At 52.9% G+C, this 57671-nt stretch carries 51 protein-coding genes (1 of these 51 running past the window's edge); 33 read left to right on the forward strand and 18 right to left on the reverse strand.

Annotated features, from left to right (window positions below; translation table 11 throughout):
- The 4 genes from ptsG to NNL35_RS06040 all read left to right on the forward strand — a co-directional run.
- On the forward strand, positions 1 to 1460 hold the 3' portion of the coding sequence (gene ptsG / locus NNL35_RS06025; protein ID WP_006675133.1) for a glucose-specific PTS transporter subunit IIBC. It extends 106 nt beyond the left edge of the window; only the last 1460 of its 1566 coding nucleotides appear in the window; its start codon lies off the left edge, out of view; its stop codon occupies positions 1458 to 1460.
- Between the two features lie 327 nt (positions 1461 to 1787).
- A complete protein-coding gene (gene nagE / locus NNL35_RS06030) occupies positions 1788 to 3233 on the forward strand; it encodes an N-acetylglucosamine-specific PTS transporter subunit IIBC (RefSeq protein ID WP_006675132.1) in 1446 nt (481 codons plus the stop codon).
- Between the two features lie 205 nt (positions 3234 to 3438).
- Complete coding sequence (locus NNL35_RS06035; protein WP_006675131.1) at positions 3439 to 4800, forward strand: MATE family efflux transporter; 1362 nt, start codon at positions 3439 to 3441, stop codon at positions 4798 to 4800.
- 451 nt (positions 4801 to 5251) lie between these two features.
- Positions 5252 to 7591 carry a glycosyl hydrolase family 18 protein gene (locus NNL35_RS06040; RefSeq protein WP_083835484.1) on the forward strand — a complete coding sequence of 780 codons (2340 nt, stop codon included), beginning with the start codon at positions 5252 to 5254 and terminating at the stop codon, positions 7589 to 7591.
- A 410-nt stretch (positions 7592 to 8001) separates the two neighbouring features.
- On the opposite strand, the gene NNL35_RS06045 is transcribed toward NNL35_RS06040, so the two are convergent.
- From NNL35_RS06045 to NNL35_RS06060, 4 genes are all read right to left on the reverse strand, one after another.
- On the reverse strand, positions 8002 to 8916 hold the full coding sequence (locus tag NNL35_RS06045; RefSeq protein ID WP_006675129.1) for a PfkB family carbohydrate kinase: 915 nt from the start codon (positions 8914 to 8916) through the stop codon (positions 8002 to 8004).
- Between the two features lie 12 nt (positions 8917 to 8928).
- Positions 8929 to 10287 (reverse strand): purine-cytosine permease family protein, encoded by a 1359-nt coding sequence (locus NNL35_RS06050; RefSeq protein ID WP_006675128.1) that lies wholly within the window; start codon positions 10285 to 10287, stop codon positions 8929 to 8931.
- A gap of 54 nt (positions 10288 to 10341) precedes the next feature.
- Positions 10342 to 11334 carry an ADP-ribosylglycohydrolase family protein gene (locus tag NNL35_RS06055; protein ID WP_040729943.1) on the reverse strand — a complete coding sequence of 331 codons (993 nt, stop codon included), beginning with the start codon at positions 11332 to 11334 and terminating at the stop codon, positions 10342 to 10344.
- 139 nt (positions 11335 to 11473) lie between these two features.
- Positions 11474 to 12175 carry a GntR family transcriptional regulator gene (locus NNL35_RS06060; RefSeq protein ID WP_006675126.1) on the reverse strand — a complete coding sequence of 234 codons (702 nt, stop codon included), beginning with the start codon at positions 12173 to 12175 and terminating at the stop codon, positions 11474 to 11476.
- A gap of 272 nt (positions 12176 to 12447) precedes the next feature.
- Here NNL35_RS06060 and NNL35_RS06070 point away from each other — a divergent pair, with 272 nt between their 5' ends.
- From NNL35_RS06070 to NNL35_RS06110, 9 genes are all read left to right on the forward strand, one after another.
- Positions 12448 to 13398, forward strand: a complete 951-nt coding sequence (locus NNL35_RS06070) for a hypothetical protein (protein WP_040729904.1) — start codon at positions 12448 to 12450, stop codon at positions 13396 to 13398.
- A 254-nt stretch (positions 13399 to 13652) separates the two neighbouring features.
- The gene (locus NNL35_RS06075) at positions 13653 to 14357 is read left to right on the forward strand and encodes a response regulator transcription factor (RefSeq protein WP_006675124.1); all 705 of its coding nucleotides are present in this window, start codon (positions 13653 to 13655) and stop codon (positions 14355 to 14357) included.
- Positions 14354 to 15811: a sensor histidine kinase gene (locus NNL35_RS06080; RefSeq protein ID WP_006675123.1), complete on the forward strand. Its 1458-nt coding sequence runs from the start codon at positions 14354 to 14356 to the stop codon at positions 15809 to 15811. Before NNL35_RS06075 ends, NNL35_RS06080 begins: the two co-directional genes overlap by 4 nt.
- A 15-nt stretch (positions 15812 to 15826) precedes the next feature.
- On the forward strand, positions 15827 to 16894 hold the full coding sequence (locus NNL35_RS06085) for a LolA family protein (RefSeq protein WP_006675122.1): 1068 nt from the start codon (positions 15827 to 15829) through the stop codon (positions 16892 to 16894).
- Between the two features lie 32 nt (positions 16895 to 16926).
- Positions 16927 to 17403 carry a PH domain-containing protein gene (locus NNL35_RS06090; RefSeq protein ID WP_006675121.1) on the forward strand — a complete coding sequence of 159 codons (477 nt, stop codon included), beginning with the start codon at positions 16927 to 16929 and terminating at the stop codon, positions 17401 to 17403.
- Positions 17396 to 18862 (forward strand): PH domain-containing protein, encoded by a 1467-nt coding sequence (locus NNL35_RS06095; protein WP_006675120.1) that lies wholly within the window; start codon positions 17396 to 17398, stop codon positions 18860 to 18862. The genes NNL35_RS06090 and NNL35_RS06095 overlap by 8 nt, the downstream gene beginning before the upstream one ends.
- A gap of 152 nt (positions 18863 to 19014) precedes the next feature.
- Positions 19015 to 19404 carry a phosphotransferase family protein gene (locus NNL35_RS06100; RefSeq protein WP_006675119.1) on the forward strand — a complete coding sequence of 130 codons (390 nt, stop codon included), beginning with the start codon at positions 19015 to 19017 and terminating at the stop codon, positions 19402 to 19404.
- Positions 19398 to 19574, forward strand: a complete 177-nt coding sequence (locus NNL35_RS06105; protein WP_006675118.1) for an NUDIX hydrolase — start codon at positions 19398 to 19400, stop codon at positions 19572 to 19574. The genes NNL35_RS06100 and NNL35_RS06105 overlap by 7 nt, the downstream gene beginning before the upstream one ends.
- A 149-nt stretch (positions 19575 to 19723) precedes the next feature.
- Positions 19724 to 20095, forward strand: coding sequence for an iron chaperone (locus NNL35_RS06110; protein WP_006675117.1), 372 nt, complete (start codon positions 19724 to 19726; stop codon positions 20093 to 20095).
- 58 nt (positions 20096 to 20153) lie between these two features.
- On the opposite strand, the gene NNL35_RS06115 is transcribed toward NNL35_RS06110, so the two are convergent.
- From NNL35_RS06115 to NNL35_RS06140, 6 genes are all read right to left on the reverse strand, one after another.
- A complete protein-coding gene (locus NNL35_RS06115; protein WP_006675116.1) occupies positions 20154 to 21056 on the reverse strand; it encodes an ABC transporter permease in 903 nt (300 codons plus the stop codon).
- 12 nt (positions 21057 to 21068) lie between these two features.
- Positions 21069 to 22073, reverse strand: coding sequence for an ABC transporter permease (locus NNL35_RS06120; protein ID WP_006675115.1), 1005 nt, complete (start codon positions 22071 to 22073; stop codon positions 21069 to 21071).
- Positions 22074 to 22191: 118 nt separating this feature from the next.
- Entirely contained in the window at positions 22192 to 23787 is a 1596-nt protein-coding gene (locus NNL35_RS06125) for an ABC transporter substrate-binding protein (RefSeq protein ID WP_006675114.1), read from the reverse strand.
- Positions 23788 to 23814: 27 nt separating this feature from the next.
- On the reverse strand, positions 23815 to 24804 hold the full coding sequence (locus NNL35_RS06130; RefSeq protein WP_006675113.1) for an ABC transporter ATP-binding protein: 990 nt from the start codon (positions 24802 to 24804) through the stop codon (positions 23815 to 23817).
- Positions 24779 to 25789, reverse strand: a complete 1011-nt coding sequence (locus NNL35_RS06135) for an ABC transporter ATP-binding protein (RefSeq protein WP_006675112.1) — start codon at positions 25787 to 25789, stop codon at positions 24779 to 24781. The genes NNL35_RS06130 and NNL35_RS06135 overlap by 26 nt, the downstream gene beginning before the upstream one ends.
- A 710-nt stretch (positions 25790 to 26499) precedes the next feature.
- A complete protein-coding gene (locus tag NNL35_RS06140) occupies positions 26500 to 27666 on the reverse strand; it encodes an MFS transporter (RefSeq protein WP_006675111.1) in 1167 nt (388 codons plus the stop codon).
- 407 nt (positions 27667 to 28073) lie between these two features.
- Between NNL35_RS06140 and NNL35_RS06145 the strand changes: the two genes are divergently transcribed.
- Both NNL35_RS06145 and NNL35_RS06150 read left to right on the forward strand, forming a co-directional pair.
- On the forward strand, positions 28074 to 28499 hold the full coding sequence (locus NNL35_RS06145) for a GNAT family N-acetyltransferase (RefSeq protein WP_006675110.1): 426 nt from the start codon (positions 28074 to 28076) through the stop codon (positions 28497 to 28499).
- A 25-nt stretch (positions 28500 to 28524) separates the two neighbouring features.
- A complete protein-coding gene (locus tag NNL35_RS06150) occupies positions 28525 to 29127 on the forward strand; it encodes an AAA family ATPase (protein ID WP_006675109.1) in 603 nt (200 codons plus the stop codon).
- A gap of 93 nt (positions 29128 to 29220) precedes the next feature.
- Here NNL35_RS06150 and NNL35_RS06155 read toward each other — a convergent pair whose 3' ends face one another.
- The gene (locus tag NNL35_RS06155) at positions 29221 to 30027 is read right to left on the reverse strand and encodes a hypothetical protein (RefSeq protein WP_006675108.1); all 807 of its coding nucleotides are present in this window, start codon (positions 30025 to 30027) and stop codon (positions 29221 to 29223) included.
- A gap of 320 nt (positions 30028 to 30347) precedes the next feature.
- Between NNL35_RS06155 and NNL35_RS06160 the strand changes: the two genes are divergently transcribed.
- The 3 genes from NNL35_RS06160 to NNL35_RS06170 are packed head-to-tail and all read left to right on the forward strand — an operon-like array spanning position 30348 to position 34846.
- Complete coding sequence (locus tag NNL35_RS06160; protein WP_006675107.1) at positions 30348 to 31286, forward strand: ABC transporter substrate-binding protein; 939 nt, start codon at positions 30348 to 30350, stop codon at positions 31284 to 31286.
- 52 nt (positions 31287 to 31338) lie between these two features.
- Complete coding sequence (locus NNL35_RS06165) at positions 31339 to 33111, forward strand: ABC transporter ATP-binding protein (protein ID WP_100226237.1); 1773 nt, start codon at positions 31339 to 31341, stop codon at positions 33109 to 33111.
- Complete coding sequence (locus tag NNL35_RS06170) at positions 33104 to 34846, forward strand: ABC transporter ATP-binding protein (protein WP_006675105.1); 1743 nt, start codon at positions 33104 to 33106, stop codon at positions 34844 to 34846. Before NNL35_RS06165 ends, NNL35_RS06170 begins: the two co-directional genes overlap by 8 nt.
- Positions 34847 to 34971: 125 nt before the next feature.
- Here NNL35_RS06170 and NNL35_RS06175 read toward each other — a convergent pair whose 3' ends face one another.
- Both NNL35_RS06175 and NNL35_RS06180 read right to left on the reverse strand, forming a co-directional pair.
- Complete coding sequence (locus tag NNL35_RS06175; RefSeq protein ID WP_006675104.1) at positions 34972 to 35679, reverse strand: transglutaminase-like domain-containing protein; 708 nt, start codon at positions 35677 to 35679, stop codon at positions 34972 to 34974.
- Positions 35639 to 36499, reverse strand: coding sequence for a helix-turn-helix domain-containing protein (locus tag NNL35_RS06180; RefSeq protein ID WP_006675103.1), 861 nt, complete (start codon positions 36497 to 36499; stop codon positions 35639 to 35641). Before NNL35_RS06180 ends, NNL35_RS06175 begins: the two co-directional genes overlap by 41 nt.
- Before the next feature lie 296 nt (positions 36500 to 36795).
- Here NNL35_RS06180 and NNL35_RS06185 point away from each other — a divergent pair, with 296 nt between their 5' ends.
- From NNL35_RS06185 to NNL35_RS06195, 3 genes are read left to right on the forward strand one after another with little or no spacing between them, the layout of a single operon-like run.
- The gene (locus NNL35_RS06185) at positions 36796 to 37626 is read left to right on the forward strand and encodes an amino acid ABC transporter substrate-binding protein (RefSeq protein WP_006675102.1); all 831 of its coding nucleotides are present in this window, start codon (positions 36796 to 36798) and stop codon (positions 37624 to 37626) included.
- A 14-nt stretch (positions 37627 to 37640) separates the two neighbouring features.
- Positions 37641 to 38306 (forward strand): amino acid ABC transporter permease, encoded by a 666-nt coding sequence (locus NNL35_RS06190; RefSeq protein WP_006675101.1) that lies wholly within the window; start codon positions 37641 to 37643, stop codon positions 38304 to 38306.
- Between the two features lie 10 nt (positions 38307 to 38316).
- Positions 38317 to 39096, forward strand: coding sequence for an amino acid ABC transporter ATP-binding protein (locus NNL35_RS06195; RefSeq protein WP_006675100.1), 780 nt, complete (start codon positions 38317 to 38319; stop codon positions 39094 to 39096).
- An 11-nt stretch (positions 39097 to 39107) separates the two neighbouring features.
- Here NNL35_RS06195 and NNL35_RS06200 read toward each other — a convergent pair whose 3' ends face one another.
- Positions 39108 to 40157 carry a phosphotransferase enzyme family protein gene (locus NNL35_RS06200; RefSeq protein WP_006675099.1) on the reverse strand — a complete coding sequence of 350 codons (1050 nt, stop codon included), beginning with the start codon at positions 40155 to 40157 and terminating at the stop codon, positions 39108 to 39110.
- 335 nt (positions 40158 to 40492) lie between these two features.
- Here NNL35_RS06200 and NNL35_RS06205 point away from each other — a divergent pair, with 335 nt between their 5' ends.
- The 5 genes from NNL35_RS06205 to NNL35_RS06225 all read left to right on the forward strand — a co-directional run bounded on the left by NNL35_RS06205 (position 40493) and on the right by NNL35_RS06225 (position 46248).
- Positions 40493 to 42190: an ABC transporter substrate-binding protein gene (locus NNL35_RS06205; protein ID WP_006675098.1), complete on the forward strand. Its 1698-nt coding sequence runs from the start codon at positions 40493 to 40495 to the stop codon at positions 42188 to 42190.
- A gap of 110 nt (positions 42191 to 42300) precedes the next feature.
- Positions 42301 to 43272, forward strand: coding sequence for an ABC transporter permease (locus NNL35_RS06210; protein WP_006675097.1), 972 nt, complete (start codon positions 42301 to 42303; stop codon positions 43270 to 43272).
- Complete coding sequence (locus NNL35_RS06215) at positions 43269 to 44264, forward strand: ABC transporter permease (RefSeq protein WP_006675096.1); 996 nt, start codon at positions 43269 to 43271, stop codon at positions 44262 to 44264. Before NNL35_RS06210 ends, NNL35_RS06215 begins: the two co-directional genes overlap by 4 nt.
- Positions 44231 to 45253: an ABC transporter ATP-binding protein gene (locus NNL35_RS06220; protein WP_006675095.1), complete on the forward strand. Its 1023-nt coding sequence runs from the start codon at positions 44231 to 44233 to the stop codon at positions 45251 to 45253. The genes NNL35_RS06215 and NNL35_RS06220 overlap by 34 nt, the downstream gene beginning before the upstream one ends.
- The gene (locus NNL35_RS06225; protein WP_006675094.1) at positions 45250 to 46248 is read left to right on the forward strand and encodes an ABC transporter ATP-binding protein; all 999 of its coding nucleotides are present in this window, start codon (positions 45250 to 45252) and stop codon (positions 46246 to 46248) included. Before NNL35_RS06220 ends, NNL35_RS06225 begins: the two co-directional genes overlap by 4 nt.
- 97 nt (positions 46249 to 46345) lie before the next feature.
- Here the strand turns inward: NNL35_RS06225 and NNL35_RS06230 are convergent, their stop codons facing one another.
- Positions 46346 to 47191 (reverse strand): CPBP family intramembrane glutamic endopeptidase, encoded by an 846-nt coding sequence (locus tag NNL35_RS06230; protein ID WP_006675093.1) that lies wholly within the window; start codon positions 47189 to 47191, stop codon positions 46346 to 46348.
- A gap of 135 nt (positions 47192 to 47326) precedes the next feature.
- Here NNL35_RS06230 and NNL35_RS06235 point away from each other — a divergent pair, with 135 nt between their 5' ends.
- The 5 genes from NNL35_RS06235 (at position 47327) to NNL35_RS06255 (ending at position 52364) form a co-directional block, all read left to right on the forward strand.
- Entirely contained in the window at positions 47327 to 48028 is a 702-nt protein-coding gene (locus tag NNL35_RS06235) for a response regulator transcription factor (RefSeq protein WP_006675092.1), read from the forward strand.
- The gene (locus NNL35_RS06240) at positions 48025 to 49464 is read left to right on the forward strand and encodes a sensor histidine kinase (RefSeq protein ID WP_006675091.1); all 1440 of its coding nucleotides are present in this window, start codon (positions 48025 to 48027) and stop codon (positions 49462 to 49464) included. The genes NNL35_RS06235 and NNL35_RS06240 overlap by 4 nt, the downstream gene beginning before the upstream one ends.
- A gap of 64 nt (positions 49465 to 49528) precedes the next feature.
- Complete coding sequence (locus NNL35_RS06245; RefSeq protein ID WP_006675090.1) at positions 49529 to 50398, forward strand: GNAT family N-acetyltransferase; 870 nt, start codon at positions 49529 to 49531, stop codon at positions 50396 to 50398.
- 239 nt (positions 50399 to 50637) lie between these two features.
- Entirely contained in the window at positions 50638 to 51165 is a 528-nt protein-coding gene (locus NNL35_RS06250; RefSeq protein ID WP_006675089.1) for a MarR family transcriptional regulator, read from the forward strand.
- Positions 51165 to 52364: an MFS transporter gene (locus NNL35_RS06255; protein WP_006675088.1), complete on the forward strand. Its 1200-nt coding sequence runs from the start codon at positions 51165 to 51167 to the stop codon at positions 52362 to 52364. The genes NNL35_RS06250 and NNL35_RS06255 overlap by 1 nt, the downstream gene beginning before the upstream one ends.
- 38 nt (positions 52365 to 52402) lie before the next feature.
- Here the strand turns inward: NNL35_RS06255 and NNL35_RS06260 are convergent, their stop codons facing one another.
- On the reverse strand, positions 52403 to 53668 hold the full coding sequence (locus tag NNL35_RS06260) for a stalk domain-containing protein (RefSeq protein ID WP_006675087.1): 1266 nt from the start codon (positions 53666 to 53668) through the stop codon (positions 52403 to 52405).
- Between the two features lie 282 nt (positions 53669 to 53950).
- On the opposite strand from NNL35_RS06260, the gene NNL35_RS06265 reads away from it, so the two are divergent.
- Both NNL35_RS06265 and NNL35_RS06270 read left to right on the forward strand, forming a co-directional pair.
- Positions 53951 to 54484, forward strand: coding sequence for a hypothetical protein (locus tag NNL35_RS06265; RefSeq protein ID WP_006675086.1), 534 nt, complete (start codon positions 53951 to 53953; stop codon positions 54482 to 54484).
- A 96-nt stretch (positions 54485 to 54580) separates the two neighbouring features.
- Complete coding sequence (locus NNL35_RS06270) at positions 54581 to 55126, forward strand: hypothetical protein (RefSeq protein WP_138985599.1); 546 nt, start codon at positions 54581 to 54583, stop codon at positions 55124 to 55126.
- A gap of 709 nt (positions 55127 to 55835) precedes the next feature.
- On the opposite strand, the gene NNL35_RS06275 is transcribed toward NNL35_RS06270, so the two are convergent.
- Together NNL35_RS06275 and NNL35_RS06280 are read right to left on the reverse strand one after the other, a co-directional pair.
- Positions 55836 to 56285: a hypothetical protein gene (locus NNL35_RS06275; protein ID WP_006675083.1), complete on the reverse strand. Its 450-nt coding sequence runs from the start codon at positions 56283 to 56285 to the stop codon at positions 55836 to 55838.
- Positions 56286 to 56293: 8 nt separating this feature from the next.
- Complete coding sequence (locus tag NNL35_RS06280) at positions 56294 to 57169, reverse strand: polymorphic toxin-type HINT domain-containing protein (RefSeq protein ID WP_254553029.1); 876 nt, start codon at positions 57167 to 57169, stop codon at positions 56294 to 56296.
- Between the last annotated feature and the right edge of the window lie 502 nt (positions 57170 to 57671).

Below are 57671 nucleotides of genomic sequence, written 5' to 3' on the forward strand. Positions count from 1 at the left end.
CCAATCCGAATACAGTGAGCACCTATCCGTTCCTGGATGTGCCTTGGCTGCAGCACGTATTTACGATCATGAGCAGTGCCGGCAGCATCGTGTTCGCCAACCTGGCGCTGCTGTTCGCAATCGGCGTGGCCGTCGGCCTGGCCCGAGCGGACAAAGGAACGGCCGGTCTCGCGGCCGGGCTTGGGTACCTGGTCATGAACGCGACGATCAGCGCCATGCTTGTCATTACAGGCAACCTGGCGGCGGATAATCTCGCTTCCGTCGGCCAAGGGATGATTCTGGGCATTCAGACGCTGGAAACCGGCGTGTTCGGCGGCGTCATTATCGGTCTGGTCACCTCGATTCTGCATAACCGGTATAATAAAATTCAATTGCCGCAGTTTTTAGGCTTTTTCGGCGGGTCGCGTTTTATCCCGATCGTGACCTCGTTTGCCGCGATTTTTGTCGGCGTCTTGATGTACTTCGTCTGGCCGGTAATTCAATCCGTTATTTTCCAAGCGGGCGGGCTGGTGGAAGCGACCGGCTATATCGGCACGCTGTTCTATGGATTCATCCTGCGTTTGCTTGGACCGCTGGGCTTGCATCACATCTTCTATATGCCTTTCTGGACGACGGGTCTCGGAGGATCGATGGAAGTAGGCGGGCAATTAGTTGAAGGCACGCAGAAAATTTTCTTCGCCCAGTTGGCGGATCCGAGCACAGAGAAATTTTTCATTGGGACTTCGCGGTTCATGTCCGGCCGCTTTATTACGATGATGTTTGGATTGCTGGGAGCGGCGTTGGCGATTTATCACACAGCCAAGCCGGAGAAAAAGAAAGTGGTCTTCGGTCTGATGCTCTCCGCCGCGCTGACGTCATTCCTGACAGGAATTACGGAGCCGCTGGAATTTTCGTTCTTGTTTATCGCGCCGTTCCTGTATGTGATTCATGCTTTTTTTGACGGCTTGGCCTTCATGCTGGCGCATATTTTCCAGATTACGATCGGGCAGACCTTCTCCGGAGGGTTGATTGACTTTATTCTCTTCGGGATGCTGCAGGGTCAAGCCAAGACCAACTGGTTGATGGTTCCGGTTATCGGCGTTGTCTGGTTCTGCTTGTACTATTTCACGTTCCGGTTCCTCATCGTCAAGTTCAACTTGAAAACGCCGGGCCGCGAGGAAGAAGCGGAGGGCGGAGCAGCCAGGGACGGGGAAGCGTCCACGGAAGCAGCGTCTGCCGGCGAAGCGAGAGCCCAGGCCGTGCTTCAGGCGCTTGGCGGTCAGGATAATATTAAAGATTTGGACTGCTGTGCCACACGCCTTCGCGTCTCTGTATTTCAGGTGGATGGCGTTCAGGAGGATAAGCTGAAGGAAACGGGAGCCAAGGCGGTCATCGTGAAGGGCAATGGCGTCCAGGTGATTTACGGGCCGCAGGTTACGATTATCAAAAACGAAATCGAGGAATATATGGGAGAATCCTAAGAACTCCTTACACCGTAGAAGAGCCCAGGGATCCTCATCAGGAGTCCCGGAAGCCAATGCGGCCCATAGCGCGCTGCGGTTGAATCGTCTAATCTGCCGGGATACCGAATAAGATAGAACATCATATCGTCTCAAGCGTGTTACTAGTTCGACTAGGCATGAGCTTGCCCGGGACCATCCGCTCACGCGGGTGTGTCTTGCTGCAGGCTCATGCCTTTTTTCGATGCCGGGCCGCCGGCGTGGCGAACTGCGGTGATGACGGGTTGGAGAATATTTCTTCAACCTTTAATCCATACTTTAACTAACTCTCTAAAGGAGGAACCTTCCATGCTAGGCTTTTTGCAGAAAATTGGCCGTGCCCTCATGCTGCCAGTCGCAACACTGCCTGCAGCATCTATCTTGCTGCGCTTCGGCGCGATCGATTATGTCAATGAGTTTCATTTTGGCGCTACAGTCGGCGGCTTCATGAACCAGTACGTCGCCCCGTATTTGCTGGCGGGCGGCGATACGATCTTCAAGCAGCTGCCGCTCATTTTTGCCGTGGGCGTAGCGATCGGTCTGGCGGGCGATGCGGTCGCAGCATTGGCTGCCGTCATTGCGCATGTTATCCTGCAGCAGGTGCTGGCGACGACGCCGAAAGTATTCGCATTTATTCCGGATGAATTGGTACTCGATATGGGCGTGCTTGGCGGGATCTTGACAGGGTGTCTCGCGGCGTACATGTACAAACGGTATCATGATATCAAGCTCCCGGATTGGCTTGGCTTCTTCGGGGGCAAACGGTTCGTTCCGATTGTTACTTCTCTGTCAATTCTCGTAATTGGGATTCCGGTTGCCATTATCTGGGGTCCGATTCAACAAGCGATTGACGCGTTCGGGAACTGGGTCGTCAGTCTGGAAGCGATCGGTTCCGGCATCTTCATGGTCGTCAACCGGCTGCTTATTCCGACGGGCTTGCACCATATTATCAATAACGTCGCTTGGTTCCAAATCGGATCGTTCGAGTATGCGGGAGAGGTGTACCGCGGCGATATTGCGCGCTTCTTCCACCACGATCCGACGGCCGGCTTGTTCATGACCGGGTTCTTCCCGATAATGATGTTCGCCTTGCCAGGCGCCGCGCTGGCGATTATTCATACGGCGAAGCCGGAACGGCGCAAGATTGTGTCTTCCGCCTTCGTCAGCGTCGCCATCGCTTCGTTCCTGACCGGGATTACCGAGCCGATTGAGTTCGCCTTCATGTTCGTGGCGCCGGTGCTGTATGTCGTGCATGCGCTGCTGGCCGGCTTGTCCGGCGTCATTACGGCGGTCCTCGGCATCAAGCACGGGTTCGGCTTCTCGGCCGGCTTCATCGACTACGCGCTGAACTTCGGCCTGGCGACGAAGCCGCTGCTGCTCATTCCGATCGGGCTCGTCTACTTCGCCGTCTATTACTTCCTGTTCCGCTTCATGATCGTGAAGCTGAACCTGAAGACGCCAGGACGGGAGGATGACGAAGAGACTTCCGAAGAAGAGGAGAAGGGAGCAGCGACTTCGAGCTTGCATGACAAAGCCGTCAAAGTGCTGGAACTGATCGGCGGCAAGGATAACATCACCTCCCTCGATGCCTGCATCACCCGCTTGCGGCTGACGCTGAAGGATGAGTCGCTCGTCGATGAGAAGGGGCTCAAGGGGCAAGGCGCCGCCGGCGTCATGCGCCTGGGCAAAGGCAATGTGCAGGTCGTCTTCGGCACACAGTCCGAGCTGTTGAAGGAAGAAATGAAGAAGCTGTAAAGGCTACGATCGAGTCAGGTCTCCCGCATGCGGGGGGCCTGATTTTTTTATAGCCAAGCGAGGGAGAGATCTGGTAACATAGATCCGCTTGATGGAAAATGTTATGGGTTCGAAGTCAAGCCTTCATGGCCGGCCGCAGCCTGCCGATGATGAACTCGGCCTCATGTAATGACTTCCCGTTCATGAGCAAAAGGTGGTCCATCACGTGAAAAACTGGAAAAATATATTGCTGCTGGCGATCCCGTCGCTGCTGTCCTTCGCGACGCAGACGGTCGTCGGCACGATTAATCTGATCATGGTTGGCCATCTCGGCGCGATTGTCATTGCGATCGTCGGGGTGGTCAATATTATCATTTACAATGCGTTCGCCCTGTTCTCCGGCATCGGGCATACGGTCAACTATCTCGTCGCGCAGAACTATGGCGCCAATGATATGCGCAGCGGCATCCGGCGTACGTATATCGCGCTCTACCTCAGCGCGTTGGTCGGGCTGCTGCTGCTTGTGATCGGTATCTTTTTCTCCGATCAGATTCTGTGGCTCACGACTGGCTCGAAGGAGATTGCGGACCAGGGCACTTATTATTTGCAGCTGCGGATTATTGCGCAGGCCTTCGGCGTTGTCTCGTTCGCGCTGCACGGCTTCCTGCGGGGCGTCGGGGACACCCGCACGTCGATGATTCTGTCCATCGTCAGCAATGTGACGATTGTAACGCTTGTATACGCGCTGACGTTCGGGCATTTCGGCCTGCCAGAATTGGGGCTGAACGGAGCGGGGTATGCGATTCTGGCCGGGGAAGCGGTCGGCTTCGTGCTGGCGCTGTACGTCTTCTTCGTCGTGAAGCATAAGCAGTTCCATACGCGGACCTGGGTGCGCGCCCGCGCGTCCGAGGTGAAGGAACTGGGCGGAGAGAGCTTCAAGCTCGGCCTGCAGGAATTCTCGATGAGCCTCTCCATGTTCATCTTCACGATGTTCGTCGCCCGGCTGGGCACGACCGCTCTGGCGGCCAACGAGATAGCCCTGAATGTGATGGCCTTCGGCTTCATGCCGGCGTTCGCCTTCGGCGCGACGGCGACGATCATGGTCGGGCAGGAGGTCGGGCGCGGCGAGCCGCTCAAGGGCCGGCGCGCCGGAACGGATGTCGCGATTATGGGCTCCATCTTCATCCTGCTGCTGGGCGCGGCGGAATTCGTCTTCGCGGAGCCGATTGCCCGGCTGTACAACAGCACCGAACCGGAAGTGTTCCATCTTGCCGGAATTCTGATTATGACGTCGGCGTTCCTGCAGCTGTTCGATGCGCTGTACAATTTCTACGCCGGCGCTCTGCGCGGAATCGGGGACACGACCTTCCTGATGCGCGCGTCGCTCGTGACGAGCTGGCTTATATTCGTGCCGCTTGCTTATGTGTTCATTTATATGTTCGAATGGGGCAGCATCGGCGCATGGCTGTCGCTGTATCTGTATCTCATGGTGTTGGGCATCTCGCTCATGGTGCGGTTCTACCGGACCGATTGGAGCGGCATCACGATTCGGAAGTCCGCACCGGCCGAGCATTCGGCGGGAATGTAAGGAATGGCTGCCGCCGTCTCCTGGAAGGGGAAGGCGGCAGTTTTCATTTGCAGGCCGATAACTGTGGGAAATTATCCCTCCTTAATACAATAATATCCCTGCTAATCGTGGAAGAAAGAAATATAATGGGATTGCCGAGGACTCGCAATGATCCCGTGCTTCCCGGCAGGCTCCGTTAAGGAGGTGAGAGCACCGATTATTACCGCCGCTCCATGCCGTATCTCCTGGCAGTTCAAGCTTCGCCACGCTTCTAGCTGTACCGCACTAGCTGTACCGCACTAGCTGTACCGAACTAGCTGTACCGTACTAGCTGTACCGCACTCTTTACCGCGCTTCTAGCTGTACCGCACATCATCCGCCGCATCCATTCTCCATCATGTTCAACCCGCATTCGTGATTGTTCAAGCCGTGCCTGTGTGGAGGAATCACAATGTATATGGGGGTGTAAAAAATGAAAACGCTTAAATGGGGTCGCCTTCGAGGTATGCTGGCGCTCTTGCTGTGCATTGTCATGGTCTTGTCATCGGCTGCCGCGGCTTCGGCTGCGCCGGCTCGCGTTCAAGACATCGAGGGTCATTGGGCGGAAAAGGCGATGACGAAGTGGAAAGACCAGGGACTGCTTCGCGGCTATGCCGACGGGTCCTTGCAGCCGAACCGGGTCGTGTCGCGCGCGGAGTTCGCTTCGTTGGTGAACCGCGCCTTCCAGTTCACGGCCATGGAGGACATTTCGTTTGCCGATGTTGCTGCTTCGTCCTGGGAATACGATGAAGTGCGCAAGGCGGTGAAGGCCGGATTCGCGGCAGGCTTCCCGGACGGCACGTTCCGTCCCGCTCTGCCGGTCACCCGGCAAGAGGCGGCGGTCATGCTGAACCGGCTGCTGCCGGCGGATGGGCCGAAGGGAGATCTCACTTCCTTCACCGATCATAAGGAGATCGCGTCATGGGCCAGGGACGCGGTCAGCGTGATGGTCGCCGCCGGATGGTTCGCGGGCTATATCGATGATACGATTCGCCCCAAGGCGAAGATGACGCGGGCCGAGGCGGTCATGTTCCTGGATCGCGCATTGCAGAGCAAGCTCAGAGGAGGCGAGGAGCAACCGGAATCAGGCAAGGGCACGGAAAAAGAAAACGATAAGGAAAAGGAGGGAGATCATAAAAAGGATCCGGTTACCACGGCGCCTAGCTCGAGCGGCGACAGATCCTCTTCCGGTGGAGGCTCCTCCTCCGGCGGGGGTTCCGCCTCCCCGGGGGACAGCAGCGCACCGGCCGCGCCGGCCGTGACCGGCGTAAGCGAAGGGCAGACGTATACGATCGGCGTCGTGCCGGCCTGGAAGGCGGAGAGCGGAACGACTGTGAGCGCGACCTTGAACGGAGCGGCATACGCGAAGGGCGCCGCAATCAAGGAGGCGGGCGAGTACGTCTTGATCGTGACTGCGATCAAATCGTCGAACGGCAAACAGGCAAGCACGACTGTCCGGTTCAAGATCGAGGAATCGAAGCGGCTGATCGCTTACGTGCCGGGTTGGGTAGACTGGTCGGAAGCGAACCCGATAGATGCGTCGAAGCTGACGCATATCTATTATGCCTTCGCCCACATCAAAGACGGCAAAATCATTCATATCCCGGATCAGAACGACGAGGAGAATCTGGCTTACTTCAGCCAGTTGAAAGCGCAAAATCCGCATTTGCGCGTCCTTATCTCGATCGGCGGCTGGGGAGCGGACGGCTTCTCTGATGCCGCCCTGACGGAGGAATCACGGGCCGCGCTCGCAGAGAGCGCCATGGCTTGGGTGGAGCAATATCAGTTGGACGGCGTCGACCTCGATTGGGAATATCCGACGCAGAGCCCGGACGGCGTCGTGAAGGGACGGCCGGAAGACAAGGAGAACTTCACTCTGCTGCTGGAGGAGTTCCGCAAGCAGCTGGACGTGAAGGGGGCGGCCGACGGCAAATATTATGAGCTGGCCATTGCGGTCGGATCGACGCAGACGTATGTGAACGGCGTCGAGATCGAGAAGATTCATCCGTATCTGGACAGTATGATGCTGATGACGTACGACTACTCCGGCGGGTGGATGAACACGACGGCGCATCATACGAATCTGTATGGCGCCGGGCTGAGCGGGGATGCGACCGTGAAGCTGTATTTGTCCAACGGGGTGCCGGCCGGCAAGCTCGTGCTCGGGGCGGCGTTCTATGCTCACATGTGGACCGATGTGCAGTCGACGGAGAACAATGGCCTCGGGCAGCGGGCTGCTCCGAGCTGGCTGACGCCCAGCTATAAGGAAGTGCTCACGGAATATACCGTCACGAGCAGCACCTACGGGAAGCTCGCTTACACCCGGTACTGGGATGAAGCGTCCCAGGCGCCGTATCTGTTCGACGGCAGCACATGGCTGACGTATGACGATCCGGATTCTGCGGCGGCCAAAGGGAACTATGTGCTTGAGCAGGAATTGGGCGGCGTCATGCTGTGGGAATATAGTCACGATCCTTCAGGGGTATTGGTCGATGCGCTCTACCAATCGCTGAGAGGCGTCTACCAATCGGACACAACAGTGCCGGATACCCCGGCCGTCACCGGAGTCGAGGATGGGCAGACGTACACCGGACCGGTAACCGCCGATTGGGCGGATGAACCGGGAACCTTCCGCGTCGGCAAGCTGAACGATGAGCCTTATCTTCGCGGCACCGCCATTAGCGAGCCGGGGAATTATGTTCTCGTCGTCGCGTCGGTCCATCTCCGCAGCGGCAAGGCCGTGACGACGACGATTGAATTTACCGTGGAGTAGGCGGATACGCCTTCGATCACGAAAGGGGCAGGGGCTGTCCCATCTGTTAGTGTGAAACTACAGTGGCGGCAGCCCCTTCCTGCTTCAGACAGCGCAGCTTGCCGAAAAAGCTGCAAAACTACAGTTTTCTGCTTGCGGCATTTCCTCTGTTATCGAAATCCTGCAAAATGGCATCAATTGAAGCCATCCCAAGGGATGGAAAGCAAATATCGGCGAAAATGATGCGCTCTTGCAGGAATTTCATCGGAAATGGGTAGAAACGATGCAAAATCCTGTATAAATGCAGGATTCACCGCCTCGGCTGGCCGCTGCCGATGGTTTCGCCGCCGCTGTCAGGGTGGCACCTGGTGCCGCTGCCAGAGCCGCTGCTGGTGCCGCTGCTGGCTTGCGCCGATTACCCCTCCATCAAGCTATAGGCTCCATCTGCCTCCTTGCTGCTGCACGACCTGCCCCGCAATGTCGTTGCCAAGCAGACAAGCCTCACGCAGCGGCAAGCCGCCGGCCAGGCCGGCGATGAAGGCGCCCGTATGCGAATCGCCGGCTCCGATCGTGTCGACGACGGTTACTTTGCGGGCCGGCAATATTTCGCTTCCCTCCGACGTGCAGAGCAGCGTGCCGTCCTGGCCCATCGTCACCACGACGGGCTGGCCGGTCTGCCGGTACGCTTCCCGGACAGCGTCGTTCAACTCCTGCATGCCCGTTAATCCGCTCAGCTCCGCGCGATTCAAATGCAAGATCGTATTCATGCCCAACACGCGCCGCAGCGTCTCCCGATCCAAATACGTCACTCTTGGGCTCGGGTCGAAAATAATCCGGCAGGATGCTTGTCTGGCGGCCAACGCGTCCAGAATGACTTGGCCGGAAGGCCCCTCCAGTTCGTAGCCGCTCAAGTAGATATAATCATATTGCTCCACGCCGGCCTGTTCGAACCACGAAGACTTCCATCTCGTCTCGATTCCGGGAATCGTAATGAATGTTCGTTCCCCGTCCTGCTCGACAATCGACAGATTCCAGCCATTGTCGCCGCTTGACTCTTCGATCAGCAGCGGATAGCCGTCGGCCTGCAGCTGCTTCCGGATCATATCCGCATAAGTGCCTGTGCCTACCGGGACGAATAGATCGTGTTCGACCTGTAATGGCTTCAAAATATGGGCTACATTGTAGGCGCATCCGCCGACAAGGGTCTCCCGATGCTCGGCCGAGACATCGTCTCCGGTTCGGGGCAGCGAATCCAGTTGGATAATCACATCGATCACGGCGGCGCCGAGCACGAGCACTTTCGCATCGCTGCGCGTATTCATCAGTCGAGTTATCAGATCGGTCACTTTGATTCCCTCCTATTTGCGGGCGGTAACGGTTAGCAGAATGTAATAGACAAGCGCGCTTGCGGCGAAGGCCAAGAGTACGCCCAGACTGTTGTCCTGGAACATGCCTTTGGCAAAAGGACCGTCGAAAAACGGCGAATTCGTAAACAGGAACCCGACGAGGACGCCGGCCAGCCAACTGAATACCCCTGGATAATTAACCTTGTTGTAGCCCGGATCCGTGAGCAGACGCGGGTCGTACCCTGCTGTCTTTCTGATTTTGACATAGTCAATGAGGAAGATCGCCGCCCAAGCCGCCATGCCGATGCCGAGCAAGCCGAGGAATGTCTGGAAGTTGCCCATGAAATCCTCGGATACGAACAGCGTGTATATTGGAATCAAGATCAGAAACAGCGAGTGAATGATGAGCGATGTCGAATCCTTCACTTGAATATTCAACGTTTCCAGATTGACCCGCGCCGATTTCAAACCGATAATGCATTGCGGAATCAAGCCGCCCAGCGCAGTTACAAAGTAAAGCACCGTCATCCAGCGCGGCAGCGCCTGGCTAATGACCTCGATCGGGTTGGCCGAGACCGCCAGGTCCGGCACCGAAGTGCTCATCAGCACGCCGACGCTCATGATGACGAACAACGGAATGAACGCTCCGAACGTGACGCGGGTGACGATGGAGCGCGATGATTGATCCGGCTTCTGATAGCAGCTATAGTCGGCGGAAGCGATCGACCAGCTGATTCCGGTGCCGGCCATAATGATCGATACGGCGGGCAGGAAGTTCGTTAGCCAGTTGCCATTGCTCATATTCATCAATTCCGTCCAATTTGTTTTCGGAATCAGGATCAGCAGGACGAGAAGCGTCAATCCGCCAAAGACATAGGTGAAAAAGGTTTGGATTTTGACGAGCGCTTCTTGGCCGAACATACTGGAGCCGATGATGAGAGCGGCGAAGATAAGCAACGAGATCAGGGTTAAAACTGGATTGGAGCTGATGCCGAACACACTGAACAGCGCCAAGAGCGTCAATGTTCCGGTCACGACGCCGACCGCGAGCCAGCCGACGAGGTTGATCCAGCCCATAAACGTAGGAATATAGTTGCCTTTGAAGCCGAAGGCGGCTCTGGACAGCACGAAGGTCGTCGTGCCCGCATCTCTTCCTGCCAGGCTTAAATAGCCTACCAAGGCGAAAGAGAGCGCCCCTGCGGCCGCTGCCAGCAGGGATTGCAGGAAGCTTAATTGAAATCCGACAATCATCGCGCCATAGACGACGCCCAAAATTCCGATGTTGCCGGCAAACCAAATAAAAAACAATTCCTTAGGGGTTCCTTTTCTGTCCGCAGCGGGTACAAATACCGAAGATTCCGGCGTGTTCATTACAATTCCTCCCATTGTATGCGATTATTTGATAAGCATAGATGTGTGTGTCTTTCAGTTCATGTCTCTATGGGAAAGAAGTTCATTCGCGTAATGATAGAAATCGACCGAATTGCTCTCGTCGATCTGTTGAATCCACAGCGGATCGATCGCATCGATTCCGGTCTTGGCTCCGCAAATGGCGGTCGCCATCGCCCCGATTGTATCGGTATCCCCGCCCAGATTCGCGCATAACAGACTGCAGCGATGAGGGTCCTTGGCGTAGTAGGCAATCGCCAGCGCCGCAGGCACCGACTCGCTCGTCAAGACGCCGCTGCCGATCACGTCGTATATTTTTTGGGAGAACTGCTCTTCGTCGTGCTCGTATTGCTTCGCGTATTGAAGCGCCAGCTTCAGACGCTCGGCCAACGATGCGCTATAGGTGGCGGCTCCGAGGGGCCGCGCGATAGCGTAAGCTTCCAGCGCATCCTGCATCATCGTATCCCAATCCTGATCCTCCAAGGCGGAGCTGACGGCCGCGGCAACCATCGCCGCGCCGCTAACGGCGACATCGGTTGTATGCGTCACTTTGCTGATATCATAGACATATTGAGCCAGCTCCGCCTTCCGGTTCCGGCTGAACAGGCATCCGATCGGAGCGATGCGCATCGCAGCGCCGTTCGTCTCCGCCCTGGATGTGAAGGGCTCGGGATCCCGGCCCTCCTTGATCGCCCCCAAGGCCGCCTTGGAGCTCGGCCCGAGAATATTGTTATCGAAGGCGTTGATTCGATCCGCCCAGTCCAACAGATGCCGGGCAATCATGGTGGTATCGGGAACAAAATGATTTTCAATGAGCGCATCCAAAATCAATAACGCCTGCGCCGTATCATCCGTATACTGCCCTTTCGTAAAGTTGCAGGCCACTTCGTTTTCTTGCGGCCCGTCCAGAAAATCGGTAATTTTACCGAAATACTCCTTGACCTTGCTTCTTGCCCACAGCTCCGGGGGCATGCCCATCGCATCGCCGATGGCCATTCCGTATAGAGCGCCGGCAATTTTTTGCTTCATCATCACGATCTCCACCTCACAGTATTCACACCTGCACCTTAATCCGGTTATACGTACAAGCCGGTACAAGCCGAGCGAAAAAGGGCTCTGCTTGTCCTTGACGGGGAAGCGAGCAGACGCAAAGTCTGTCCGTCTGCGTTCAAATGCTGGTGACAATCTTAAAGTTCATATGGGGCCCATAGATGACCTGCACCTGTTCGATTTCGGCCTCGTCTTCGCTGATAACGGTTCCATTTGCTTGCAGCAAGGGGATGTCCTCTTCGTAGGCAAGCAGTTCCTTGGTGTTCTTGTCTCCCATTATCGGTTCGATCTGGAGGAGCGCATGTGTGGGAACCGTCTTGTATTGCTGCTTCATAATGCTATAGAGGGATTGCCGCGAGAAATCATACTGATCAATGCCCGGGAAAACGGATAGCGGAACCAATGACGTATCTATCGTTAGCCACAGGGTGGCCAGCTTATTCTTGATCCCTCTTACGCGAACCAGCTTCATCCATTCCCGTCCATCCTGCGTTATGATTCGTTGCTCCAATACTTTGGATACGGGAGTTTCATTCTTCTTCGTCACATAATCGGTAAAGCCGCTGAAGTTCCAAATATTTTGCTTCACTTCCCGGAGGCATACGAAGTTGCCTTTTCCTTGCACCTGCCTTAACAGGCCCTCATTGACCAGATCCGATATCGCTTTGCGGATGGTCGTCCTTGTGACGCCGTACAGCTTCATCATTTGCGCCTCGGAAGGAATCATGTCCCCTTCCTTATACTTCCCGCGAATAATATCTTGTCTAATGATCCGCTGTAACTGCACATATAGGGGAGTATAGTCATTGCGATTAAGCATGTGATCCTCCTTCCTGCTTGTCCGGTTGTACGTACAAGCAGTGTATCATAGGGGAGCGGGTTCGGCAGTTACATTTGTCTCCACGCTGGCGGCCATATTATCGAAACATAATATAACAATCCTTATTTTATATTGGAAGGAAATTCATGTTATCGTGAAATTATGTTCATAGGGGAGGCGTAAAAATGAGAAAAAACGAATGAGAAAAATTCGGGCCAGGTGCAACCATTGCAGCAGACAATTCAATTTTGCAAGGAATAGGAGATGATTTGATGAATGCCAAAATAAAACTTCTAACCGCAATGATGATATTAACTGTTTCATTTTTGATGCCGACAGCAAACACTGCCAGCGCGAACACGGATGCCGTGAACGTAAATAACCAAATCCGATCGTCCAACTACCAGGCGGTACAGGTTGTGAATATCGCAGAATCAGCGAGAAAAGTGATTCCCAATTATGTCCGCTGGGTTCATAACGGACTGCATCCCAGCGTCAGAGTTGACGTGCTGGACGTGAAATTAATCAATGTGGAAGAACAAGGGGTTGTTCCGGACTTTAAGGTTGAATTGGATCTGGTGCAAAGAGGGCCGGAGAAATTGATCCAAACATTACAGCATGATGCCTTTAATCCTAGTTCTGACAAAGAACTGACGGTATCGCATAATTTTACGCATACCGTGTCCAACGCCTCCACGCTGACGAAATCGATTACCCATAGCCATAAAGCCGGCGCTAAAGCTACTTTCAAAGTAAAAACAAGCTTTTTCGGGAATGAAGCAGAGGTTGGCGGTGAACTGTCGTATGAATATACGAATTCCAATCAAAGCGGGACGTCTGATGCCAAAACGGTAACTTTCTCCACCAACTCATCCGCATCGGCCAAATTGCCGCCCATGTCAAAGGGGACTTTGATTTCTCATGTGTATGCATCTCCTGCCGTTTATAAAATAAAGAGCCAAAGCTACTTTACGGGAGATGTTCAATTCTCTTATATTTTATCCAACGATGCTCCGGGAGCCGTCCGGACGTTAACGGTTCCGCTGCATGATTTATTTTTCCGGGGCGATGAAAGCAACGAGGTTGCGTTTCAAGATAATTTGTGGGCCGGTGCGGTATGGGATGTCACGGGCAGACCGACAAAAGTATTGATTTTTGAAGGTCTTTCTTTCTTGACATTGGACGAACAATACCGGACGGAGACCTACTTGAAAGATATCTAAGGGTTATAATGTGAAGTTGAATAAGATAGCTTGATTACGCAATGGCCGCCCGGCGAAGAGTCCGGGCGGCCATTGGCGTTCCGGCGGATGCTGTCTGCGGCGAGAAGTTGGCGGAATCAGGAATGAAATCCAAGCTTACGCATCCAATACGGAGGAGGTTTGCGGTATGATTATAAAGAATGTTTAAAAATAAGAAGGCGTTCGTGGCAGAACGATATACTTACGATAAAGCAAGAAGGCAAGGAGAGATGGATATGCCAGCGCACCTGCTGCTTGTTGAAGATGATAAAGAGATCGCGCGCATTGTTCAGGATCATTTGCGCAGACAAGGCTATAAAATAACGTGGTCCTCCACCGGGGCGGAAGGCTGGGAGGACTTCCATACCGGCTCGTTCGATCTGATCCTGGTCGATCTGATGCTGCCGGAGATGGACGGCTTTACGCTGTGCCGCAATATCCGCCTTACCAGCAATGTGCCGCTGCTCATCATTAGCGCCCGCCAGGAGGATGAGAGCAAGGTTCGGGGATTGGAGCTGGGAGCGGATGATTATATCACGAAGCCGTTCAGCCTGTCCGAGCTGTCGGCCCGCATCAGCTCGCATCTGCGGCGGTTCCGCCGCTACTCGAGTGAAGAGGAGCTGCCCCGTCTCAAAAAGTATGAGGGCGGTCTCGTCATCGACGAGGATCGCCAGCTCGTCACGCTGGAGGAGGAGCCGATTTCGCTGACGGCGAAGGAGTGGGCTTTGCTGCAGCTGCTGGCTCAGCATCCGCAGCGCGCCTTTTCCAAGAAGGAATTGTACGAGCAGGTATGGCATCAGGTCAATATCGAGGGCAACAATACGGTATCGGTTCACGTCAAGAGCCTCCGCACGAAGCTGGGCGAGGATATTCGCGAACCGCGGTATATCCAGACGGTATGGGGAACCGGGTACCGCTTCATCGGTGAATTGGTGCCATGAAGATCAAGCATTGGCTTATGCTGTGCTTCCTCGTCGTCATGCTGCTGCCGGTCTTGGCTGGATATGTGTTCTATCAGTCCATCCATACGTATGATGAACGCCAGGAACTGAAGGAATATATCGAAGTGACCGGCCGCCTGGCCGAGATCGAGCCGCTGCTGCAGGATGTGTCGCTGTACCGGGTGCAGCCGGACGAACGGTTCGCCGCGCTGCAGCGGGAGGCGAGCGACTCGCTCAAGATTACGCTCTACCGGGTAGACGGCGTCACCGTATTTTCGTCGATGGCGGATAGTCTGACCCCGAAGCTGTACCGGGTCCGGCCGGAGGTGCTGTACGAGCATTTGTACGAGATGCGCAAATCCCATCGGGCCTACACGCTCAAAAAACCGGTGTTCTATCAGGAGAAGCTGGCCGGCTTCTACGAGATTACAATCGTCCGCGATCAATGGCTGGAGGCATTCCAGAACCGGACGCTGATCGTGGCCGGCGGCTGGGTGCTGTTCTTCCTCCTGCTGTATGCGGGTGCGATCTTCGCTCTCCACCGCAAGCTGATTCGTCCGATGCAGGGGCTCATGAGACAGATGGCCGCCTTCGCGAACGGCGAGGCCGCGCCGAATCCAGTCCATCGGGCGAAGGATGAGGTAGGAGAGCTTATCGGCCGCTTCCAGGAGATGCGTGCCCAGATTGAGTGCGCCCGCGAGCATATTGCGGAAGAGCAGCAGGAGCGAGAGTATATGGTGGCCGCGCTGTCGCATGATCTGAAAACGCCGCTGACCTCGCTTCATGCCTATGCCGAGGCCTTGCAGCAGGAAGGGGAGTTGTCGGAGGAGGAGAAAAACGACTATTATGCGGTCCTGTTCGACAAGATTGCGCACATGCGGCGCATGCTGGACAATCTGACGATGTATACGGCGCTGAAATCGTCGGAGAAGCTGGAAGAGCGGGTCGAGGTCGACGGAGATGAGCTGTTCGAGATGCTCTTCTCCGGATATGACGGACTGTGCGCCCAGCGCGGCATCCGGCTCGTGACCGACTGCGCGGTCTCGGACTCTTACTATATGAACGCCCAGCAAATGATCCGGCTGGTCGATAATCTGATGAGCAATGCCATCCGCTATACGGACAGCGGGCGCTCGATCTGGCTTGGGGCTTATTCGCCGTCTCAGCCGCTGCCGGACTGGATTTTCCCGACGATGATGGACGAGGTGCAGGCATGGCGAGGGGAGCGCCTGATTCTGCTCGTGCAGAATCAAGGGGCGACCATTCCGGCCGATCAGTTGGAACGGCTGTTCACTCCCTTCTATCAGCCGGATTCGTCGCGGACGAAGGCGCATGCCGGCAGCTCGGGGCTGGGCCTGAGCATCGCGAAGATGATTGTAGAGAAGCATGATGGGGACATCCGGATATGGTCAGAGGCCTCGTTCGGCACGCTTGTGGCCTGCCGGTTCCGATAATGAGGAGGTTCCGTGATGATGATAATTCGCACCGGATTATGCATATTGCTCGCCAGCAGCGTCCTGATCAGCGGGTGTCAGAACAATCTGGGGTTCAACCTGTCGGGAGAGCAGATTGTGGACAAGGTGCTGGAGAACGGGAAGGAGTCGTTCTCCTATTATGGGGAGAGCCTGAGCACCACCTATGAGAATGGGAAGCAAAAAGACAGCTACCTGATGAAGGAATGGCTTGATGGCGAGTCCGATCGGATGCGTCTCGAGGTGACGTCGGCGAAGGATAGCACGGTTACGGTGAACGACGGGCATCAGTTCATCGTATGGGATCAGACGGGGGGCGAAGCCTTCCGCATGTCGGTGCGGGGGGACAGCCCGCCGCTGACGCAGCGGGAGCAGATGAAGCAGATGCTGGAGAAGCTGCAAGCCACTCATGATTTCGAGACGGTGGGTGAAGAGAAGGTCGGCGAGTGGAACACGATTCATTTCAAGGCGATCGCGAAAAAAAAGGATGATCTGTTCCAGCGGATGGAGCTATGGATCGATCCGAAGACGTGGATGATGCTGAAAACCGTGTTCGAAAGCGGACCGGTTCGTTCAGAGTCAATCTATACGAAGCTGGATATGTCTCCGAGCTTCGACGAGGATACGTTCAAGTTGGATATCCCGGAAGGCATCTCCGTGCTCGATCTGGATCCGACGATGGAGACGAGGAATGTGACGCTCGCAGAGGCGGAGGCGGCACTTGGCCGCCCCTTTCTCCAGTGGCGGGCGGACGGCGTGAAGCTGATGGAAATCAACCTGTATGACCTGCAAGAAGAATTTGATCGGACAGAAATCTCGCTGAATTATTGGAAGGACGATCAGCCGTATCTGACGCTAAGCGTCTCTACGGCACCACCGGAAGGAGCGGGCATGGGAACGGAATACGGGATGGAGAAGGTCGAGGTTCGCGGGCAGACGGGCTTTTACGACGACTCCCTCCATTCGCTCTGGTGGAATGAGGATGGCCTGCGGTACACCATGATGCCGGAGCTGGACTTCATGACAAAGGAACAGGTGCTGTCGATTGCCGGGCAGCTCCGATGATGAGATGACAGGTTGGGACAAGGAGGAGGATTATGAACGAAGCATCGACCAGACGGCTCCATCCGGACTTCATGAAGGTGGCCCGCATTCGCGCATGCGTGGCCCATCTCGTTCTCTTCGCGATGGTTATCGCGTATGCCATCGCAGCCCATATCCAGGGGTGGGTGAAGTATCCGGGCTGGATTGCTTTCGTTCTGTTTTTGGCGACGGGCGTATGGTATATTTTCCTCTCGCCCGTGTTGACTTACCGTTATTTTAGCTATGATGTGCGTGAAGAGGAAGTGGAGATTCATTCGGGCATCTTTTTCCGGAAATATGTGCTCGTGCCGATGACCCGCGTGCAGCATGTCGAGAAGGCGAGCGGCCCCGTGCTGCGGAAGTTCGATCTGGCCCAGATCTCGATCGTGACCGCGGCCACGACCCATGAGATCCAGGGCTTGAAAGCCGCGGACGCCGAAGCGCTGAAGCAGCGTATCGCCGTCCTCGCCAGGGTGGAAGACGATGAATAAGGAGCAGGAGAATCGCCTTCACCCGCTGTTCATTGTGTTCTCGTTGGTGAAGACGCTGAGAAATCTATGGCCGCTGCTGCTGATATTGTTCTTCAAAGGGACTCAGCATCCGCAGCGTTATCTTGTCATTGGAGGAGCCGCCTTGCTGCTGTTCCTCGCGGCGGACATCATCAAGTGGCGCCGCTTCAGATATCAGGTGGAAGCTGACAAGCTTCTTATCCGCCAAGGGCTGTTCTTCCGGGATGAGAAAACGATCTATTACAGCCGGATTCATTCGGTGCAGGTGGAGCAGCCTTTGCTGCAGCGCCTCTTCGGCATGGCGCAGCTGAAGATCGAGACGCCGGGCGGAAGCGGCGAGTCGGACGGCGTCCTCCCTGCGCTGTCGCAGGAGAGAGCGGAGGAGCTGCGCAGCCTGCTCATGCAGCGCAGTCAGGGGCGTGAATGGCCGGAGGAAGCCGCGGCGGACGGCAGCGGCGCCCAATATCCGTCGGAGGCGGAGGGCGCCCGGCCGCTCTCCCTCGTCCGCATGTCGGCAGCCCAACTGTTCGTCGGGGCGCTCAGCACGATGAATCCCGGGCTGGTGCTGGCGTTCTTCGCCGGGCTGCTCTCGTTCGCCGATGACATTGTGAAGCTGATCGTACCGAAGCGAATCTCGGACCAACTGCTGCATGCCATCGAATCAAGCGTGTCCGGACCGGTGTCGCTCGCGATCGTGGGCGCCGGGGCGCTGCTTGGCGCCTGGCTGCTGTCCTCCCTGCTCTATATCGTCAAATATTACGGGTTCACGGCGGAGGAGCGGGATGGAAGCATCGTCGTCACATACGGGCTGTTCGAGAAAAAAATGAACGCGATCAAGCCGGAGCGCGTTCAGGCGATCGTCGTGAAGGAGGGGCTGCTCCGGCAGGCGCTGGGCTATGCCGAGATCGAGGTCCGCGTCGTCTCGTCGGACATGAAGGAAGCGCTGATGCTGCATCCCTACGTCCCGGTCGGCGACATCCCGGAGCTGCTGTCACGCTGCCTGCCGGGCTTCGAGCTTGGCTCGGTACAGCACGGCGCGCCGCGGCGGGCCTGGTGGTATTATATCCGCTTCCGCCTGCTGTTCCTCGCGCTTGCCTTCATTGGCGTATACGGGTTCCTGGGAGCCTACGCCTATTGGGTGCTGGCGCTGCTGCCTCCGCTGCTGCTCACCGGCTGGCTGGGCTTCCGCGACGCCGGCGTCGGGCTGCGGGATCGGCAGTTCATTGTGCGGAACCGGATCATTGCGCGCAAGACCTGCTATGTGCTGCGCCCGCAAATTGTCGCTCTGCAGATGGGGCGGACGTATTTTCAGGAGACGAAGCGTCTGATGTCGCTCAAGGCTCATCTGCTGAACGGCAATGATTTCTCGGTGGCCTGTCTGGATGAACAGGATGTACAAGAGATTTGGACGTGGTATCGGCATAGGAAGAGAGTAAGGTAGGAGAGCGGTGCGCCGCTCTTCAGAGATCGGGCGGTTCAAGTGTGCGCTCGGTCTTTTTGCCGTGGCGCTTGTCACTTTTGTTCGCGGTCATGTTGGTGCTCCCAATACGCAGGAAAAGTGTGGTAGATTAATAGATAGAGTGCGGTGAAGTAATGGCAGGCGATCCGAATCCGAACAATATGTTCATTCGTGAGGATGGCCAAGTTGCCGTTATCGACTGGATGAACGCGTCGATCGGGAATCCGGAAGCCGACTTGGCCGAATATATGATTATGATCAGGTATGCGGTCCTGCCATCTGAGCTTCCCGGCAGCATCTCGGAATTTTTGGATCCGATGAGAGAAGCGATTATCGATATCTTTATGGATGAGTATACGAAGTTATCGGGAATGACCTATGAAGAAGTATATCCATGGCTTGTGCCCGTTACCGCCCGCAAATTAGCGGCGGATGCCATTTCGGAGGAAGAGAAGAGGTTATTGGTTCAGGAGATTCGAAGATTCTTGAAGGAGACGCAGGGAGGAGGCAAGAGTCAATGCTGAATTACATCACAAGGATGAGGAGCCGCATTGGCCATGATCCGCTGCTGTTATGCGGCGCGAGCATGATTTTGTATAATTCGTCGAAGCAGGTGCTGATGCTCAACCGATCGGATAACGGATGCTGGTGTTTCCCGGGCGGAGCCATTGAGCTTGGCGGCTCAACCTCATAATCGGAGCTTGACAGCCAACTTGACTAAAAAATATGTGGTTGGAAATAGATGTTGTGTAAGAACGTGTCTTAGCGATCCTGTGATGAGTTTTAGCGACGAATGAGGTTGAGGAACTTCTCTGAACGACATCATTTTTAGGAGGGAACAACATGGAAGTTTTTGCAGAATGTTTAGCAAATATTGGTAACCCGCAACATCGGGCCCGAACGGAAGAGGTTTTGGCTTGGGTAACCCGCAAATTTCCAAAATTAATGCCAAAGATTGCGTGGAATCAGCCTATGTTTACCGATCACGGCACATTTATTATTGGCTTTAGCGTAGCCAAACATCATTTGGCGGTTGCCCCTGAAAGGGCAGGGATTATTCATTTTTCTGATGAAATTGTGCAGGCTGGCTATGATCACACCAAGCAGTTGGTACGTATCCCGTGGGATAGTCCGGTTGATTTCTCATTACTTGAGAAAATGATCGAGTTTAATGTTTTAGATAAGGCAGACTGTTCAACTTTTTGGCGGAAATAAGTTCAAAAGCCAGCCTTGTTTTGGCTGACTCGCTGCAATGCTGTTTTATGACTATGCTTTAGCTTTTCATTTTCGGATCAAGCGCGTCCCGCAGGCCGTCTCCCATCAAATTAAACCCGAGGACAGTCAACATGATGGACAACCCCGGGAATAATACGGTCCATGGGGCTTGAAGAATGTAGTTGCGGGATTCAGCCAGCATGGTGCCCCACTCCGATGCTGGAGCCTGCGCGCCCAAGCCTAGAAATCCCAATGCTGCACATTCAATGATAGCCGTCGCAATGGCCAGCGTGCCCTGCACGATGATAGGGGCCAGACTGTTCGGAAGAATATGATGAAAGATGACTCTGCCGTCTTTCATGCCAATGGCTTTCGCCGCCGCAATATATTCCTCTTCCTTGATAGCCAGCACTCGGGAACGGACCAACCGGCCAAAGGTCGGTACATTGATAATGGCAATGGCAATCAATGCATTTCTTAATGATGGTCCTAATGTAGCCACAATAGCAATCGCTAGTAAAATACTAGGGAAAGCCAGCAATATTTCAAAGATTCTGGAGATAATCATATCAAGCCATCTTCCGTAATATCCTGCTATCAAGCCCAGAACCGATCCGACAATGATGGACCCCGCAACAGAGACGAAGCCCACCCATAAAGAAAGCCGGGCGCCATAAATGATCCTGCTCAGTATATCCCGTCCGTATTCGTCCGTGCCAAACCAGTGCTGTGACGATGGAGCTACATGTTTGTCTGATAATTTTTGAGAGTCATAGGAATAGGGAGCCAATAAATCTGCAAAAATAGCCAAGAAAAGAAAAAAGATGACGATGCCCAATCCGACAATGGCGACTTTATTTCTTCTAAAACTTCTCCACCCATCCTTCCATGGCGAGATGGAGGGTTCTTCGTTCACAGGCGGAGCCGCGATCGGCGGGGGATTGCTGACGAGTTGTGCCATGACATTTCCCTCCTATTTATACTTAATTCTTGGATCGATGGCTGCATACAACAAATCGACGAACAGATTAATCATAATAAAGATGAAGGCAATGACTAAAATTCCAGACTGAATCACCGGATAATCGCGGTAATTGATCGCATTGTAAATATAGGTGCCAATTCCCGGCCAACCGAATATGGTCTCCGTTAATATCGCCCCTCCGAGCAGCATGCCTGTCTGCAGACCGATGACCGTCACAACGGGGATTAACGCGTTTTTCAAGGAATGCTTATACACCACCCAGAACATTCTCATCCCTTTTGCACGAACGGTGCGGATAAAATCGGAACGCATCACCTCAAGCATGGAGGATCTTGTCATGCGGGCGATAATCGCCATTGGAATCGTGGCTAATGCAATACCAGGCAAGATTAAGTGACGGATCACCTCGATAAATTGATCAAATCTTCGATGTAACAACGAATCAATTAAATATAAATTCGTGATCGCCTCCACGGGATCCCGTATATTATCCCGCCCGGTCGTCGGCAAAAGATCCCACTTCAGCGCGACGATGTATTGTTCCATCAAGCCAAGCCAAAAAATAGGCATCGATACGCCGATAAGCGCGATAATCATGGCAACATAATCGAACCATGAATTTTGGAACCAAGCTGAAATAATCCCGGCATTTACACCGATGACAACCGCAATAATCATAGCAATGATGGCAAGTTCAATCGTTGCTGCTAAATAAGGCCAAATTTCCTCTGCGACCGGAGTTCTTGTTTTTAGGGAGACACCCAAATTTCCTGTAAACAATCCGCCCAAATATTCGAAAAATTGGATATACCATGGCTGGTCTAAGCCTAATTCCTTGGTAAGTGCCGCCACAGCATCCTTTGTCGCCTGCTGGCCAAGAATAAGCTGTGCCGGGTTGCCTGGAATGGCTCGAATCATCATGAACACGATAAACGCCATTCCCAGAAGCACCGGAATTAAGGCTCCCAGCCGTTTTATTGTGAAAGATAACAAATCTGTTCACCTCTTTTTTCAAGCTGCTTGTAAAAAAGGAGGAGCATGATCCGACCATACTCCTCATTGTCCATGCTATGATCAGAATGCGCGCAATCCTAGGCGTCCTCGCTGCAGATTATTTGATCGATACGTTAATAAAGGATTGAGTTCCCGTTGGATGCGGGAAAAATCCTTGAATTTCTTTAATGCCTGCAAGCTGAGGTTTGGAGTGAGCCAGAGGAACCCAGGGCGCTTCTTCATGAATAATTTCCTGTGCTTTTTTGTACAGCTCATTACGTTTGTTTTCATCCGGGTTGGATTGCGCTTCGATCAGGATATCATGCAATTCGTCATTGCTGTAACGCGAGTAGTTGTTCGATCCGATATTGTCTTTATCCAATAAGGTATAGATGAAGTTATCGGCATCTCCATTATCTCCGGTCCAGCCAAGCATAAATGTAGGAGCTTCTCCAGCTTGAACCTTTTCTAAGTAAGTACCCCAGTCAAACGTTACGATATTTGCTTTGATGTTGACTTCCTTCAAAGCGGCTTGAATCGCTACGGCTACTTTTTGGCCATCTGGCATATATGGTCGCGCAACAGGCATTGCCCACAGGTCCATTTCAAAGCCGTTTTCCAATCCGGCCGCTTTTAATAATGCTTTTGCTTTCTCAACGCTATATTCATAGTCGACAATGTCGTCATTATAACCGCTGATAGATGGCGGCATCGGGTTTTTGGCAGGTTCTGCTGTTCCTTCGTAAAAGTTAGCGATCAAAGCTTCTTTGTTAATGAGATGGCTGATTGCCTGACGGACCTCTTTTTTATCAAAAGGGGCCATTTCTGTATTGAAACCAAAGTACCCTACGTTCATCGACGGTCGTTCGAATAGTTGTAATTTGCTGTTTGCTTTTACTTGACCTAGATCGCTGGGGTTCAGGCCATCCATCAAGTCAAGCTCGCCTTTCATCAAGGCATTCAGCCGGGCGGAGTTGTCAGCAATGACTTTGAACTTTACGCCGTCTAGCTTAGGAAGGCCGGCTTGCCAGTAATCTTCATTCTTGACAAGCTCGATCGTGTCATTTGCTTTCCATGATTTAAATTTGAACGGACCTGTTCCAACCGGGTTTTTCGTGAAATCATCCCCATGTTTCTGGAGTGCACTAGGGCTGGCAATCGCAAACATGGTCATGGCCAAGTTTTTCAAGAATGGGGCTTGGGGACGATTCAATGTGAACACAACGGTGTGCTCGTCTTCCGCTTTTACCTCTTTAATGACATGACCAGGATCGCCTTCAAATCCGCCAAACATGGAAGAATAGTAGGCAAATTTTGCTTCGTCTTTACTTTGGGCCCAACGTTGGAAGTTGGTTACGACAGCTTCCGCGTTGAAGTCTGTTCCATCGTGAAACTTTACGCTTTTCCGCAGGTGAAACGTATACGTCAAGCCATCCTCAGTAACCTCCCATTTTTCAGCAAGTCCTGGCTCGATCTCCGTATTTTCTGTTTTATACTTTACAAGTGTTTCATAAATTTGCTGGGTAACAATAAAGGATTCTCCTTCTGTGGTGATGGCTGGATCAAGCGCTGTGGAATCTGCTCCTCTTCCATAGATAAGTGTTCCGCCGCTTTCCGATTCATTGCCATTACTTTGGTTCCCGTTGTTGCATCCAGCGAGCACAACAGACAGGATCAGCATGCAAGTTAATAAGAGCCAACCGGTTTTCTTCATAATATCCCCCCATTAGTGTAATCGTTTTCAATTTATGTCTACGCGGACTTGTTCGTATAAGTGACAAGCCACGTAATGACCTGGTTCAATTTCACTTAGCTGCGGGCGGGCAGCCGAACATGGTTCAAATGCCTTCGGACATCGGGTATGGAATGGGCACCCCGTTGGCGGGTTAACCGGACTTGGCACATCACCCTCCAGAATAATCCTTTCCCTACGGTAAGTAACATCCGCAATGGGAACAGCTGATAATAACGCTTGTGTATAGGGATGAAGCGGCTTGTCATATAATTCTTCCGTACCCGATATTTCGACCAGCTGACCCAAGTACATCACGCCTACCCGATCGCTGATATGGCGGACAACGCCTAAGTCATGTGCGATGAACAGATAGGTGAGCTCATATTCTTGTTGCAGATCCTGAAGAAGATTCAATACTTGCGACTGGATCGACACGTCCAGAGCGGATACAGGCTCATCGGCGATAATAAGCTTCGGGTGAATAGCAAGTGCCCTTGCTATGCCGATTCGCTGCCGTTGTCCACCGCTGAACTGGTGGGGGTAACGGGATGCGTGGTAGGTGCTTAGGCCAACGACTTCCAATAATTCCTTTACCCTTCGTTTTCGTTCCAACCTGTCCTTTACGCCATGGACAATGAGCGGTTCCTCAAGGATTTTTCCAATCGTATGACGAGGGTTTAATGAGGCAAAGGGATCCTGAAAGACCATTTGCATGTTCCTGCGCATCTTCCTCAGTTCATTGCCAGACAGCTTCGTAATATCCTGTCCTTCGAAATAAATACTTCCTTCGCTCGGTTCAAGAAGTCTGAGCAGCATTCTCCCCGTTGTGGACTTCCCGCAGCCGCTCTCTCCGACAAGCCCAAGAGTTTCCCCCTTGTTGATGTGAAAGGATACACCGTCCACGGCTTTCACCGCGCTTACGGTTTTCCCCAGAGGACCTCCTTTTATCGGAAAATGCATTTTCAAGTTTTCAACTTGAACTAAGGGCTGAGTCATGGATGTCTGCTCCTTTCCCGTCTTCGTATAACCAGCAACTCACCTTTTGTCCATTGGCGAAGCTCTGTAATGAGGGCTCTTCACTCACACATCGTTCCGTTGCATGTGCGCAGCGCGGCGCAAAAGAACAGCCCTGTCTGCGAGAACCCGGCTTCGGAACCTGACCTGGTATCGAATAGAGTCTTTCCTTTTTCTCTCGCATGTCTGGAACAGACTGGATGAGACCGATGGTGTAAGGATGCTTGGGATGTTGGAAAATCGTTCGCACATCGCCCTCTTCCACAATCTTGCCGGCATACATAACGACCATTCGCTGGCACATTTCCGCTACAACGCCTAAATCATGCGTAATCATCATAATCGCCGTCTTTGTTTCTTGATTTAATTTCTTCATAAGCTCAAGGATTTGGGCTTGAATCGTCACATCCAACGCGGTAGTCGGTTCATCTGCGATAAGCAGTTCGGGTTCACACATCATAGCCATGGCAATCATGACCCTCTGCCTCATGCCGCCAGAGAGTTGATGAGGATATTCATTGATTAAGGCTTCGGCTCTTCCGAGTCCTACCTGCTTCATCATTTCTATCGCTCTCGCCTTGGCTCGTTTTTTATCTGTTTTTTTATGAATTCGCAGCGCTTCGGTTAATTGCTCCCCGATTGTAAATAAAGGGTTCAAGCTGGTCATTGGTTCCTGGAAGATCATCGCAATTTGGTTACCGCGGATTTTCCTCATCTTCGCTTCCGATAAAATGGGTAGTTTTTCTCCTTTAAAATGAATATCTCCGCTAACTTTTCCAGTCATTGCAGGGATAAGTCCCATAATCGACAAGGACGTTACACTCTTTCCGCATCCAGATTCTCCGACAATCCCCAATATCTCACCGGGATGAATATGAAAACTAACCGAATGGACAACGGGAACGACACCGTCATCCGTGTGGAAGCTTATACTTAACTTCTGGACTTCAATAATTGGAGATACCAAGCATTCTCCTCCTCTTGAACATGTGATTAATTACATCCATGACCTATGAAGTTGAAGCAGGTAATTGGTAATCATGAGTTTAAAGAATTGTCCGAAGCATGAAGGATATTGTGATTTAACATATAATGTCTAATTAACTAATATAATAATATTAAATACCAGATCATGGATCTTTAACTAAATTGAGCGCTACCAATCGAAGGTTTAAGGAAGTGAATCATGAAGAATACTCGGGAGCGCCTAAGCAGATTAGGATGTTCTACTCAAGGCGATATTCCAGCCGTTGGCTGAAGCATTATCTAACATTCTGTGGGGTACATCGAAGAAGTATTTGCTAGGTTTTAACTTATAATCATAGGATTAATAGTAATTATTGCATTTTTCTGAAAGCTTGACAATCTTTATTTTTGGATATTTTCAAGTTAAATTGTTCGGATAAAATATCCGGAAGCACCGGTGAAAAAGATCTCCGCTGGCGGTCCGCTGGCGGGGCTCTTTTTTATGATGAAGATGAGGACACCTTAACATGAAACAGCCGCAATCTTAGTTTTGTTCATTTTATTGGTTATCGTATTACATTCGTGTTTTTATTAGAACTAACAGGAAGCCATAAAAGGAAAAGGCATTATCATGAGCATGTCCCGCAAGGGAACGCCCGCTGATAATGCCCCCATCCATTCGTTTCATTCCGCCGTTTCTTGTAAGGAAATCTAACCCTTTTTAGAGCGATTTATTTCTTTTACATAATCTTTATACACTAAAATAGCAACAATAATAAAACTGATACTAACAACCCGAAAGATCATATCTAAACTTATCCATTTGGCAAAAATCCCTAATACAAATGCACTAATTCCAACACCAACGTCAAAACTGGAGAAAAAAGTCGCATTGGCTGCTCCAGTTTGCTCTTTTCTTACCTTTTGAACAGCCCATGTTTGTAAAGACGGCATAACCGTACCATAACCTGCACCGAATAAAATCGCAGCAATAATAAGATGAAGATCATTTGTTGCATAAGACAAAATAATCAATGATAAAAATCCTACAAAAGCGGATATCATGATTATGGACCAAGGTCCTCTTTTGTCATACCATTTTCCAGTAAACGGACGTAGTACAGTTGAGACGATTGCATTTATAAGAAAGAACAGAAAAATATGATCTAATCCTTTTTGTTTTCCGAAAAGAACTAGGAAGGTAATAATGGCGCCAAAACTAAATGTTGTTATTACCGCTAGTAATGCTGGAAACCACACATCTTTTTCAAAAATCATAGTAAAGAATTGAAATGGTTGTTTTTCAATCTTTGCAGGAACAGGAAAATGTGTAAGTTGAAGCGAAATGACCGCCAGCAGGCTGAGTATTACGGATGAGCAAATTAATATCTCGAAGGAAAAAGTATCATAAATAAAGAGACCCACACTCGGGGCAATGATAGCTCCGACTGTTGTGGATATGGAAAAATAGCCCATACCTTCTCCTAACCTTGTTTTCGGAATGAGATCAACGGCTATTGTACTATTTGCAGTTGTTGATACACCCCATGCTGCACCATGAAAAATTCTTAACAATAAAAATAGCCATACGATATTTAGAAAAGGGTAAACAAGTGTAATAAGCATTAAAGCTATAGTTGCTCCAACTGCCAAACTTTTCCGTTGGTTATCAATTAAATAGTACCCTACAAAAGGTCTAATTAGGACAGCACCTATAGTAAATAACGAGGTCACTAAACCTACTTGGATAGTAGATGCATTCATACTGATCAAATAGGCTGGCAATATAGGGATCAACATTTCAAACCCTATGAACACTAAAAAGTTACTGATAAATAAAAACAGAAATGATTTATGGAATATTTTTTGATTTTTCATATATTAATTCCTCGCTTCTAAATTATTTATTAACTTAGAAGCGGTTGGAACACTGACACATTTTTCAATTGCCTAAGTTTTTTAGTCAATTGACTCACCTCTCTAAACCACATTAAAATAATACTTGAGTAATGTTGTAACAGAATATTATAAACAATAAAGTTTTAAAGATCACCAACTAAATATTCCCATTACAAATATAATTGATGAAGAATTCAAACCTCGTAAGAACAATCGCGGCGGCCGACCTTTCAATTGTTGCGAATATACTCGATTGCATTGACGTTATACATATGTGCCCCTTTTTCCCCGTATCAATTATCATAACACCTGGTAGCAGGTTATCCAGATGGATTCCCATAATATAAATGGCATAGGTTAAACAGTTCATAGGAGGAAATGAACGGATGACGACGGAAGTAAGATTGGCAACGAACGACGATGCGGAGGCGCTCTCCAGATTGAATCAAGCCTTTAACGGCGGGGAGCGGCGGCCCGTATCAGAGATTAGCGAGAGCATGAACAAGAGCGGCGAATTCATTGCGGTTGCGGCCATGAACGGGAAAGTCGTAGGTTTTGCCTGCGCACAACGTTATGAATCGTTTTGTTACCGGGAAGCGCAAGGGGAAATTACGGAAATGTATGTGGAACCTTCGGCCCGAAGACAGGGACTGGCCACCTCCATGATTTCATTACTCGAGGAAAAGCTGGCAGCCTGTGGGGTAAAGAATATAAAGATATTAACAGGCAGCGACAACGACGCCGCCATTAAAACATATGAACGCTGCGGCTATGTTAAGGATGATGAACTCCTCTTGCAAAAAGAATTGTAAGCGGGTTGATGGGGGGGACTGGAACATGACAGAGTGTACATTATTCAGGAATGATTTTGTCATTATAACAGGCGGCCCTGGCGCGGGGAAAACGACATTGTTAAAGGAAATGCAAAGACAAGGCTACCCGTATGTTCCAGAAGTCGCAAGAGAGATTATTCAAGCGGAGATGACTTCTAATGGCGATGCCTTGCCTTGGCGAAACGCAATCAAGTATCGCGATATCATGTTGGAGAAATCTATCGAAAGTTACCACGCTGCGCAGTCGAATGATCCTGGACGCCTATTGTTTTTTGACAGAGGCATCCCCGACACCTTGGCATATTCCTATTTGATCGATGCTCCGGCTTCGGAGGAACTGGAGTCTGCTGCTCGCAATTACAGGTATAACAAGCAAGTATTTATTTTGCCGCCCTGGGAAGAAATCTATCAAACCGACCGAGAAAGAGTGCAGGATTTTGAAGAGGCGCAGGCAACGTATGAAATCATGTATGAAACATATCAATGGCTTGAATATGAACTGATGGTCGTACCCAAATTGCCGGTTGAACAGAGGGCGGAGTTTGTTCTGAAGCATACTCGTTCAGGCTTGACTGGCGTCGACCCCAAGAACGGTAATCGTAAATAGACGAAATAAAGCCATTTCGAGGGGAAGGCTTCTCGATAATGGCTTTTTGTCAATGCTGGGGACGATGGCTGAATCATGTGACAGGGTAAGAAATTACGGAAACCGCACATACAGATTGCCAAGCGGAGTATCCCTATGCTGATAAACTTTGATATAGTCATCTTCATGGGCTACTTGATAGGCAGAATGGTTATCCCTGTGAAAGGGTACGACATATACAAACTGTTCTTTGGATATCGTTGCCTCCCGAGTCTGGTATGCAATCATGCTGAATGTTCCATAGAGGGGAACAGGTCCGCTGGAATCTCCTTGCCAACCGAACCCTTTTCCTCCAAAGAAAAGCATTGGTTCGATATTTCCTTGAAACGATGCGTAATCTTCTAAATAGGCAAGTCTGCCATAGGCTCCTAAAAAAGCATAGGGCAGGTGGTTCAACGTGTCAGGCAACGGGCGCGACCACTCAAAGGAACCAATCAGCCGCGCTTCTGTAGGATAGGTTTGCCCGCTGTTATCTTCGATGATCAGATATAATGAAAGCCGATACAGTTCGTTCATTTTCTCTTTAGACAACGAATGAAATCGCTCTTTATCGATGGGAATGAGTTGATTATGTTTTTCATCATATGAAAAATAAAACTGTTTCCCTGTCGCCCGGGTCGATTGGATATCTAAAGAAGCCCATTCCTTCCTCAAGAAGGGACTTGCCCCGTGAAAACTATGGTAAGAATCAAAGGGGGAGGTAAGCTGCTTCTCTTCGATCGCATACTGAAATTGATTTTGATAGGATAATATGAATTCATCCTTTGTGAGTTTGTCTTCATCATTTGTTGTATCCGCATTGCAGCTAGTAAGTGCTATGCATGCAAGCAGCAAAGCAACAATAGGCAGGCGTTGCATCATATCACCTCGATATCAGTTAAATGGATAATGTTCATCTTCCTCATCTGGCGTTGCCTCGTACCCCTTTATCTACATGTTAATATTCCTCCATTTTCAATAAATTCCTTTTTTTCTGCGTCTTTACGTTACTTTTCGTCACACCTGATCCGTACAACCGCCATCTCCATTCCGTGTACTGGTGGAAGCCGGGCGGGGTGAAGTAGTACGATGTTTCTATTGATAATGGTTCTCATTGTCGAACGATATAGATGAAGAAAAGGGGAATAGGAAAGATGCGGAATATAGCACGATTTGCGGTTCTACTTTGCGCCATGATGTGGGTGGTTGCCGGTTGCGGAAATAGCGCCTCGCAGGAGGGAACGGTTCAGGAGTCGGCGGTCCAAAAAACTACGCAGGAGTCGCAGCAGCCGGCAGCGGCGGATAGCGGTTCAGCCGCATCATTCCCGAGAACCGTGGCCCATTTGGCGGGCGAGACGGTGATTGAAGCCAAGCCGATGAAGATTGCGACGCCGTATATTTCGTTCGTCGATTATATGGCCGTGCTCGATGCGTATCCGGTGGCGGCGCAGGGCGTGGATACGATTGAACGGAACTTCCCGAATCTGAGCCAGCGGATTGCAGGCAAAGACATCATCGATCTCGGGATGGAGGCCGATCTGGAGAGGCTGCTGGCGGTGCAGCCGGATCTCATTATCGCGGCGGATGATATGAAGGATCAGTATGAGCGATTATCCCAGATCGCTCCTACGGTCATTTTCCCGCAAGCGGACGACTGGAGAACGACGCTGAAGCAAATCGCGGAAGTCATTGGCGAAGAGGAGAAGGCCGAGCAGGTGCTGGCGGACTTCGATCGCAAAAGCGCGGAATACAAGGAGAAGCTGGCGTTCCGAAGCGAGGAGTCGGTTCTGTTCACGATGTACAGCGGCAAGGAAATGTTCGTCATGTGGAATGACGGGCGGTTCGATCCTTTTTATAAGGGACTGGGCTTGAAGCCTGTAGAGGGGGCGACGGCTAACGGGCAGATCTCGCTGGAAAGCTTGGCTGCGCTCAACCCGGATCATTTGTTCGTCATTAATAACTGGCAAAATCCGATCCAGGGCGGCGTGAAGGAGGCAATGAAGGACAGCAAGGTATGGAGCAGCATGGATGCGGTGAAGAACAACCATGTCTATGAACTGGCCGATCCGTCCTTGCCTGGACCGATGGCGCTTGCGAAGATTGACGGCATTGAAGATATTATGAAGGCGTTGGGCAAGTAACTTCCAGCCAAATTTTTTGTTCCGGTGGCAAGAGAGAAAGGGGATGTTCCTCATGGCGGCGGCACCATTGCCTTTTTTGCTGCGGCTTGTCCGCAAGCAGCGCGTCAAATTGCTCGCATCCTGCATCTGTTCTGCAGCGAGCGCCGTATTCGCGCTCATTCCGTACGTGCTTGTGTTCCGAATTGCGGAACAATTGTTGGAGCCGCCCATCGATTGGGCGCCGGTGCGGCAGTTCATCCTGCTGGCCCTCGTCTCGATTCTGCTTCGGTTCGCGTTGATGGCGGCTTCGACGATGCTGGCGCATGCCGCGGCGTTCCACGTGCTGTATGACCTGCGCGTGCGCTTGATCGAGAAGCTAGGGAAGCTGCCGTTGGGCTTCTTCAGCGACCAGCATTCCGGGCGCGTCAAAAAAGTGGCAGCCGACGATGTCGAGCGGATCGAATCCTTCATCGCGCATCATCTGCCGGACTTGACCGCTTCGATCGTGGCTCCGCTGTTGACGGCGGCCTACTTGTTCAGCGTCGATTGGCGCCTGACGATTGCGGCGCTGCTTCCGATTCCGGCGGCTTATGCGGTGCAGGGAATCATGCTGCTGCGAGGGAAGCGCTCGACCGATATGAAGCGCATGCATGATCTGTCCGAAGCGATGAACGGGGCGATCGTGGAGTTCATTCATGCGATGCCGGTCATTAAATCGTTCAATCAGACGGTGCATTCGTTCGCCCGTTACCGCCATTCCGTGGAGAGCTATGCGGCCCTGTGGTCGCAGATCGCGCGCCAAAAGACGCCATTATATACGTTATTCCTCCTCCTGCTGGAGTCGGGCTTGCTGTTCATTATGCCGATGGGCGTCTGGATGTACGGACAGCAGTTGATCACACTTTCCGTATTGGTGCTGTTCTTGCTGCTTGGTGTCGGACTGACCGCTCCGCTGCGCCAGATTTCCACGCTCGGGCATATGATGCAGAACAATATGGAGGGCGTAAGACGCATCCAACAGCTTCTGGAGGAAAAGGAGCAGTCCGAGGCGCAGGCGTCGTCAGTGCCCATGCCCGAACGGTTCGATATCGCGTTCCGGCAGGTGCGCTTCGGCTATGAGGAACGCCAGGTGCTCAGAGGCATTGACTTGGTGGCCGAGCACGGGAAGGTGACGGCGCTCGTCGGGCCTTCCGGCGCGGGCAAGTCAACGGCCGCACAGTTAATCGCCCGCTTCTGCGAGGTGTCGGACGGCTCGATTCAGATCGGGGGCGTCGATATTCGCTCCATTCCGCAGGCGCAGTTGATGGACATGATCTCCTTCGTGTTCCAGGACGTCCCGGCGGTGAGCGATACGGTGGCCGCCAATCTGCGGATGGGCAAGGCCGATGCGGATGAGCGCGAGCTGATTCGCGCCGCGGAAGCCGCGCAGGCGCATGAATTTATCGCAGCGCTTCCGGACGGGTACGACACGGTGATCGGAGAAGGCGGCGTTCATTTGAGCGGCGGGGAGCGGCAGCGCATCGCGATTGCGCGCGCGATATTGAAGGATGCGCCCGTGCTCATTCTGGATGAAGCCTTCGCCTTCGCCGATGCGGAAAATGAAGCGAAAATCCAGGAAGCGCTAAGCCAGCTGCTTCAGGATCGAACGGTGATCGTCATCGCCCATCGCCTATCTTCGATTACGGACGCGGATCGCATCGTTGTGTTGGAGGACGGCGCCGTCGCCGGGCAGGGGACGCATGCCGAGCTGCTTCGGGACTGCCCGTTATACGCCGGATTGTGGAAGGCGCATCGGGAAGCGGAGGAGTGGTCATTGGATGGAGGACAGGAGGGAGCTTATGTTTGACACGATACGCATGATTACTGGGCGATCCGGGGCATTGTTCACGCGGGCAACCCTCTATACCATTATCGAAATGATCGCGAACGCCGCTCCGATGGGGCTGCTGTTCTTCATCCTGGCCTCGCTGTTCGAAGCAGCGCCGACAGTGGAGCAAATCGTCTGGTGGGCAGCGATTCTGCTCGTGCTGTTCGCGATCCAGGCGGTATTTGGCGGCCTGGGACAGATCGAGGCGCAGAGCAGGGGGGCCTCGATCATGAAGGAGGTGCGGCTGCGTCTCGGCGAGCATTTGCGGAAGCTGCCGATGGGCTTTTTTGCCCGCAACGATCAGGGGGATATCAGTCATACGCTCCTGGCGAACGTCGATGAAGCGGAAATGATCTTGACGCATTTGTTCAATCAGTTCATCGGGGCGGTAACGCTGCCGATCGTGAGCGCCTTGTTCCTGCTGGCCGTCGATTGGCGGTTGGCGCTGGCTGTGCTCGTATCCGTGCCGCTGGCTCTGCCGCTCCTGTTCTGGTCCCAGCGCGTGATGGCGAAGCGCAGCAAGCAGCGGCAAGGGGCGGCGGCAGCGGTCAATTCGCGCCTGCTCGAGTATGTGCAGACGATTCGCCTGCTGAAGGCGCATAACCAGACTGGTCAGCGGTTCGCGCGCTTGGACCGGGCGATGGCCCGCCTGCGGGACGACAGCATCCGCGTGGAAGCGTTGACGTCGCCGGTCGTGATGCTGTTCTCCATCGTGCTCGAATTGGGATTCATCCTGCTGCTGCTGATCGGCTGCTACTTGCTCGAAGGAGGGCGCGTCGATACGCCGATGCTGCTCATTTTCCTCGTCATCAGCACGAAGTTCTATCAGCCGCTGCGCGCGGCGGGCGCGTCATTGACGCAGATGAGATATATTGCCTCCGCAGGCGAGCGCATCCAGGGGATTTTCGCCGAGAAGCCGCTGCCCGAGCCGGAACAGCCGCAGCGTCCGGGCTCTTACGATATCAAGTTCGAACATGTGAGGTTCGGTCACGGGGAGAACGAGGTGCTGCGAGGAATTGATTTGCATATATCGGAATGCAGCCTCGTCGCGCTGGTGGGGCCTTCCGGAGCGGGCAAATCAACGATAGCCGGCTTAATCTCGCGGTATTGGGATGTCACCGAGGGGGCCGTCAAGATTGGCGGGATCGATGTCCGGGATATGCGCAGCGAGGAACTGCTGGCGTCCATCAGCACGGTGCAGCAGCAGCCCTATTTGTTCAACGAGACGATCGCCGACAATATTCGGATGGGCAAGCCAGCAGCTACGGACGAAGAAGTGATGGAAGCAGCGCAAGCGGCGCACTGCCATGAGTTTATTATGAAGCTGCCGTTCGGCTACGGTACGATCGCAGGCGAGGGCGGGGCCATGCTGTCGGGCGGCGAGAAGCAGCGGATCGCGATTGCCCGGGCGATGCTGAAGGATGCGCCCATCATTATTCTCGACGAAGCGACGGCCTCGCTCGATCCGGAGAATGAAATGCATCTGCAGCGTGCCATCAGCAAGCTGACGCAGCGCAAAACGGTGCTCGTCATCGCCCATCGCCTGAAGACGATCCGCGGGGCCGATTCGATCATCGTCGTGCAGCAGGGGCGGATCGCCGAGACGGGCACGCATGACGAGCTGCTGGCGCAAGGCGGCTTGTATCAGCGGTTGTGGCAGGAGCAGCAGAAAATCGGAGGCTGGAAGATCGGCGGCGGCCATCGGACGGCCTGAATCGAAGCGACGGGGGAGGGCCTGCCGCGGGAGGAAATCGAATTCTTCTCACCAGGCAAGGCCCCTTGTTCGTCGCCGATACAAAACCGCAGCAATGGGACCATCCGCTATCCCGGCATGGTCTGCTACCGCGTTCCCTTGCGGATGGCATCCACCTGTCTGTTCACCCGCTTGCGCAATAGATTCAGCAGCATCTTTTTGATAGGACTCTTCGTATTGTTGTACGCGGAAAAGAACTCATCCGGATGGTCGTAATACCCCAAATCTTCGGTAATGGAAAAGCTCTGAATATAGGTGCTGTCCCCGCGCCAGCAGAGGTTGATCTGCTCCCTGTTCTGGACGGCTACCCCGTATCCGATAAACCCTCCATCCGAGCTGCACAGCCTATCCTTGACCTGACCCAGATACGGATCGTCGATGATGACCCCCTCAAGAGCCAGCCACTTGTTATCGTAATATACTTCAGTCCAGGCATGAACGATCTTTTGCGGCGCAAAAAAGTAAACCAAGCCGGTTAACGCGCCTTTTTGCATGCGCTTATCGATATAGAACCCGTGAATGCGGCAGGGAATGCCGACTTTGCGCAGGAGGGCCATGAGAAGAATGCTTTTTGTATTGCATTGCCCGCAGCCGTCCCGCAGCACTTCGGAAGCGGGAATATCGTCGCTCCGGTTGTAGCCGAATGGGATCTCATTGCGAACAAAATCATAGATTGCCCGAATTTTGTCGTAGTCGGAGAGTTGATCCCATTGGCGTTCTTCCACCAGCTTGCGAATAGATGGATGGTTGTAATCAACGAGGCTCGTCGCCTGCAAATATGGAATGCGCTCCATGATCATCACCCTTTCTAGCTTGACTATAAGGGAGATGGAGCGAATTGACTTTCATATATCTGCTATTCTGCACGATGGCGCGCGGAGGCATGCCGAGCTTGTCCCGCACCGTGCGGGTAAAATGAGAAGAACTGCTGAATCCCGCCTCCAGGGCCGCTTCTGTCATCGTATGGCCGCTAAAAATATAGTGAAATGCCGTCTCCATTTTTTGAAGAAGAATGTAGCTGGATAAGGAAATGCCGACCTCTTCCTTAAAGAGATGAGACAGGCGGCTTTCCGATAAATAAACGCGTTCACTGAGCCGCTTGACGGTCAAGCGATGCAGGGGGGACCGCTCGATGCAGCTTAGCACGTCCACAATCCGATCATCCAGCGCATGATCAATTCCGGAAGCTTGCAGCCCCAGCGCTTCCCTGGTCCGGCCGAACGCCTTCATATAGGCTTCGGGACAAGCCGCCGTAAGCAAGGATTCCGTGGCGATATGCCGCAATTGATTCACCGAGTGCGCATCGAGAACATAAGCGTTCTTCCTGGGCAAAAAGGCCCGCTTCAGCATTTCGCCGAACAGCGATTCCGGATTGACTAACAAATACCATTGCCATTCTTCGCCGCCATACAGCTTATGACTTGTATTCGATGGAAGAATCACCCCGGAGGCGCGCAAGGGTTGATTGGCGATCGTGATATCAAAATCATGTTCAAGCCCAATGGTTACTTGAATATAGTGGTGGATATGATCATTGGCATCCACCTTTTTGGTCAAGAAAGAAATATGATCCTCGCATGAGAACAGGATTAAGTCGTATGGAGTCCGTATCATGGGAATGTCATGCCTCCCGCTCTATATCATTGGCCCGCTGGCCGTTCTCCCTCTCATCGTATGCCACGGTATCCCGAAATGGCAAGCGGCATCAAAGAGGAAGACGCGCTGCAAGTGGCGCATGATGAAGGGCTATCTAGCCGGAACGGGGCGATTCCAATATAAAACATAGTTAATGGATAGGAATTATACGAAAAAAATATTGTATCCCCCCAGGAAGCGTGATATCATCGGAACAATCATTGGTCTCATAAGATCGCAGCGAATGATATTTTACTTTCAGGGGGTTGTGCACGATGAAGAGAAGAACGTTAACATTCCTGTTGTTTGCCCTTGCAGCAATGATGCTGGCGGCTTGCGGAAGTCAGAGCGAGGGCGCGAAGCCAGAGCCCGGACAAGGGGCGTCCGCATCGGCGGAAGCGGGCGGCTTGCTGGAAGAGATCAAGGCGAGCGGGAAGCTGCGCATCGGCACCGAGGGGACGTATCCGCCATTCACGTTCCATGACGACAGCGGCAAGCTGACCGGGTTCGACGTCGAGATTGCCGAGGAGGTCGCGAAGCGGTTAGGGGTGACGCCGGAATTCACCGAAGCGAAGTGGGACGGAATGTTCGCCGGGCTGGACGCGAAGCGGTTCGACATCGTCGTGAACCAGGTGGCCATCAACGATGATCGCAAGCAGAAGTATGACTTTTCCGATCCGTACAGCGTGTCGAAGGCCGTGCTGATCGTGCATGAAGATAATCAGGATGTGAAGGCTTTTGCGGATATTCAAGGCAAAAAAGCGGGCCAATCGCTTACTTCCAACTTGACGGAGCTGGCAAAAGAGAACGGCGCGGACATCGTGCAGACCGATGGCTTCAACCAGGCGATCGAATTGCTTGTATCGAAGCGCATAGATGTCACGGTGAATGACGGATTGTCCTTCCTCGATTTCAAAAAGCACCGTCCCGACGCCAAGGTGAAGGTCGTGGCGGAGCATGCAAATGCGTCCCGCAGCGGCATCCTGCTGCGCAAAGACAATCCGGAGCTGGTCGACGCGGTGAATAAGGCCTTGGCGGACATGAAGGCCGACGGCACGTATTTGACCATTTCCCAAAAATATTTTAATGCCGACATTTCGAAATAACCGGGTGATTGCTCATGGATAAAAATATACAGATCTTTATCGATTCGCTATGGCCCTTGCTCAAATCGGGGCTGTTGTTCGCGATTCCGCTTACGCTGATCTCGTTCGTGCTTGGTCTGGCGCTCGCTTTATTGACGGCGTTGGCCCGCTTGTCGAATATCCGGCCGCTCGTGTGGGCAGCCCGCTTCTATGTCTGGATCATTCGGGGGACGCCGCTGCTCGTGCAATTATTTATTATTTTCTACGGTCTACCCAGCGTCGGCATTACAATCGGCGCCTTCCCGGCCGCGGTTATCGGATTCTTGCTGAGCGTCGGCGCCTACAACTCGGAAGTGCTGCGGGCCGCCATTCAGTCGATTCCGCAGGGACAATGGGAAGCGGCGGAATCGCTCAGCATGACGCGCAGCCAGATTTTGCGCCGGATTATTCTGCCGCAAGCGGCCAGGGTGTCGGTGCCGCCTCTGTCGAATTCGTTCATCAGCCTGGTGAAGGATACATCGCTGGCCGCGACGATTACGGTAACGGAGATGTTCCAGCGCGCGCAGCAGATCGCGGCGGCCACCTACGAGCATATGCTCATCTATTGCGAAGTGGCGCTTCTGTATTTATTGTTCAGCACGATTTTGTCCGCCCTGCAGGCGAAGACGGAAAAATATTTTGAACGCTACGCCGTTCGATAGGAGCAGGAACATGATAGACATAAGAGACGTGCGCAGACATATCGGAGATGTGCCGATCTTGAAAGGGATCAGTCTGCATGTGAATAAAGGGGAGACGGTCGTTATCATCGGCCCTTCGGGCTCCGGCAAGTCGACGCTGCTTCGCTGCTTGAATTTGCTGGAGCAGCCGACGAGTGGCTCGGTTCGCATTGGCGATGCCGAGCTCCATTTCCGGGAGGGGGCAGGGCTGGAGCGGGCAGCGCTGATGAGGCTGCGCCTGCATACCGGGATGGTGTTCCAGGCGCATCATTTGTTCCCGCATATGACTGCGCTGCACAATGTGATGGAAGGTCCGGTTACGGTACGGCGGCGGGCGCAAGCGGAAGCGCGCGCTATCGCGCTCAAGCTGCTGGAGAAGGTCGGGTTGGCCGACAAGGCAGAGGCGTACCCGTACCAGCTGTCGGGCGGGCAGCAGCAGCGTGTCGGCATCGCGAGGGCCTTGGCGTTAGAACCGGATGTGATGCTGTTCGATGAGCCCACGTCGGCGCTCGATCCCGAGATCGCGGGCGAAGTGCTGGACGTGATGGCCGAACTGAAGCAGGAAGGGATGACGATGGTCATCGTCACCCATGAGATGCAGTTCGCGCGCAGCATGGCCGACCGGGTTCTTTTCCTGGATCAAGGGGTTGTCATCGAGGAAGGCCCGTCGGATCAACTGTTCGACCGGCCAGCCCAGGAGCGGACGCGGCAATTTCTCCGTCGTCTCCATTGGATGAAGGATGTCCCGGCCGCAGCTTCCCAGGCGATATGATGGGCGAGCGGCTACGACTCCAAATAGTCCAATATATCCTCTCGCGTCAACTCGCGGCGCATCCAGCGCAGACGCTCGTTCACTTCCTGCCATGCGCCAGCCTGCGCCGCCTCCAGCGTATTGTTTACTTTATCCCAGCGGAACGGCCGGATGATGTTATACAGCACATTAATGACGTTCCGTTCCGCCTGGGACAGCGGATACTGCTGGGCGTATCCCTCGTAAAAATGCTTGAAGCGCCGCTCCATATCGGCGCATGTCTCCCGATCAAGCCCCTCTTCCCGATAGCATTCGAAGCAGAGGAAGATTCCCTCCTGCATCATATAGCTGACGAACTTGTCCTGGCCGGCCAGATTGTAATCGATAATGCCCGCCAGCTTCCGATCCTCATCGATCAGCAGGTTATTCAGCGACAAGTCCCCCTGCACTCCGCCGGCCGGCAGCCCAGGGAAGGCCGCTTCCAGCTCCTTGCGCTTCCGGTTGTAGACATCCCATATTTCTTCAATAAGAGCATAATCGGCTTCCGAATACTTGAGCGTTTCATACCATTGCTTGGCGTCGCTGTAGTTCTCCTCCTCCGGATCAAGCAGGACGTAGGGACTGTTCCAGTCATACTCAATCCGTTCCTGGAGCGCCTTAGTGTGCATATTCCCCATACAGCTTCCCAATTGTCTCAGAAAGCCGGCGCTCATATCTTCCATGTCCAGATCCCGATCATCCATGGTCGGATACGGCATATATTCTTCCGCCCACACTTGGAACGGAAGGCCTTCCACGCTTATGGCCACGCTATAGCTGCCGTTGTCCGCGGGATAGAAGCGCGGCGTACGTATGCCGCCTTGCCGGTACGCCTGCGCCAACCTTGCCCAGCCGTCAATCTTGTCGCCGTTGGTATACGAATCGCTATAGCATTTCAAGACAAGAGGGCCATGCTTCGCGGTCTGGACGATGACAATATACCGGTATTCGTCCTCGTAGCTATTGTCGATGAGGTTATAGGACAGGATCGAATCCTTGACATAGGATTGCAAAATAGGTTCAATATGCTGCTTCGTTATCATTTAGGCGTAGTCACGCTCCATTTTATCAGTTGTGCGGCTCATTGTTGACGGGTGGCCCGTCTTCTTCCTGATCGTATGCCACCGTATCCCGGAAGGCAAGCGCAAAATGAGCCGGAAGTCCGCCCCATTTCAAGCCAGGGATCGGGATGTTTTGGTCTCGTTCTGTAAAATACGTGCTTTATCTCATAAAAACTGAAAGAGCACTAATTTTTTCTATTATTTTACTACCCGATGTCAAGGGGTTAGTGGTACAATGTGAGGAAAATATATCCTTCACACAAAATTCAAATTTGAGAGAGGGGAATTACGTGGTAAAAAAGAAGTGGTTTTCATTCATGCTGCTTGTGGTGCTTATGGGAACGCTGGTCTCAGCGTGCAGTGGTTCACCTTCATCGACGAATCCACCCAAGGAAGAACCAACACCGTCCGACACAGCCAAGACGGAACCGGCAAATGAAAATACGGCGCAAACGCCAAAGGATGGCGGAACGCTCACGCTGAGCACCTTCTCGGACATCGTGACGGCCAACCCGTTATTTGCGACCGACACTGCTTCAGGAGATGCCGTCAACTTGATGTTTGCCAGACTGTACGATCTCGATCGGCAAGCCAACATTGTGGTAGAACCTTGGTCCCTAGCCGCCGAGCTTCCCCAGATTAGCGAAGACTCGAAGACCTATACGATCAAGTTGAAGCCCGAAGCGAAATGGAGCGACGGCCAGCCGGTTACGGCGGATGATCTGATCTACACGATTAATACGATGCGCAACCCGGATACCGCTTCCCCAGCCATCAGTCAATTCGAACATGTCGACACCATCACCAAAATCGATACCCACACCGTAGAAATCAAGCTCGGGCAAATCTTTGCTCCCTTCCTTTACTCTCTAAAAATGGAACTCGTGCCCCAACATATTTTGAAGGATGTTCCGGTCAAGGAACTGAAGCAGCATATTTTTGGCTCCGACCCTGCCAAGACCGTAACGAACGGCCCATGGAAATGGACGGAATGGAAGCAGAAGCAGTATTTGAGCTTCGAAGCCGACCCGAATTATTGGGGGGCCAAGAAGCCGCATATCGCTAAAGTCATCTACAAAATTTATGCGGACCAAAATACCGAAGTGCAAGCGCTCATCAAAGGCGATATCGACTCCATCTCTGCGATTCCGGTCACGCAGCTCGATGCGGTGCAGAAACGGGAAAATCTCCGCGTCATACTTGCCCCGGGGCCAATGTATGAATACCTTGGCTTCAATTTCAACGGCATGAACTTCCCGAACAATGAGAGCTTCTTCACCGGCCAGAAGACGAGACAGGCGATCGCTCATGCGCTCAACCGCCAAGGCATGGTTGACAACATCCTGAAGGGCACCGGCCAATTGATGAATTCGCCGTTCCTGCCAGGCTCCTGGGCAGACCCGGGAGAAGCTGCGGTCGTCTATAACTACGATCTGGAGCAAGCGAAGAAGCTGTTGGCGGAAGACGGATGGACAGCGGGCGACGATGGCATTTTGACCAAGAACGGGCAGCGCTTCTCCTTCGAGCTTCAATACAATACGGGGAACAGCCGCCGCGAGCAAGTCGCCGCCGTCATCCAACAGAACTTGAAGGACATCGGGATTGAAGTGCAGCCAAGAGGAATCGACTTCTCCGCATGGCAAGAACAGAACGTGATTCCAGGGAAATATCAGGCCGTATTGGCGGCATGGTCCTTGACCGATCCGGACCCGAACTCGGAAAGCATTTTCTCATCGAAATTCTTCCCGCCGAATCAAAATGGGGGCTGGTACAAGAACGAGAAGCTGGATGAACTGTGGGTAAAGGGGTATTCCGTTGTCGATCAGAACGAACGGAAAAAAGTATACGAAGAGATCGGCAAAGAAATCACCACGGATCTTCCTTATGTATTCTTGTACCAGTACGGCACGCCGCAAGGCTTGGGCCCTAAGGTCAAATTTGCGGAAGAAGACAGACCGGAGCCTTCGCTTGCCTACGGTTATATGTTCCGCATCATCAACTGGTGGGTAGAGTAACGCAACCAACGCATCAGAACATGCTTCAAGAGGGGAGGGGGGCTTGCCCTTTCCCCTTTATGAGGTTGCTCGTTTTTCGGCACGCACTTTATGGTCTAGGAGGATGATTGATGACGGAGTTTCTGATCCGCCGGATACTGCAATCCCTTTTGGTGCTGTTTCTCGTTTCCATCGTTACCTTTGGGCTTATCCATTCGGCGCCGGGCGGCCCGACGCAAATTTTTCTGTCGCCGGGATTGTCTCAGGAGGCCGGCAAGATTCAAGCGCAGAATCTTGGGCTCGATAAGCCGATCCATATCCAATACATGAAGTGGATTGGCGGCTTGCTGCAGGGCGACATGGGCCATACGTTCAAGAACAATTTGCCGGTAGGCGAGATCCTGTGGCCCACGGTGAAAAATACGGTCATTCTGATGAGCGCGGCCTGGCTGTTCGCGATGCTGATCGCGATACCGTGGGGCATTTATAACAGCACCTCCGAATATGGGCTATCGGATCAGACCGCATCCCTGATCTCGTATATCGGGTTCGCCATGCCCACCTTTTGGTTCGGGATTATTTTGCAGGAATTATTCGCGTTGAAATTGGATCTGCTGCCCTTATCCGATATGTATACGATGGGGAAGGAAGGGGATCTCGGAGATCTCTTCCTCCATCTTGTGTTGCCGGTATCGGTGCTCACGCTTGGCTTCCTTGCTTCTTATGTAAAATATTCGCGCTCCAGCATGCTGGAAGTTCTGGAGCAAGACTTCATCCGGACGGCGAGAGCCAAGGGAATGAAGGAGAGAAGAGTGATTTTCCGCCATGCGCTGCGCAATGCCATGATACCGATTATTACGATCCTTGGGCTGGATCTGCCGATCCTTGTCGGAGGAGCCGCGATTACCGAAAGCGTATTCAATTGGCCGGGGATGGGACGGTTGTTCGTCGAGATGGCCTTGGCCCGGGAATACTCGGTGTTGATGGCTATCACCTTAATTACGGCGGTCATTGTCGTGTTGGGGAACTTGATAGCCGACATCCTGTATGCTGTTGTTGATCCGCGCGTGCAGTTGGGACGTAAAGGGGGGGCGTCAGCATGAGTGGGATCAATCTGCAGGGGCTTCAGCCGGAGCAAGGGCCGGATGCCGAACTCAAGCCCCATCTGCCGGCACCAGATGCGAACGATAAGCCTGTCGGCTTGTGGATAATGGCCTGGAAGAAGTTCATGAGCAACCCGTTTGCGGTGGGCGGATTACTTGTTCTCTGTTTTTTTATCGTTATCGCGCTCTTCGCCCGCCTTATCGCTCCATACGATCCGGCCGCGATCGATTTACTGAATGCGAACTTGCCGGCGGGAAGCCCTGGCCATCTGTTCGGAACTGATGAATTGGGACGAGATATTCTGTCCCGGCTCGTATACAGCAGTCAAGTATCGATGTTGGTCGGCTTCTTGGTCGCTTTGATCTCGGTCGTTATCGGAAGCACGATCGGCGCGATCTCCGGCTATTTCGGCGGCTGGGTCGACACGTTCTTCATGCGCCTGGTCGATGTGATGAATTCCGTGCCGACCTTGTTTTTGAATATCTTGGTTCTGTCCATATTCGGCTCCAAGTTCAGCTATATGATTATCATCCTTGGGGCTACCAGTTGGATGAGTTTGGCCCGTCTCGTCAGGGGGAACTTCCTCCAATTGAGAGAGATGCAGTATGTGGAAGCCGCGAAGGCGATTGGCGTATCCAGTTGGGGCATTATCGGCAGGCATTTGCTGCGGAATTCAACGGCTCCGATCATCGTTAACGCAACCTTGATGGTAGGCGGCGCCATCTTGGCCGAATCGGCGCTGTCCTACCTTGGATTGGGCGTTCAGGCTCCGGCTACAAGCTGGGGACTGATGCTCAGCAACGCCCAGCAGTTCATGCTGGTCGATCCGCTGCAAGCGCTTTATCCGGGATTGTGCATCTTTATTGTCGTGTTGGCGGTGAACTTTATCGGAGACGGTATCCGGGATGCGTTCGACCCGCGCAAGAAAGTGAAAATTCCACGGAGGAGGCTGCGGAAATGGCAGGAAAACTTCTTGAAGTCCAAAATCTGACGGCAGGCTTTGTAACGGAGCAAGGCATTGCCAAAGCGACCGACCGGATTTCACTTAGCGTGGAAAAAGGCAAGACCCTCTGTATTGTAGGCGAATCCGGCAGCGGCAAGAGCGTGGCGTCACTTTCCATTATGCGGTTGATTGATTATGCAGGGGGCGCTCTCTTTGAAGGCAGCATCAGCTTCACTGGCGAAGAACTGACATCGAAGGCCCAGAAAGAGATGATCCGAATTCGCGGCAATCGGATCGCGATGATCTTCCAAGATCCGATGTCGGCGCTGAACCCTGTATTCACGATCGGGGATCAGATCGCCGAGAGCTTGCAGCTTCATCAGGAGATAAGCCGGGGCGAGGCATGGAAGCAAGCGGTCGCTATGCTTCGCATGGTCGGCATCCCCGATCCCGAGATCCGGGCCAAGCAATATCCGCATGAGATGTCAGGCGGCATGCGGCAGCGGGTCGTGATCGCCATGGCTCTCGTGTGCAAGCCCGAGCTGCTCATTGCCGATGAGCCGACAACCGCATTGGATGTCACCGTCCAGGCCCAGATCCTAGATCTGCTGCGGCGATTGCAGGGCGAGCTGGGCATGGCTATCGTGCTGATTACGCATGATATGGGCGTCGCTGCGGAGATGGCGGATCGTGTCGCTGTCATGTATGCCGGCAAGATCGTCGAGGAAGGCAGTGTAGAGGAAATCTTCGATCATCCTTCCCATCCGTATACGATCGGGCTGTTGCGGTCGATTCCGGGCTTGGAGGGGGCGAGAGGCGGGGAATTATATACGATTCCGGGGACGATTCCGAGCATTCATCAGCTGCCTGCGGGCTGCCGCTTCCACCCGAGGTGCGCGAAGGCGGAGGAGAAGTGCCGGCATAGCGAGCCTTCCCTAAGCGAATTTCGGCCAGAGCATCAAGTGGCTTGCTGGATATATGAATCCGGAAGGACGGCAGGCACAGATGACAGAAAGTCTGAGGTGAACCGCGCATGACACGAGAACCGCTTATCGATATTCGCCACCTGAAAAAGTATTTCCCGATCAAGACCGGGCTGTTCAATCGGGTCGCCGGCCACGTGAAGGCGGTAGATGATGTTACGTTCCACATTTACAAGGGGGAAACGTTCGGACTCGTTGGCGAATCGGGCTGCGGCAAATCGACCTTGGGCCGCGCGATTCTCCAACTGCAGAAGCCGAGCGGAGGCGAGGTGTATTTTGACGGGAAGCCGGTGCAGCAGATGACATCGCAGCAGCTGCGGCGGATGCGGCAGGAGATGCAGATTATCTTTCAAGATCCGTTCGGCTCCTTGAACCCCCGCTTTCATATCCGGGATATTATCGGAGAGCCGCTGCGTGTTCATCAGAAGGCATCCACCAAGGAGATCGACAGACGTGTCGTTGAATTGATGGAACTGGTCGGCCTCGATGCCTCCAGACGCAACCGGTATCCGCATGAATTCTCCGGCGGACAGCGCCAGCGGATCGGCATCGCCAGAGCGATCGCGCTCCATCCGCGATTCATCGTAGCGGATGAAGCCGTCTCGGCGCTGGATGTGTCGGTTCAGTCGCAGGTGCTGAACTTGTTAATGAAGCTGCAGCAGGAGCTGGGCCTGACGTTCCTCTTTATCGCGCATGGCCTCAATGTGGTGCGCCACATCTCCGATCGCATCGGCGTCATGTATCTGGGCAAATTGGTCGAGGTGGCCCGTACGGAAGAGCTGTTCGCCAATCCGATGCACCCGTATACGGCAGCGCTTCTCTCCGCCATCCCCAGGCCGACGCCGCACCGGAAGGCAGAGCGAATCGTGCTGCAGGGCGATGTGCCGTCGCCGGCCAATCCGCCATCCGGCTGCCGCTTCCACCCGCGCTGTCCTTATGCGCAGGCCAAGTGCCGGGACATCTCGCCTGAGCTTCAGGAGGTTACGCCCGGCCGGCAAGTCGCCTGTCATTTCCCGCTGGATATTGCGCAGTCGGCGGTGATGGTATAGGGGAGCACGGGTATCATCAAGGCCGAAGCGGTTTTGCCAACAATGCTTCTTTTTTGCCGCAAGCGAATCTCTATTTCCTTGCGGCGGGAGAGAGGCATTATTTCTTTCGCGCCCCAGGCAGCGCTCTCCATATGAACAGGGCGGCGAGACACCAGATCAGCAGCGTGACGGCGCCGGATTCTCCGGCAATATACGTCCAGCCGCTCTGCTTGTGATAGAACAGGACCTCGAGCCAGTAGCGGCTGTGGTTGATGACGGTATGAATCAGGACGGCGGGCCATATACTGCCGCTTGCGCAGCGAACCCATCCCATGACGATCGACAGCGGAAAAATCATGGCCGTGAACAGCGCGATCGTGATGAGCGGCATGCCGTCGTCATTATACCCGTTCAAGTAGAACGGATAATGGAATACGGCCCAGACGGCGGCCGTGATCAGAATCGCTTTTCTCACGCCCAGCGCTTCGGTCAGCTTCGGCTGCAAATAGCCGCGCCAGCCGATCTCCTCGCTGAAGGCGAACAACAGCGTCATCAAAATAAACAGGTTCGGCTTGAACAGGTTCAGGGTCACGAGCTGAATATAGGCCGCTACCGTCATTCCGCCCCCTAGCTCCTGCGCCGCCGGCAAAGCAACATAGCCGAGCGCCCAGGCGGCGGCGAAGCCCGCGGCCACAGGCAGGCCGGCGAGCAGGGCCACGATGTACCAGCGCGGCTTCCCGAGTCTCGTTATGCCTGTTCCTCGCAGCGTGTCCTTCCGCCCGGGCCGGAGCAGAAGCAGGAGCAGCACGGCAATCAGCGGCGTCGCTTGACTGATGCCGATCAGCTCCATCCTGCCGCTCAGATTGGCGGCAAGTGTCAAGCCGAGCACGAGAGCGATGTATAGTCCGGCTTCTTTTTTCCATGGTGAACGATCCGTTGCTGTTGAACTTGAGATCAAAATCATCCTTCCCTTCCTCGCTAGTCGCGCTCAGTGTACACCGCAATTCTCAAGAATGTATAAAGAAGCGCGGATTTGCCCGATGGAAGAAGGTTGGATTACACTGAATAGCGGAGATCATGGGGCGGAGGAGATGGAAGGATGACGATGTCGAGTGTGACCATTTTGCTCGTCGATGACGAAGAGGAGATGACCGTGTTCGTGCAGGATGCCCTGGAGGATGCGGGCTATACGGTGATGACGGCTTACAGCGCAGAGCAGGCGGATCGGATAATCCGCAGGCAGACGCCGGACTTGATTGTGCTGGACGTCATGATGCCGGGAACGGACGGGTTTCAATTTTGCAAGCAGGTGCGGGATGCGGTAGCGTGTCCGATCGTCTTCGTCAGCGCCAGGGTGAGCGAGGCGGATCGGATCTACGGCTTGGCGGCAGGAGGCGATGATTATCTCGTGAAGCCGTTCAGCTTGCGGGAGCTGATGGCGCGCATTGAAGCGCATCTTCGCCGGGAACGCCGCAGTTCGCAGCGCAAGGACCACGGCTTGCTGAGGTACGGCCCTTTTACCGTCAATATCGGGGGGCATGAGCTGACCTGCCATGGGAAGGCGCTGGCGCTCACGAGCCGAGAGTTCGCTATCGTGGAGCTGCTTGCGATGCATCCGGGCCAAGTCTTTGCACGAGAGCATATTTATGAGCAGGTATGGGGACTGGATGCGGTCGGCGATGATGCGACGGTGACCGAGCATGTGAAAAATATCCGCGCCAAAATGGCAGCGGCCGCACCCGGCTCCCGCTGGATCGAAACGGTATGGGGCATCGGGTACAAGTGGAAGGATAGCCAATGAAGATCTATCCGTTCAAGCGCCAGTTTATCGTTTATTTTTGTTGCGTTATCGGGTTCAGCCTGCTTGTGTCGGCGATGGTATGGGGCGGGTTCCTGTGGATGCTGAACCAGGGGAAGCTGGACTGGCTTCGGCCCGCCAATCATTATGAGAAAAAAGTCCCGTCGATTCAGAGGATGGTGGAGGAGGAAGGGGAGCGTCTGCTGCAAAAGCAGGGAGCAACGGCCATGGAACGGCTTATCGATGAGAACGGCATGTCCTATGCCGTCGTGGATCGCCATGGCCATTACCTCTATGGCACGCTGACCAATCCGCAGATTGACGGGCGCCGGGAGTTGATTCGGCTGCTTAACTCCACCAGCACGCAGAAGCTCGGGCAGGTGCACACGGTCATGCCGATTATCGACAAGACAGGAGGAGTCGAGGGCGCCGTTATTGTCGCGTATATCTTGAAGGCGGGCGTCTCGCCGCATGCGAAAAATTCATTTGCGGCCGTTATCATCCTTATGGTGCTGGTCATGCCCTTCATCATTGTTATTCTGTTCACCTGGCTGTTCGGGAGAAGATTCGGGCGCAAGCTGAACCAGCCGATTCAAGCGCTGATTGAGGGAACGAGGAGGGTGCAGAGGCGCGATCTGGACTTCAGCTTCTCGTATGAAGGCACCTCCGAGATCGCGCAGCTCATGAAGGCCTTCGACGAGATGCGGCGGGAGCTCTCCTTGTCCCTGCAGCGCGAATGGAGGCTCGAGCAGGAGCGGCGGGACATGGTGGCGGCGCTGGCGCATGATCTGCGCACGCCGCTCGCGATCGTGCAGGGGCATGTCGAAGGATTGCTGGAAGGTGGGATGAAGAACCCGGATCGGTTGGAGCGCTACTTGCGGACCATCGATAAAAATACGAAGCGCGCGGCTCGTCTCGTGCAAGACATGAATAGGGTAGCCGAGATGGAAGTGCCTCAATTCCGGCTGAATTTCCAAGAGGTGAATGTGAAAGTTTTCGTAGAAGAGAAGGCTTCCGATATTGAGCGATTATGCGAGGAACGGAACATTGAATTTCGCTGCAGCCTGGCCGGGAAAGCAGAGCATCAGGGCGCAATGCTGGATGCGGATAAATTATCGGAGCTGCTGGACAATGTGGTGTCCAACAGCTTGCGCTATACGCCCCCGGGCGGGGCGATCGTCTGGACAACGGAATGCGCGCAAGACGATGTCACCCTGACGGTAACGGACACCGGCCCCGGATTCCCGCCCGATATGATGAAGGCGGTGTTCGACAAGTTCGTGCAGGGGGATCCGTCGCGCTCGCGCAATAAGGGCCATGCAGGACTCGGCCTGTACATGGCGAAGTTGATTGTGGAGAAGCATGGGGGCCATATCGATGCCTCCAACCGGCCGGAAGGAGGCGCTTGCGTGACGGTAACGCTGCCTCGGTCGGGATAGGAGGAGCATGTACTTTGCTCGCGAACAGGCGATACGGCATTTTTTTCGGAAAGGATGAAGGTGTATGACGATGTGCGGTACCGCAGTTCGATTGGTGGAACTGCATCAGGAGGATATTCCCGGCCTGATCGCTCTATCCGATTCCGTCGGATGGGACTATGACGAGCCCGAGCTCGTGACGATCCTGTCGGCCGGGCGGGTGTTCGGCCACAAGACGGAGCAGGGAAGCCTCGTCTCCAGCTCGGCTGTGCTGCCTTATGGGGACAAGCTGGCTTCCATTGGCATGGTCATTGTTCATCCGGCGTATCAGGGGCAAGGTCTGGGCAAAGCAGCGGTTCAGGCTTGTACGGGCGCGGTTAGCGAACAAACCGCCGTCATGCTGATTGCAACGAAGGAAGGCGAGCCGCTCTATGCGAAGCTGGGGTTCGGTGCCGTGACATGCGTGCATAAAATGGTGGCCGAGCGTTATTCAGAGGAGCTCCCTGTCCATGAAGCGGAACAATACGAGATCGAGCCATTCGATGGGACGTGCCTGGACCAAGTTCATAGGCTTGATCGAATGGCGGTAGGCGCAGAGCGGCAGACTTTTCTCCATTCGCGAATCCGGCAAGCGAGGCAATGCGTGGTGCTGCGGGATAAAGCGAAGCAGATTGCAGGATATGGCCTAGCCGTGGCCGGACCGGTCCACTTGGTTCTCGGTCCCATTATTGCGCCGAATCCCGAAGCTGCGGCCTGTCTCATCCATCATCTGGCGGCCGGGCATGACGGCAGGCTTCGCATCGATGTGCCGAACGAGCAGCGCGCTCTTCTTCCTTACTTGCGGCAATGCGGCTTCGAACGGGCCACCCGGCCTCCTGTCATGTTCCTCCGTGGGCGGAATGTGCCAGAGCGGAACGGCACCTTGTATGGCATCGCTGCCCAAATTTTCGGGTGAGCCGGAATGGAGGAGATATGCGCTTCGCCGCATTATCCGCAAAATAAGGACACGTCACCTGCTGCATCGGGGGGCGTGTTTTTTTTTCTAGTCAGGGGGTTGACGATCTGCTGAAAAAGGGGTACGATGCCAATATAGTTTCCTAGGAAACGATAATGTGATCACTTCTTATCTGATTAAGTCTTTTATTTTGGGAATATTGTTTCATATGAAACAAAGTAATGGGTGGTGCATGCAACATGGATAATACCGATATTGTAAAAATGCAACTTCACGAGCTCTACATGAAATTTCTGCATCAGCAGGAGCTGCAAGAACAGTTGGAAAGCGAGGCGCTCCTGGCCGAAATCCAGCATTCGTTGTCCGGAGGCGCTTCGCTCAATCTCACGGAGATCCATGTCATCTCCTGCATCGGACAGCATGAGCCGATCAATGTGACGGCCATCGCGGAGAAGATGTCCATCAGCAAAGGAAATATCTCGAAAATTTGCAGCAAATTGCTGAAGGAAGACTGGATTCGCAAGACGCAGCTTAGCGATAACAAAAAAGAAATTTACTTTCGCTTGACGGCGGCGGGAAAGAAGGCTTTTCTGCTGCATGAGCAGCTCCATGGAAGAGCGCAGCAATTGTTCGTTCGTTTTCTCGATCGGTATGACGGGGAACAATTGAGCTTCTTGAAGCGCGTGCTGATGGACGGGATCGCGGCATTGGAAGCGGGAGAGCTTCGCATTCGCTCCTCACAAGCGACGGGGGAGAGGGAATCATGATGGGAGGGAAGAATGCTCGCTCCGCGTTTTTGCTGTATCTGGTTTGTATCAGCACCTTCTTTGCCTCGCTGATGCAAAATATGTATTCGCCCATCCTTCCCCTGCTGCGGGATTCCTTCGGCGTCTCTCTTTCCATGGTCAATCTGTCCGTGTCCTTATTTATCTTTATCGTGGCTGTAATGCAGATCGTAATCGGGTCTGTCATTGACGTGAAGGGGGCGCGGATGGTGTTGATTCCCGGCCTCGTGCTCACGATAGCGGCCAGTATCGGATGTGCGGTTACGGACGATTTTGCCGTATTTCTCGTATGCAGGGCGCTGCAAGCCTTCGGAACGGCTGCGATTCCGCTTATCGCGGCCACGACCATCGGCCGCTTGTTCCAGGGCAGCCAGCGCGGCAGCGCGATGGGGACGTATCAGATGCTGCTGTCGGTCGCTCCTGCGGTCGCGCCGGTGCTGGGCGGATGGATCGGGGAGCGGTACAGCTACCCCGGGATTTTCTGGTTCCTCGCAGGCGTGTCTATCCTCCTGTTGGCCGCGAACGGAATCTATTTTCCGCGAGACAAGGGGACAGATGTGAGGACGGTTCGTCTGCGCGACCTATTTGCTCAATACGCCTTGATTATGAAAAATAAATTATCGAAGGGGATTTTCGCGCTCGCTTTTCTCTATTTCTTCATTTACTTTGAAATCCTTGTGTATCTGCCTGCGCTGTTGACCGATCACTATCAGGTCAGCCTGCAAATCGTCGGTCTTCTCTATTTGCCGATGGCGCTGAGCAATATTGCGGGGACGATGATATTTAAAGCGATCCAGGCGAAGCTGCCGCACCGCGCGCTGGCGGCCGGAGGCAGTATCCTGGCTGCCGCCAGCATGCTGCTGTTCGCGGCGACCGAGTCCGTCTCCTTGATCGGCTTGTCTGCGGCTTTGGTCCTGTACGGGATATCCGGCGGCGTGCTGACGCCCTTGTTCGCCACGATGATCAGCAATGAGTTCGAATCGCAGCGGGGGAGTGCGCTGGGGCTGTTCAACTTCATTCGCTATGTCGGCATGGCGGCAGGCCCGATCGCAGGCGGATGGCTGCTCGCTTGGCTCAGCGGTACCGCCGTATTCGCCCTGTTCGGGATCTTGGTCGCAGCGGTTGCTTGGTTGGTGCTGGGGCGGCTGCGCACGGCCGATTCATTGCGGGTTGAAAAGTAGACGGAAAAAAGCCGACCTTCACGGTCGGCTGCTTCTTGCTATTTCAAAGGCATGATGCTCTTCTCGACTTGCGCCATCGTGTCTTCACCGATGAGCCCCAGTCTCCAGATGGCGGTGCCTTTCAGATTGTGCCGCTTGGCAAGCCCGATTACCGAAGAGACGGACTTGCTGTTCTCGCTGCCCATCGACAAGCCGAGGATCAGCTTATGCCGCGGCACTTCCTTCAGCGCGAGCTGAATCGCCTCGTCCACTTTGTGAAGCGGTTCCGGGGCTTTTTCATCCTCGTACGCATACGCCATAATAATAAGATCGTCCGCTTCGGAGGCGAGCGCCTTATAATCGTATCCTTGATAAGCGCCGTTCAGCGGATGGAGCACGAGCGTCAGCTTCAGATCGGCGGCTTCGGCTTGCTTGGCAAGCTGCGCAACGAAGCGGTTGTAGTCCTGCTTCGCCTTGGCGATGTCGCCGGACAGTCCCAATCCTTCGAAATCAAGCGCTATGCCGGAGAAGCCCTTGTCCTGGGCCAACTCGATAATATCTTCCCTTGCCTTGGCCGCGAGCGCTTCATCCTCCAGCATATTGGTAAGCTCGTTCTTGCGATCCGAGGCGAAGACCATCAGGTAAGGGCTCGTCCCGTCCTGCTTCGCTCCGTCCACGATCGACTCCGGCGTAATCTCTCCCGCCGGCTCCGGCCAGTAGAAGTCTTTGCCGCTGGTCGTAATCGTGCTATCCTCCTGCAGCCGCGCCCAGCCGAATGCCGCCGCATCGAACTGCGTCAGGAGATGGCGCTCCTTGAAGGAAGCAATGGCATAGTAGGTCATGCTGTACATCTTCTTCGGCGGCGATTGAATGGAGACCGTCTTCGCTGCCGCATTCCAGGACACCTTCGCCCCGAACTGCTTGCCGAAGAAGCTGAGCGGAATATACGTCGTCCCCGCTTTGGCCAACGGCGCCATGGACAGCGCGACAGCTTGCCCGTCCACCTTCGCTGACTTCTGGTTCAACTTCAGCAGCACGGACTTCTCCCCATCCGCCGTCGTCTGCTTCGCGGCGATGGTCTTGGTCTTCGGATCCCATTTCACCTCGATGCCCAGCGCTTCCGCAATGCCGCGGAACGGAACCATGGTCGTTCCTTGTATAATCATCGGCTTCGCCGAGAATTCGAGCGGATAACCGTCCAGCACAATCTTTGTTCCTTCGGCCTGCTTCGGCACTCCGGCGGCCTGTGCGGCTTGCTGCGGGAACAGCATCGCTGCTATGAATAGCGCCGCCAACATAGAATAGATATAACGCCTCTTTTTCATCGAACTACCCTCTTTCTGTCGCACATTGATGCGAACGCGAATCTGCAACTCTTTTTTTCGGTTTCTATTTTACGCAAAAACAGGGAGAGTTGCCATAGAAATGATAGACAAGAGAATAGGAATGCAGCATGAATTTTCATAGAATTGATCTAGGTTGATTTCATTGCCTGTAGGCATGGCTATTCTGGCAAAAAAACGCGAATGGAAGGGGAAACCTTCACACCCTCAACGCAAAAGTGGTATCATATAGAAATTATGGCTACGCTGCGAGGTTGAAATTAGATGAAGAAATGGATTTATTTGCTGTTAATTGGGGTGGCCGTTGTCGCTGTGGCTGCGACTGCGGGGTGTTCATTTGACGGTCGGGGGCATTACTCACTCACTGGGAAGAAGGTCAGCGAGGAATACAAGGTGGTGATCAATGGGAAGCCGATGGAAGGAGCCCTGATTGAGGGAAATCTCTATGTTCCGTTGCGCCCAATGTTGAAAGAACTGGACGTTGGTTTTACCGTTGATAGTCCAAACAAAGTCATTACGGTGGGAGAGGAAAGTCCAGCTCCGCCGAACAAATTTATGGAGAAGAATGCATCGGAATTGAGAGCATTGCAACGAACTCTGGAAAACGAAACGCTGCCTAATCTGAAAAAGAGAAGAAAACAGATTAATGACAAGATGTCAGAACAATGGCAGGCAGGCGACAAAGAGGGGTACGAAGCGACAAAAAAACAGCTGGTGGAATGTAAAGCCGCGATGGCCCGTCGCACCGAAGAACTCCGCCTGGTTAAAGAAGCATTGATCGCGAAGAGCCGCAAATAGCTTGGAGACGGGCCCAGGCCGGGAAGCCCTCGCTGGGCTCGTTGTTTTGTATATGCATTCCCCCGCTGGTGAGGACTTTTTTAGAGGAGGGGGACCGTGAGGAAAATTATTGTGGTTGTCGTCGTTACTCTTTTGCTTGCGGGATGTCGTTCCCTGGCAGGCTCATCACGCCCTGATCCATGCATCTTTCGCGTACATGACGGAGGAGTCATTTGTTATGGGATGGAGGCGGCTGAAGTCGAGTGGGTAGCGGGAAAAGGGGAATTAGCGTCGAATGGAGAGTTCTTGATGTACGATCATGGTCTGGCGGTATATTATCGTAACAATGCTGCTTCGCTTATTTACATTGCCGAAGGAGATTATTATGCGCATCCATCCGGAGCAAAAATCGGTGATCTCCCGGATAAATTAAGGGAAAAATACGGAACGGCAACGATAGACGATAAAGAAATAATAGGCGGGAGTCTTGTATATGTTTACGATCGGATCCATAATAAGCCGCTTGAATTAGATGATCATAAAAACTTGCCTATAGAGGAACCCCCGGCCATCTTTCCCGCTGTGGGCGCCTACCTTGACGATAACGGATACATAGACATTCTGACCGTTGGAGATTTGAGAGCTTATCTCACGGGGAAATGAGTGAAAGCCTGGTAGTATGCCGGGGTTTTTAGGCGCTTACGTTATTTGCGAAGCATTATAGAATGTGTCGAAATATCCTGATATGACGAGTTTTTAATGTCGCACGCTGCTAGAAGTGACCGCATGAGAAGGATACCCCTGTTGCCCATAATCCGTTTGAGTATAGACTCCATTTTTTTGTCGTCGATCCCTAATAGCGTCAAAACCCCGGGGGATCGACGACAACTTGAAATATGAAGAAATGAGAAGAGAAATGTAGATTATTGGAGATAACATTATGATTTGCGTTGATTATCAATTGGCACTATTGGCTTGTAGGAGCTAGAGCTGTTTGATAGAATTGGCGTAGGGACGGCACTTTTTGGGGTTTTGGAAGTACCTATGAGGAATTGAATTCACTGTACAACGTCTTGAGCTGCGGTACTGATAGGCCGTTGGGCAGAGACCTCGATTCGAAGAGTGATGGACAGCAGGACTCATGGGTGGACGTAATAGCGGATTCGCGCCGAATGAGCAGATTTCTTGGACCGAAATTATTGTTGTCGTGGATCGCATGTTGAAGCGGGGAAATAAGGGTTGGGGGCGAGCCTGCTCCCTGTTGGACGACAAGAGCCGCAGGATTATTCCTGCGGCTCTGTTAGCGCATGTATTTATATCTCTTCAAAACAAAACCTTTAAAGGAACGGAGCCAGTCTAGGTCAAGGCCATTTTACTGACAGAATGGCAAGAAAGCCAACTTTAATTTTTCTTTTAGTTCCGATTCTAGCCCATAAACCTCAAAATAAGATGTATCAAATGCACGAATCTCCACTACAGCTTGTTCATGTTGAAGTCCTTCCTTTTCTTCAGTCGTTGGCATGTGCTCTAAATTCCAATCAGCAACCTCTCCTTCTATTGCTATAAATACACCGGAAAGAAATTGGTCAACCATTTTTGATATATTAATTAAGTGTTCAGTACTATCAATCCTGCAAAACGGTGACGTAAAAAATTGTTCTGAATGATGAGTGTTAAAATCTACATCAAAAACATACCAATTGCATGCTTCAGTTTGTTCATATATAACGGATAGAATTTCCGCAAGTTGTTCTCCGAGACATGAAAATTGTTGAGTTTCTTTCGTTTTTACAATCCTCAATACAAATTCTGGTTTTTTCATTTTTCACCTCACCATTGTAGCGGGGTAGGGCCACCTCGTTGTTTTGTTCCACCCGTTGAATTGGGTATATAATAATGGTCATGTGGATTTGTATGGTTTTTTCTACCGTGATTTGTCCAGTCGGTATCCTTGATATAATCCCCGTTTTTTCCGAATTCTCTTGTTTGACGATAACTTCCGTTTCTTCCTTGTTTTTCGCCGATTTGAGTATGGGGATTATGAGTATCGGGTTTCGGAATTCCATTTTCGTATCTTGGTAACTCTCTATTAACCCTATACTGACCTCCTCCGGTAGGAGCGCTCGTAGGTACATTTCTTATTCCGCCGGCTCCGCAATTATGCGTCCATACCTCCAGCTCCGTTACAAAATAATTATGTACTCCTTCAACTCGGAAGTTATACACCGTCGTGTTGTTGTTGTTAATCTCGATCCGGTCGATCGGATACAGCTTGCCTTCTGGATTTTGAAGTAGGTCACCCGCCTTTAGGTGTCTTGCTTCTGTCCAGCCTCGGCCAGGAATCGAGAACGGGTGCTCTTCCGTCGTGGTTATCGTTATTCCTTTGACCGTAATTTGGTACGTCTCGGTTGCCTGTCTTTGGAACAGTTCAACAACCGTATTGTATCCTGTTTTTCCTGTAAGTTCATCCTTCGTTAGAACAAAATCACCGATGCGGATGTCTTCAATAGGCTTGAAGCCTGTATTCGTTAGTACCGGCGTGCCGGCAGAGAAGCAATGCAAATTGCAATTCGCGATGGATTGAGCAGAAGTAAGAGGAATGCTTGTGACTGAAAGGATAAAAAATAACATCAAAGAAAGAATTTTTTTCATGTTCTTCTCCTTTTCGAAGGAAATTAATCGGATACCGCGTTCATGATCGGTCACGGAATGCTGCCGTCCATACACTTCATGTCCATGCTCCGGTTGAGTTCAAGCAAACGGACAATAATCATGTCTTTCCCCCCTTATCTCGTCACACAGCAAAATTGTCTATATATGGGCTGGGTGACGTATGGAATATGTTTTGTTAAAAAATGACGTTTCTGAGTATAACAAAAAATGGTGGATTATGTCCTTGTTTTTTTAAATACTTTAAATATTTGTAATAAACTCCGAAATGATAGGTTTGTATAGTGAGCTAATCACTTGTGGCCGCGAAGGAGGAGCGCAACTTGAAGCAGATGGAGAAATAATCGATGACGACTATGGATTCGATGATCTGATTGGCGGTTTTGAACGTATCTATGAGGAATTGAAGTTTGTAACGTACCTATGAGGATTTGAAATCTCGCTCCAATGGCTTCTTCCCAGCGAATTCGAGCCCCGTTTGTACTTTTTCTGCAACTAACCAGACCCAGCTCCCCAAATCTCTTTTCATTTTTGCATT

Source organism: Paenibacillus dendritiformis (assembly GCF_945605565.1).
In the GTDB taxonomy this organism is placed as follows: Bacteria; Bacillota; Bacilli; order Paenibacillales; family Paenibacillaceae; genus Paenibacillus_B; species Paenibacillus_B dendritiformis_A.

What these genes read in the sequence shown, in the direction of transcription:
- NNL35_RS06090 (WP_006675121.1), top strand. Translation starts at nt 16,927, where the DNA reads ATGAACGAAGCATCGACCAGACGGCTCCATCCGGACTTCATGAAGGTG.
- NNL35_RS06180 (WP_006675103.1), bottom strand. Translation starts at nt 36,499, where the DNA reads ATGATACGGACTCCATACGACTTAATCCTGTTCTCATGCGAGGATCAT.
- NNL35_RS06260 (WP_006675087.1), bottom strand. Translation starts at nt 53,668, where the DNA reads ATGAAAAAGAGGCGTTATATCTATTCTATGTTGGCGGCGCTATTCATA.
- NNL35_RS06190 (WP_006675101.1), top strand. Translation starts at nt 37,641, where the DNA reads ATGGATAAAAATATACAGATCTTTATCGATTCGCTATGGCCCTTGCTC.
- NNL35_RS06105 (WP_006675118.1), top strand. Translation starts at nt 19,398, where the DNA reads ATGCTGAATTACATCACAAGGATGAGGAGCCGCATTGGCCATGATCCG.
- NNL35_RS06100 (WP_006675119.1), top strand. Translation starts at nt 19,015, where the DNA reads ATGGCAGGCGATCCGAATCCGAACAATATGTTCATTCGTGAGGATGGC.
- NNL35_RS06215 (WP_006675096.1), top strand. Translation starts at nt 43,269, where the DNA reads ATGAGTGGGATCAATCTGCAGGGGCTTCAGCCGGAGCAAGGGCCGGAT.
- NNL35_RS06175 (WP_006675104.1), bottom strand. Translation starts at nt 35,679, where the DNA reads ATGGAGCGCATTCCATATTTGCAGGCGACGAGCCTCGTTGATTACAAC.
- NNL35_RS06060 (WP_006675126.1), bottom strand. Translation starts at nt 12,175, where the DNA reads ATGCTTAATCGCAATGACTATACTCCCCTATATGTGCAGTTACAGCGG.
- NNL35_RS06230 (WP_006675093.1), bottom strand. Translation starts at nt 47,191, where the DNA reads ATGATTTTGATCTCAAGTTCAACAGCAACGGATCGTTCACCATGGAAA.
- NNL35_RS06155 (WP_006675108.1), bottom strand. Translation starts at nt 30,027, where the DNA reads ATGATGCAACGCCTGCCTATTGTTGCTTTGCTGCTTGCATGCATAGCA.
- NNL35_RS06130 (WP_006675113.1), bottom strand. Translation starts at nt 24,804, where the DNA reads ATGACTCAGCCCTTAGTTCAAGTTGAAAACTTGAAAATGCATTTTCCG.
- NNL35_RS06165 (WP_100226237.1), top strand. Translation starts at nt 31,339, where the DNA reads ATGGCGGCGGCACCATTGCCTTTTTTGCTGCGGCTTGTCCGCAAGCAG.
- NNL35_RS06115 (WP_006675116.1), bottom strand. Translation starts at nt 21,056, where the DNA reads ATGGCACAACTCGTCAGCAATCCCCCGCCGATCGCGGCTCCGCCTGTG.
- NNL35_RS06255 (WP_006675088.1), top strand. Translation starts at nt 51,165, where the DNA reads ATGGGAGGGAAGAATGCTCGCTCCGCGTTTTTGCTGTATCTGGTTTGT.
- NNL35_RS06140 (WP_006675111.1), bottom strand. Translation starts at nt 27,666, where the DNA reads ATGAAAAATCAAAAAATATTCCATAAATCATTTCTGTTTTTATTTATC.
- NNL35_RS06080 (WP_006675123.1), top strand. Translation starts at nt 14,354, where the DNA reads ATGAAGATCAAGCATTGGCTTATGCTGTGCTTCCTCGTCGTCATGCTG.
- NNL35_RS06195 (WP_006675100.1), top strand. Translation starts at nt 38,317, where the DNA reads ATGATAGACATAAGAGACGTGCGCAGACATATCGGAGATGTGCCGATC.
- NNL35_RS06200 (WP_006675099.1), bottom strand. Translation starts at nt 40,157, where the DNA reads ATGATAACGAAGCAGCATATTGAACCTATTTTGCAATCCTATGTCAAG.
- NNL35_RS06075 (WP_006675124.1), top strand. Translation starts at nt 13,653, where the DNA reads ATGCCAGCGCACCTGCTGCTTGTTGAAGATGATAAAGAGATCGCGCGC.
- NNL35_RS06170 (WP_006675105.1), top strand. Translation starts at nt 33,104, where the DNA reads ATGTTTGACACGATACGCATGATTACTGGGCGATCCGGGGCATTGTTC.
- NNL35_RS06050 (WP_006675128.1), bottom strand. Translation starts at nt 10,287, where the DNA reads ATGAACACGCCGGAATCTTCGGTATTTGTACCCGCTGCGGACAGAAAA.
- NNL35_RS06235 (WP_006675092.1), top strand. Translation starts at nt 47,327, where the DNA reads ATGACGATGTCGAGTGTGACCATTTTGCTCGTCGATGACGAAGAGGAG.
- NNL35_RS06095 (WP_006675120.1), top strand. Translation starts at nt 17,396, where the DNA reads ATGAATAAGGAGCAGGAGAATCGCCTTCACCCGCTGTTCATTGTGTTC.
- NNL35_RS06265 (WP_006675086.1), top strand. Translation starts at nt 53,951, where the DNA reads ATGAAGAAATGGATTTATTTGCTGTTAATTGGGGTGGCCGTTGTCGCT.
- NNL35_RS06040 (WP_083835484.1), top strand. Translation starts at nt 5,252, where the DNA reads ATGAAAACGCTTAAATGGGGTCGCCTTCGAGGTATGCTGGCGCTCTTG.
- NNL35_RS06225 (WP_006675094.1), top strand. Translation starts at nt 45,250, where the DNA reads ATGACACGAGAACCGCTTATCGATATTCGCCACCTGAAAAAGTATTTC.
- NNL35_RS06245 (WP_006675090.1), top strand. Translation starts at nt 49,529, where the DNA reads ATGACGATGTGCGGTACCGCAGTTCGATTGGTGGAACTGCATCAGGAG.
- NNL35_RS06250 (WP_006675089.1), top strand. Translation starts at nt 50,638, where the DNA reads ATGGATAATACCGATATTGTAAAAATGCAACTTCACGAGCTCTACATG.
- NNL35_RS06275 (WP_006675083.1), bottom strand. Translation starts at nt 56,285, where the DNA reads ATGAAAAAACCAGAATTTGTATTGAGGATTGTAAAAACGAAAGAAACT.
- NNL35_RS06240 (WP_006675091.1), top strand. Translation starts at nt 48,025, where the DNA reads ATGAAGATCTATCCGTTCAAGCGCCAGTTTATCGTTTATTTTTGTTGC.
- NNL35_RS06070 (WP_040729904.1), top strand. Translation starts at nt 12,448, where the DNA reads ATGAATGCCAAAATAAAACTTCTAACCGCAATGATGATATTAACTGTT.
- NNL35_RS06205 (WP_006675098.1), top strand. Translation starts at nt 40,493, where the DNA reads ATGCTGCTTGTGGTGCTTATGGGAACGCTGGTCTCAGCGTGCAGTGGT.
- NNL35_RS06150 (WP_006675109.1), top strand. Translation starts at nt 28,525, where the DNA reads ATGACAGAGTGTACATTATTCAGGAATGATTTTGTCATTATAACAGGC.
- NNL35_RS06210 (WP_006675097.1), top strand. Translation starts at nt 42,301, where the DNA reads ATGACGGAGTTTCTGATCCGCCGGATACTGCAATCCCTTTTGGTGCTG.
- NNL35_RS06055 (WP_040729943.1), bottom strand. Translation starts at nt 11,334, where the DNA reads ATGAAGCAAAAAATTGCCGGCGCTCTATACGGAATGGCCATCGGCGAT.
- NNL35_RS06185 (WP_006675102.1), top strand. Translation starts at nt 36,796, where the DNA reads ATGAAGAGAAGAACGTTAACATTCCTGTTGTTTGCCCTTGCAGCAATG.
- NNL35_RS06085 (WP_006675122.1), top strand. Translation starts at nt 15,827, where the DNA reads ATGATGATAATTCGCACCGGATTATGCATATTGCTCGCCAGCAGCGTC.
- NNL35_RS06110 (WP_006675117.1), top strand. Translation starts at nt 19,724, where the DNA reads ATGGAAGTTTTTGCAGAATGTTTAGCAAATATTGGTAACCCGCAACAT.
- nagE (WP_006675132.1), top strand. Translation starts at nt 1,788, where the DNA reads ATGCTAGGCTTTTTGCAGAAAATTGGCCGTGCCCTCATGCTGCCAGTC.
- NNL35_RS06145 (WP_006675110.1), top strand. Translation starts at nt 28,074, where the DNA reads ATGACGACGGAAGTAAGATTGGCAACGAACGACGATGCGGAGGCGCTC.
- NNL35_RS06220 (WP_006675095.1), top strand. Translation starts at nt 44,231, where the DNA reads ATGGCAGGAAAACTTCTTGAAGTCCAAAATCTGACGGCAGGCTTTGTA.
- NNL35_RS06125 (WP_006675114.1), bottom strand. Translation starts at nt 23,787, where the DNA reads ATGAAGAAAACCGGTTGGCTCTTATTAACTTGCATGCTGATCCTGTCT.